The following is a 42,057-nucleotide window of genomic DNA, read 5'->3' on the forward strand; positions in this document are numbered from 1 at the left end:
GCGGCCGTTGCCTGGTCGAGCGTCGGCGTCTCCGTTGGAGCATACGAAGCCGCCGTCGCCTATGCCAAGGAGCGTGAGCAGTTCGGCAAGCCGATCGCTGAGCACCAGCTGATCCAGGATCTGCTCGCGAAGTGCCTCGGCAACATCACGGCGTCGATGGCCATGTGTGTGCGGTTGTCGCAGATGTCCGATGAGGGCACCCAGCGCGACGAGCATTCCGCTCTGGCTAAGGGCTTCTGCACGGCGAAGATGCGCGAGACCGTCGGTTGGGCCCGCGAGGCCATGGGCGGAAACGGCATCGTCCTCGACTACGAGGTCGCCCGGTTCTTCGCCGACGCCGAGGCGCTGTACTCGTACGAGGGCACACGTGAGATGAACTCCCTCATCGTGGGCCGCGCGATCACCGGCAAGGCGGCGTTCGTCTAGCCAAGCGGATGCCGTCGCCCGCTCAGCAGGCAATCGTGCGTTCATCAGGACGCTTTGTGAGATTCTGTCCTGAAAATCGTGCGATCTCCTGTCAAGCGGGCGGCCTTTTTTAGCTGCGTTGTCCTTCAAAGCGGCTCGGCACCCTCACACACGCAACTGGGAGGCTCGGGGGCCCGCCGAGGCCGTTCACGATGACGGTGACGGCTGGTCGCTTGCCTGCTCGGAGCGCCGTGATGATCTCCTCGGGCACCGCGATGCCCGTGTTGTTGCCCTTCATCGACATCGTCGTTGAAAGTTTCATGCACCGAGCATGTCACCGCTCGAGCGTGAGCGCATCCCGTCGAAATCGCAATTCCCTCTGCGTTCCTCGCAGTGGAGAACCAGCGAATGGCAGATCCTCCAGAGCGAGAGACGCCGCCGCGGCCACCGCAATACGGTTAGCGGATGCTGCGGCTTTGGGCGGCAGGCCGAGGGAATCAGCAAATTCGGCCCAGTGGCGCGCCGTGAGGTTTTTGGTCTTTCCGGCGACCGAGAGCGCGAGGGTGTCGTCGCCGTACAGCAGCGTGCACGGCACGTCATACACGGGCGCGACGACGAAGCCGCCGTGAGAATTGCCGAGAATCGAGAGGTTCTTCGCATGCAGGTCGCCGTTTCCGGTCAACCACGCAAACACAAACTGCAGATAGATGTTCCTCCTTGCCAGAACAGGCGCCTCGCAGTACTGCGCAAGCGCAGTGGCAACCTCCTCCGCCGTGACGAGGTATTTGGATGCCGGCGGAAGCCCCATGACCTGGGTGCCGTCTTCCAGCGGGAGCCGAAGCAGAGTGCCGCTCTGATCGACGGCTCGATCGAAACGTTCGACCAGAAGCCCGGCCCCGCCGTGTCGGTCGTGGATCACGGTGCTGGTCGCCACAGGAATTCTGAGCCTTTGCGCACTCGCGAGGTGAGCCGCCTCGTTGGCGACGAGGTGCGGATATTCTGCCGGGTCCAGTTTGAGCAGGTACCTCTTCCCCCGAAGAGCCAGAGGCGTTGTCAGCACGGATGCACTCGCCTTGTCCTGGACGCCTGGCACGCCGTGCAAGTCCACCGCGTCCGAGAGGTCAACGAAATCCAGCTCGTCCGGCAGTGAGGTGTCAGCCAACGCGTCCGGCTCAGTCGGTGTCTCGCCCGCTGGAACGATCTGAACATCACCGGGAACGTCAGCGCCGACGATAAGAAGCAATGTCAGTTCGTCGTTGACACTCGTCTTGGCGGCATTCTTCAGAACGGTGAGCCGATGGCCTTCGGGCAGCAGGCCAGAGAAGAACGGGGGCAGCGCACCGTTTTTTGTCTCAATTGTTCGCGCCGAGGGAGGGAGCGAGATTGCGATGGGGCGATGCTCCCCCTTCAGGTAGGAATCGGTGTAGGCGAACGCCACCCCGCCGTCGTCCGTGCGCGACAGGCGTGCAGCCAACGTTCCGTTCTTGTAGACGTCGGCATCGCGAATCTGTCTGAATTCCCGCGGCTGTCTGGTCATCGGGTAAGGGTCAATCGAAGCCCGAGGACGTCGGCTGTCTTAGCAACGGCTCGAAGCGATGGATTGCCGGCTCCTGTTTCGATGGCCCGAATGGTGCGCTCGGACGTTCCGGCCAGGTCGGACAACTCCTCTTGGGTCAGCCCCGCTTCCTTGCGGGCGTCCCGAATGCTGGCCGCGACAGCAGCGATGCTATCCATATTTCTCCTCAGCGGTAATATCCTGCCGATTGTGGCGCCGTGAACGCTCTGCCGCCTAACATAGCCCTCTTTCGGCAACATCTTGCCGATAGACCGGTTTTCGGACGCGCAGAATAGGGTCGCACCGGAAACCGGCAGCATATTGCCGATGGCTCACCGGACCGGCCCGACTCTCGCGCCCAGCCCGGTCGCTTACCACCGCCAGCGGACCACTGTAAAGGCGGGGCTCCTCGCTCGTGCTCCCGGGTACAGTTGCCGACCGGGCACACTTTCGCCTTCACGCACCACGGGAGGGAGCTCACAATGTCACGCATCCACCTGCGCCAGGGCCGCCACTTCGTGGTCACCTGGGGAATCTCTGACACCTTCGGCGGGATGACCGGCGCGTTCCTGCACCGCTCCCGGGCATTCGTACGGCTCGGCGGGGTTTCCGTCGACGTGCTGACGTTTGACGCCCGTCCCGACTACCCCGAGGTCGAGCGCCGACTGCGCTCCACCGGCAGGATGATCGACGGGATGCGGCTGCTCAACCTGTGGGACTGGCTGCGTGATCACCCGACGCCCGAAAAATTTGCGCGAGCGGAGGCATCCGTCTTCTCACAGATTGTCGGCTCGCTCGCCCCGCTCGACCCAAACGGGTCGTACCACGCCGGAATGCGCGACGGCGTTCGCATGAGCCTCACGCGGTACGCGGACGACGGCGTCACCGAACTGCAGGTCGACCACTATCGGGCGGACGGCACCCTCGCTGTGATCGACCGGCGTGACATTCGACAGCGCGGCACGATCGGCGGGCGCAGCATTGTGCTCTGCGATCGGACCGGCCAGCCGGTGAAGGCGTGGGACGGCGCCTGGGCGCTGTATCGCTGGTGGCTCGACCGGGTGCGCGACAAGAAACCGGCGACGATGATCGTTGACAGCAAGACCAGCGCGCGGTTCATGGTCGGCTATCGACGCAAGAAGGTGCTGATCCTGCACGTGGTTCACGCCTCGCACCTGCAGGGTTCGAACGGCACGACCGTGCGCGCCTCACGCGCCGCTGTCTTCGCCGAGCCCGAATCGTTCGACGCACTGGTGTTTCTCACCGAGCGCCAACGGTCGGAGGCACGGCGAATGCTCGGCGACCGCGCGAACACAGCGGTGATCCCCAACGGGCGAGCGGTCCCCCGGGCGTCGGCTCGGCCGCCCGCTCGCGACGTTCACGCCGGCATCATGCTGTCTGCGCTCGAGAAACGCAAACGGGTCGACCACTCCGTGCGCGCCATCGCTGCGGCGCGGACGGCCGGCTCCCCCGTCACCCTCGACATTTTCGGCGACGGCCCTGAGCGATCACGGGTCGCGGCTGCCATCACCAAAGCGGGCCACGGAGTCACGCTGCGCGGATACGATCCGGATGCCAGTTCTCACCTTGCCGAGAGCTCCTTCCTTCTCCTCAGCTCACGAAGCGAGGGTTTCCCGCTCGTGCTGGTCGAGGCGATGGCTGCAGGCTGCCTTCCCATCGCATACGACATCCCCTATGGGCCTGCCGACATCATCCGGGACGGGAAAAACGGCTTCCTCGTGCCGCCTGGCGACGTCAAAGCACTCGCAGCAGCGATCGAGCGCCTGGCAAACCTGCCGGCCGCTCGAGTCGATGCAATGCGGCGCAACGCCGTCCGCACCGCCGCGGCCTACTCCGACGAGGCGGTCACGAAGCGATGGGCTCTGGAACTCGATCGTGCCGCGAAGCGACGCGGCTTCCCGCCCGCCGCGCCAGTCGATGCGCTGGTGTTTCGACTGCGACGTGGAATAGCCAGGCGATGGCGAAACTGGCGGGGATCGAAATCGCCGCAACCAGCCACCACCGGCCGTCGCCGATAACAAACGCGACGCTGGCCAACACCGGCACGTGCACGAGATAGAGGCTAAACGAGACGCGGCCAAGCCAGAGCGGCAAGCGAGCTGACAGCATCCGTTTCGCTAATGGTGACCCGATCGCCACGACGATCAGTCCTGCCGCACCGGCTCCGGCGAGACCCCAGAGTGCGGCGCTGAGGTCGGATCCGGCCGGCGCGATCGGCCGAGCCAGCCAACTGGCGATGAGAAGACCAACGGATGCCACGGCAAGCGTTCCCCAGAGCAGCCCACTGCCGCGTCGGTTGCGTCGATCCGTCCAGGCACGGAGTTCGGGGAGGCTGACGGCGATCAGGGTGCCGAGGAAGAATGTCGGAAGGTACACGAGCGCGTCGACGTCGATCACGCGGCCGAGCACCATGAGTGCGATCGAGACCACGGCGGCGAGCGCCCGGCGACGGCGCACAGCGAGCCCGACGACGACGAACACCGGCAGGAGGACGGAGAAGATCACCTCCCAGCGCAGCGACCAGAGCACGTTCACGATCGTGTAGGTCTGCGGGAGGAGGGAGGACTCGTCGATCACCTGGCTGAGCGAGACGCTCGACGCGACGCGGTCGGCCAGCCAGCTGTCCGGTGTGATAGCGCCGGGTAGCCGAGGCACGAAAACGATGAGGGCGACCGCGAAGAGCACGGCGCCGACCACAGGCAGGTACAGGCGGATAAGTCGGCTGGGGTAATACCGAAGCCAGTCGAAGCTCGACGAGAGTGCCGGGATCGACACGACGAGGCCGCTGAGCACGAAGAAAACGAGAACGGCTTCGCTGCCGGCGGTGAGCGGGCGAAGCGGGGACTGGGTGATCCACTCCCACAGGCCGGCGGTCTCTTCGAGCCGCGGTCGTGCCATCAGTGTCAGGTGGTAGAGCAGTACCACCACCGCTGCGACGCCGCGCACACCGTCGAGGGCGTGCATGCGTTCGGTTTCCCCTGTTGCCTTCCCCATTTCCTCCACGCTATGCGGAGTTGGCTGGGAGTTCGCGGGGTTGCCAATCGGCTCGCTAGGTGCAGCGGCGGGTCAGTCCTGCTTCCTGCCAGGGCGGGTGGCATTTCGGCGCCGAACCAGCAGAAGCACGAGTCCGGCCAACACGAGTGCTGCCGCGATCCCGCCGATTACGAGAATGCCCGTGTTGTCGACGCCCGACTGCGAGAGGGTGCTGCGGGTCCGGCCCTGTTCGGTGGCAGCGGGGTCTGTAGATGGCGACCCGCCGGTCACTCCGGGTGCAGCGGTCGTTCCAGGCGTCGGCACAGGTGGCACCGCGGGCGTTGTCGGTTCGACGGGCGGGTCTGTTGGCACGGGTGGCGCGACCGCGAGGCTCGAGACGCGCACGTAGTCGAACGTGCTGGTGAATCCTGCGCCGGCCATCGAGACCAGCCCGATGCGCGGTGCGACGCCGAGCGGGGTTGTCCAGGTTCCGGACTCGTCCCAGGTTTCGCCGTCGAGGCTTGTGTATCCGGTGTACAGGTTCTCGGTGTCGCTGTGCTGGCGAACGATGCGCAGGTAGGTGTCCTCGCCGACCGGACCGCCGACGCCGTTGCCGTACGCCGGGTATCCGGCGGGCACCGGATCCTGTCGTTTCGCGAACTCGGTCTGGCGGGTCTCCCAGATCGAGGAGACGGCGTGCTTAATGAAGTTGCCGTCATCGGTGTACAGCACGATGCCGCCCTGCACGAAGTTCTGGCAGCAACCTTCTGCAGGAACCGAAACTGAGAGTCGCGTCTCCACGACGTAGTCGCCTTCCGGTGCCTGCTCGGTGAGGAGCCCGGCCGCGCCGGGGTCCGGACTGAGGTCAGCGCCCTGGGTGTCGAATCGGAACTGGCCGTCCTCAATCCCGTACGTCGACGCATCCGGTTCTCGGATCCACGTCCACTGCGGCGAGAGCGCATCCCCGTCGAACTCGTCTGAGAGCGCTGCGATCGGGTCGCCTGGCTGCGGCTGGGTCACGGGCGGGGATGCCGGGGCTGCCGTTTCCCCCGGCTGTGTCACCGGCGCTGGCTGAGGCGTATCCGATGGGCCTCGTCCACCGCGCACCGTTGGCCAACCGTCAACCCAGTCGATCCGATCCATCAGCACCGGCCGTTTCGTGTAGGTCTCCCCCTCGACCATATATGGGTCGTTCCGGTCGACGGCGTGGTAGACGATCCACTGTGTGCCGGCCAGGTCGGTCACCATCGAGTTGTGTCCGGTTCCGATCCAGCGGTTGCCGTTCTGGTGCAGCACGGGCGTTCCGCCGACCCGGCCGGCGAGAAGCGAGGTCCCTGTGCGATCGACGAACGGGCCAGTGGGACTGGTCGAACGACCGGCGAACACCCCGTATCCGGTGAGTGGCCCGGCGCAGCAGTTTGTTGCCGAGCCGAGGAGGTAGAAGTAGCCGTCGTGCTCGACGACGTTGGTTCCCTCGTAGCGGTTCGAGATCGACACCTCGATCTGGCTGGCCGGGTCGGTGCTGAGGCCGTCGGCGCTCAGCTCGCGCACCGAGAGTCCGCCGAAGTAGCTGCCGAAGTAGAGGTAGTTCTGGCCGTCGGCTGTGATCACCTCGGGGTCGAAGACCCAGCGGCGCGCGTTGGGATCGGTGCTCCCTGGCGGGGCCATCGGTTCAACGACGGGTGCGCCGGCGTCGGTCCATGGCCCGGCCGGAGTGTCGGCCGTTGCGACGCCGATGGCGGAACCGCCGCCTGGGGCGGTTGTCTCAGTTGCCGTGTAGTAGAGGTGGTATTGACCGTTCAGGTAGACGACGTCGGGGGCCCACATGTCACCGGCCCCGATCCACGCTGGCTTTTGCGGCAGCGCTTCGGCCACGAATGCCCAGGTGACCAGGTCGGTCGAGCGGTAGGTGGGGATGCTGTAAAAACGCAACGACCCGTCGGGGTTGGTTTCATCGGCGTCAAGCGCGTCCCGGGTGCAGAACAGGTACCAGGCCTCATCGGCGGGGTCAGCCGACCGAATGACGTCGGGGTCGGCGCATTGCTCGGCCGTGCGCCCGTCCGGCAGTGTGAGGGTGAGCGGATTGGTGTAGCTGCCCGTGGCAACCGCTGCGGCGAGCGCCGCTTCCGGACGCACGGTCGGGGCTGCGGCGCCGGCCGCGCTGGCCGGGATCAAGCCGAACATCAGTGCGGCAGCAGCGAATCCGGCGGCCAGGGGCAGTTTTCTCATTGTTCCTCCACGTTGAGGGGCGAGTCGGGCGGTATTACGGGAGTTTCACGACGGGTGTGCTGTCGTCCCAGCTGAGCGGTAGAACGTTCATGCCGCGATACGCGATCGCGGGGTCCCAGGAGTGAAAGACGATTCGGTCGGATCCGTCCGGCCCCGAAATGATGTCCTGGCCACCTGGGCCGATGTAGGCCTCGTCGGTCAGCGCGCTGGTCAGGAGCGGCCCGTCGGCCTTGGTGTACGGACCGGTGAGTGCTGGGGCAGTGGCGTAGCCGGTGGCGTAGGAATAACCGCCGTAGTCGTTCGCCGAGTAGAACAGGACGTAGCTGTCGTCGTGGGTGACAATCACGGGCGCTTCGATGAGCGAGCCCTCCCACTCTTCGGTTTGCGAGAGCAACCGCACGGGCTCCCCCGCGAGGGACACACCGTCCGGCCCGAGCGGCGACAACTGCAACCAGGTGTCGAGTGCGCAGCAGTTGCCGTCGTTTTTCCAGACGAGGTAGCGAGAACCGTCGGCGTCGGTGAAGCTCGCCGCATCGATGGCGCCGCCCTCGTCGAGTGGGCAGATCAGCGGCGTGTCACTTGTCGCCACGAACGGGCCAATGGGGGCGTCAGCCGTGGCAGCACCAATGCACTGTTTGCTCGACGCGGCGTCCTGGGCGGTGAAGTACAGGGCGAACCGGCCGTCGGCGAGTTCGGCGACGTCTGGCGCCCAGGTGCGACCCTCCTCCGCCCAGGCGGGGAGTTCGGGGAATGCGTCCTCGTCGGCAATTTCCCAGGTCTCGAGGTCGTCGGACGTTGCGAACTGCACGTTCGCGGTGAGGCTGTTTGTCGCGTATGCGTAGTAGGTGTCGCCGATCTTCAGCACGTCGGGGTCGGGGAAATGCTGGGCGATGACGAAGGCGGCGGGTGACGCCGCTTCCGAGGTTTCGCCGTCACTGGTGTCGCCGGTTGAGCATCCGCTGAGCACGAGCGTTCCAGTGAGAACCACGGCGACGGCAGCCAATAGGTGCCGACCGGCGTTGCCACGCGGCTCCGCGAAGCGAGTCGAGCTCGCGCCGCGGAGCCATTCGAGCGGCAATATCACCCCTTCACACCAGACGATGCGACACTTTCGACGATCTGCCGCTGCGCGATGGCGAACAGGATCAGTACTGGGACTGACGCAATCACGGCGCCGGCCATGACTATCGAGAAGTGGGTCGAGTATGCGCCCTGCAGTTGGGACAACCCGGGCTGCAGGGTGAGGTTCTCGGGGCTGAGCAGCACGTAGATCGGCCAGAGGAAGTCATTCCAGTTGGCCAGGAAGCTCAGCACGGCGAGAGTGGACAACGCCGGCTTCGACAGCGGAACGATGATCTGCAGGAAGATTCGCAGGTCACCTGCACCGTCGATGCGAGCCGCTTCCTCAATTTCCATGGGCAGTCCAACGAAGAACTGGCGCAGGAAGAAGACCCCGAAGGCACTCGCAGCACCGGGAATCGAGATGGCCCAGATGGTGTCGAGCCAGCCGAGGTTCTGCACGATGAGGTAGTTGGGGATGAGGAAGATGACCGGCGGCACAAGCAGCGTCGAGATGATGAGCCCGAAGACAAGTTTTTTGCCCCAGAACTCCAGGCGAGCCAGAGCGTATGCCGCCGAGGCAGCTGTCACCAGAATGATGATCGTCTGGAGCGTGGCCGCCAGGAAGCTGTTGAGCAACCATCGGAAAATCGGCTGTTGCCCGGACGACAGGGTGGCGTACGCCTCGGTCGAGAACGGATTCGGGAAGATGCCGTACGGGTTCGTGATGACGTCGCCATCCGTCTTGAACGAGGTGATGAACACCCAGACGAGAGGGAGGATGATGATGAGCGACACCACGACGAGCACGACGTAGAGCAGCACGCCGCTGACCGTGCGTGGGCGAAGGCGACGTTGTTTGGGGACGCGACCGGAGGCATCCATTCGCTTATTGTTACCACCGGCGGACGAATTGCCGTCCTGCGGGCGGGTGGGAGTCGAAGTAGTCATCGTGGCCCTTACTCCGCGCGCTCGCGCTGTAGACGGAAGTTGATCACACTGATGATCGCCAGGAACGCGAACAGGATGTAGCTCATCGCTGAGGCGGCACCCATGTTGCTTTGGCCGAGACCCTGGTCGGAGATGTACATGATCGCCGTTCGGGTTGCGTTGCCAGGCCCGCCCTTGGTGAGCAGGAAGGACTGGCCAAACATGTTCGCCGAGGCGAGGATCGTTGTCGTCGTGACGAACAGCATCACCGGTCGGAGCCCAGGCAGTGTCACGCTGAAGAACTTGCGGATCGCACCGGCACCGTCGAGCGATGCGGCCTCATAGAGATCCGCGCTGATGCCCTTCAGGCCGGCGAGGAGGATTACGGCGTTGAAGCCGAGCGTCCACCAAACGGTCACGCCGACGAGTGAGACCCAGGCCCACGGTACGTCGACGGTCCACGGGATGTCTGTCGGCAGACCGATCAGCCCGAGCAGGTTGTTGAGCATTCCGGACTGGGTGTCGAGGATGTACCGCCAGATCACGCCGATGACGGCGACGCCGAGCACGTATGGCGCGAAGAAGATAGCGCGGAATGCCGTGCCGCCCTTGATCTTGTTGTTCAGCAGGACGGCGAGCAGCAGCGGAATGACGAGCATCACCGGCACGCTCAGGAGGGTGAAGATGCCAGTGGCGCCCATGCTCTGCCAGAAGTCGCCGTAGGTGATCGAGCCCGGGGTGAAGAGGTCGATGTAGTTCTGCAGCCCGATGAAGGTCTGTTCGACCTTGAACGGGCTCCAGTCGGTGACGCTGATGATCAGGCCGAAGACGGCAGGCGTGATCACGAACACCGCGAAGAGGGCGAGGAATGGCGCGAGGAACAGGTAGGCCGTGCCAGTGCGGCGCGGCACCCCCGTCGCCCCGACGCGTGAACGTCGGGACGACGGCGGTACCGCTACCGCTGGCGCGGCCGGGTTAGGCCCGGCCGCGATGCTGGAATTAGTCACCGTACTTGGTCTTGTTCTGCTTGAGGACTTCGTCCGCTTTCTTGGCGGCGTCGTCCAGGGCCTGTTTCGGGTCCTTCTTGCCGGTGACCGCTTCGTTCAGCGCTGTCGTGATGAACGCGTTCGCGGCGGTGATTCCGGGAGCGCTCGTCTCGAAGTGCGCGTACTCGAGTTGTTCGAGGAACGGCTCGAGCCTGGGATACGTCTGAACAAGTGACGGGTCGTTGCGTATCTCGTTTGCGGCGGGGAGCTCACCGGTTTCGGCCCATCCGGCTGAGTTGGCGTTCATCCACTTGACGAAGGTTGCTGATGCCGCCGTCTTGTTCTCGTCCTGGCCCTTGTTGTTCAGGAACATCCAGTGTGTCGAGCTGGACCAGACGGCCTTCTCGGTGCCGATCTGAGGAACGGGTACTGCGGTCCAGTCGATGGAGCTGAAGCCCTCGTTGGTGGTCTGCCAGATTCCGTTCCAGTTGAAGGCTGTCTTTCCTGCGAGCAGTCCCTTGATGTTGCCATCCTGGGCGACGTTCGCCGGGCTGTAGCCGTTCTTGATCAGGTCGGTCATGTGCGTGAGCGCCTGGACGCCAGCATCCGAGTTGAACGTCGCCTTGGAAACGTCCTCGTTGTAGAGGTCGCCACCGAACTGCCAGAGTAGGGACTCGAACTCGAATGTTCCGGTGAAGACGTATCCGTCGACCCATTCACCCTGGATGCCCGCGGTCTTGAGCGCGTCGAGCGCCTTCATGTAGCTGTCCTTGTCCGTGGGAACGACTGCGGGGTCAAGACCGGCCGCCTTCAGGACGTCGTTGTTGATGTACAGGCCGAGTGGTGTGACGCTCCACGGAATTCCGTACTGGTTGTCGGCATAACTTCCTGCCTCCATGAGCCCTTCGGGGAAGTCATCGGCGCTGTAACCGAGGGCGTCGACGATGTCGTCCGCTTCAAGGAGCAGGCCCTGGGCCGCGTAGGTTGCAATGTCGTCGCCGTGTGCGACTGCGACGTCTGGGCCCTTGCCCGCCTTGACCGCGAGAGGAAGCTTCTTCGAGATGTCGCCCCACTCCTGGGGAACGTTCTTGACGACGATGTTGTCGTGTTCGCTGTTGAACTTCTCGATGAGCTTCGGGACCAGGACGGGAGCGGCGCCGCCGGTCCAACCGTTCCAGAAACTGATCTCGACCTTCGGACCGTCATAGTCCTCGCCGGTGACGGTCGCGCCTCCTCCGGTGCTACCGGACGACCCACAAGCTGTGAGGGCCAAACCGACGCCGAGCGCCAGTGTCGCCGCAAGAGTCTTGCGGGCGAATCCCTTCTTCATAACTACTCCTCTTTGAGTTTTTCGCCCAAGGGGCGGTGCGCAGGGTTACACCCGTCGGAAACGAAGGGTGTGTTGAGTGAATTTACAGCGCTGGAAGTGCGCAGTCAAGGACCCGAAATCCGGCCGGAGCGGTAATCTGGTTTCCGCCGATGTCTCAGACTCGCAATTTGCAGACGGACGCAACACGGGCGTGGCTCATTGCCGCACCGAATATCCAGGAGGAACCATGGCGGGAGTTCGCCTGCAGGATGTGGCTGAACACGCTGGCGTGTCGATGAAGACCGTCTCCAACGTGGTTCATTCCCACCCGAATGTTTCGGCAGCCATGAGGGAACGGGTGCAGCGCGCCATCGATGAGCTCGGCTATCGGCCGAACGCGATCGGACGCCGCCTCGCCACCGGCCGCACCGGCCTGATCGCTCTGGCCTTCGCCGACGTGCGCCTGCCCTACTTCTCCGAACTGGCCAACGTCATCTCGAAGGCCGCTGCCGCAACAGGACCCGGTTATCGGCTGCTGCTCGAAGAAACCGAAGGCACAATCGAGGGCGAACGCGCTGTGCTCTCGGCGAGCGAGGCCGGACTCGTCGACGGCATGCTGCTGCAGCCATCCCGGATGTCATCGCGCGAGATCGCCGAGCGCCACGGTGATCTGCCAATGGTTCTTCTCGGCGAAGGACCCGCTCCGCTTAGCGTGGATCGTGTGATGGTCGACAACGTCGCGGCGGCTACGGCCGCCACGGAACACCTAGCTGCACTCGGGCGCGAGCGCGTCGCTTTCGTTGGCCACGAACGGTCGGGAATGTCCTCGACGTCCCGCCAACGCATCATGGGTTACCAGGAGGGACTCGAGCGGCACGGGCTTCCGGTTGACCACGACCTTCTCATCTCGACGGGAGCCATCACGTCACAGGACGCGGCCATCGCCGTCGGGGCAGCACTCGACCGCGGCGTTCGATTCGACGGGCTGGTTTGCCGTGACGACCTGGCCGCGATCGGCGCACTCCGCGCGCTGCACGAACGCGACATCAGCATTCCGGACGACGTCGCCGTCATCGGCTGGGACAACATCGCGTTTGCCGCCACCACTTTTCCGAGCCTGTCGTCGGTCGCGCCTAACACGCAGGCCCTGGCGCGCGTGGCGCTCGACATGCTCGCCGAGCGCATCGCCGGTTTCGACGGCATTGGGCGGCACCGGGTGGTCGACTTCGATCTGGTCCTGCGAGAGAGCGCACCCGCACTGGCGTCGACGGACGCACCCGGCGGGGAGTTGGCTTCCGTGCACGCCGGGTCGGCACACGCGATATCCGCCTAGGTCCGTCCGTGGACCGAGGACGTTCCATGTCTCGCAGGTTTACAGCGCCGTAAATTGACGGCATGATGTGTGCATGAGCAGCAGTCACGCCCGCCTCGACGACGAGGTACTCCGAGCCAGCCGCCAAGACGGCACCTACCCTCGACCGCAGCTTCTGCGACCGAACTGGGCCGACCTCAGCGGAACCTGGTCGTTCGCGTTCGATGACGCAAACGAGGGCCTTGCCAAGCACTGGTTCGACGCGCCGGCGTTCGACCGGGAGATTGTGGTTCCCTTCCCATTCGAATCGGAAGCGTCCGGTATCCACGACCCGTCGTTCCACCCGGTCGTCTGGTACTCCCGCGAGCTCACCGCCGACGAGCTTGCGGCAACCGGATTCTCAGCTGGCGACCGACGCCTGCACCTGCACTTCGGTGCGGTCGACTACCGCGCCCAGGTCTGGCTCAACGGTGTGCACCTTGGAGCGCACGAGGGCGGACACACCCCGTTCTCCTTCGATGTGACCGACGCTCTCGATTCCTCGAGTGCCACCCAACTTCTCGTGGTGCGCGCTGAGGACGACCCGCTCGATGTTTCGCAACCGCGGGGCAAGCAGGACTGGCGCCTCGAGCCGCACTCCATCTGGTACCACCGCACGTCGGGAATCTGGCAGCCTGTGTGGTTGGAATCGACCGCCGACACCTTCGTGACCCTCCTTCACACCACCCCGAACGTCCCGGAAGGCACAGTCACGCTCCGGGTCGATCTCAACCGCCGACCGACCACCGACGTGCGCCTGAAGATGGCTGTCTCGTGTGAGGGCGACGAGTTGGCAACAGTGAGCGTCGCCGCGCGGGATATCGGCACCACCGTCGTCGTGCACCTGCCCCTGCAGTCCAACGGCCAGGCCTACGAGGAGTTGCTCTGGTCGCCTGAACACCCGCGGCTCCTCGACGTCAGCGTGACCGTGCTCGAAGATGCCGCATCGGCACAGGTTGCTGACGAGGTCTATTCCTATTTCGGGATGCGTTCCGCGACAGTTGCTGGCGGGCACTTCCTGCTGAACGATCGCCCCTATTACGTCCGCAGCGTGCTGAACCAGGGCTATTGGCCCGAGTCGCATCTCGCCGCGCCAAGCGCCGCAGCGTTGAAGCGCGAGGCAGAGCTCATCAAGGAGCTTGGCTTCAACGCCACCCGTGTGCACCAGAAGTTCGAGGACCCCCGCTTCCTGTTCTGGGCCGACGTCCTCGGTCTCCTCGTCTGGGCAGAGACCCCCGGCACCTTCGAGTTCAGTCCGCGCGCGATCACGCGCATGAGCGCCGAATGGACCGCCGTCATCGAACGTGACCTGTCGCATCCGTCCATCGTTACGTGGGTGCCCCTCAACGAGAGCTGGGGAGTGCAGCACATCGCGCACGACTCGCGCATGCGGGCGTACGCCCAGTCGCTCGTGTCGCTCACCCGTGCGCTCGACCCCTCACGCCCCGTGGTCTCGAACGACGGCTGGGAGCACGTCGACTCCGACATCCTGAGCATCCACGACTACGAGTGGTCAGGCGAGGTCCTCGGCGACCGATATCGCGACAAGGATGCCTGCGAGGCGCTGCTTGGAGGAATCGGCCCTGCGGGGCGACGGATGCTCCTGGCTGGCCAGGAGATCGGCGAACGACCCGTCATGGTGACCGAGTTCGGCGGCATTTCCTATGCATCGAAGCAGGTTCCAGACGACGCGTGGGGATACTCAACGGCTACGAGCTCGGACGACTTCGTCGACCGCCTCGACGCTGTGCTCGGTGCCCTCGCCGAGAGTTCGGCACTCGCCGGCTTCTGCTACACCCAACTGGTCGACACTCTGCAGGAGACAAACGGTCTGTTGGCGGACGACCGAACGCCCAAGGCCGACATGGCCACCTTGCGTCGGGTGATCACTCGATCCGGCCCGGCGGCGTAGTGGCCGGAGGCTCGCCGCCTCAAGCGGGGTGGGCCCGGAGTTGCAGGCGATAACCTGTAATCCATGACGACATCCCCGGTGCTGCCGCCCGTTGCGCTCTCGACCGAGCGTCTCTGGGTGGTAGGAATCGGCGCGCTCGCGATGTTCGTCGCATTCGCGGGTGACGGCATCCGTAATTTGATCACCATCTGGGGCTTCGCGGCGCTGGCGATTTTCGTTGCGCTGGCGTGCGTGGTGGGAATCATTCGGGTCAAGCCGGCGATCGACAGGTCACGGCTACCGAAGGCGTTGATCGGTTTTCTGGGCTTCGCGGTGCTCTCAACGGCGTGGTCTGCGTACACCGGGGCCTCGCTGTTCACGCTCCTTGGCACCACCCTGACGACAATCGTTGGGATTTATCTTGCGCTCGTGCTCACCTGGTCAGAGGTCGTGCGGGTTCTTGCCATCGCGCTCAAATGGGTGCTCGGTTTGTCGATCCTGTTCGAGCTCTGGGTCGCATTCATTGTCCGCTCCCCTGTGCTGCCGCTCTTTGTTGACTTCGGCGACGAGAAGCCGCCGCTGCTCGCGATGTGGTCGCGCAATCTACTTCTCGAGGGCGGGCGCATCCAGGGGATCTTGGGCAATTCGAACCTGCTGGCCGTCATCGCACTGTTCGGCATCGTCATCTTTGGCCTGCAGCTCACGGCCGGCAGTGTGCGCCGCAGCTGGGGAATTGCATGGCTCGCTCTCGCGGTTGTGATTTTTGGGCTGACGCGCTCGAGCACAATGATTATCGCCGCGGTGGCCGCAGCCATAGTGCTGGGGGCTGCGGTTCTCATTCGAAGAAGCACGACGGCGAGGGGCCGCACCGCCGTATATTTCGGGCTCGGAGCACTTGCTGGCGTCGGCGTCTTGTTTGTCACGGTCTTCAACAACATCTTCCTCGCGCTTTTCGGCAAGAGCCCCGACCTGACCGGCCGTCTCGGCATCTGGGAGGAGGTCATCACCCTCGCGCAGCAACGCCCCTGGTTTGGTTGGGGCTACTCAAGCCCGTGGATTCCGTGGGTCGAACCGTTCGATGACCTCATCGTCCGTCGTGGAGTGCTGCAGTTGCACGCTCACAATGCCTGGCTCGATGTCTGGTTCCAGCTCGGCGTGATCGGAGTGGTCCTGTTCGCTGCGGTCGTCGTGTCTATGTTGTGGCGCAGCTGGTTCGCCGCGGTCGACCGCCCTCGTTTCGACCTCCGTGACGACCGTCCGTACACAGTGCTGTCATTGTTGCCGATCCTCCTGGCGGTGGTGCTCGTCGTGCAGTCCGTCGCCGAGAGCCGCATCCTGATTGAATCGGGCTGGGTACTCGTTGTCGCCCTCGCGCTCAAGACGAAGCAGTACCCGGTGATGGATGCCGTGAAGCAGCCCACCCTCTCCCCCGAGCTCGCTGTCGAAACCGGCCGATGACCTCTCCGCGCCCGTTCCCGCATCACCCTGCCATCGCCACGCTGATTCGAGGGCTGGCCAGCGCTCACGCCGCAGCAGCCCTGAGCCTGACCATCTTCGGAGTGGCCTTTGCCACACCGTTGATTCGGTCGATGCTCGGCTGGAACGGGTTAGTCGGCGTCGTAGCAGCTCTGGTTCCGATCGCCATCCTGGTCGTGATCGCCAGGTGGGACACAATCGAGTGGCACGGGCTTTTGCCGGTCTCGATCTTCGCGTTCGTGGGGTGGTGCCTGCTTTCGACGTTCTGGACGGACCACCAGTGGGTCACCCTCGCCAGCTCGCTGTACCAGATCGCCTTTGCATTTCTGGGTCTGACGGTCGCGCTCACGAGGGACATGATCCAAATTGTGCGGTCCGTGGGTTCCGTGCTTCGTGCGCTCCTGACCGCGTCGATCGCGATCGAAGTACTCTCCGGGCTCGTCCTCGACATGCCTTTCGCGTTCATGGGCGTACAGGGAAACATCGCCATGGGCGGGCCGATTCAGGGCGTGTTCGGCACGCGCAACATGCTCGGATTCATGGCGCTGATTGCACTCGTGACGTTCGTGGTCGAGTGGCGAACGCGCGCGGTGACCAGGGGCACACTGATCTACTCCCTCGCGATCGCCGTCGCCTGCCTCGGCCTAAGCCAGTCCCCGGTCACAGCCCTCGTCGCTATGGCTCTCGGTCTGGCGGCCCTCGCCCTGTACGGACTCCGCCAGGCGCCGAAGGAAACCCGGCGCACCCTCCAGTGGGCGCTAGCCGGGTTGACCCTCATCGGGCTCTACATCACTTACCTGTCACGGTCGCGCGTGCTCGCCCTGCTAAACGCGGGAAGCGAATTTGAGTACCGTTACTTGCTCTGGTCCCAGGCTTGGAAGCTTGTCCCCGTTCATGACCTCGAGGGTTGGGGCTGGACAGGGTTCTGGCAGGACGTGGCGCCCTACAGCTACATCAATAATGCGCTTGTCCGCGAGCATGACACGAGCCTCAACGCTTTCCTCGACGTCTACCTTCAGGTCGGCCTTGTCGGCCTCTGTGCTTTTCTCGCTCTGATCGTTTTGGCATTTGTGCGCTCGTGGCTGCTGGCCTCAAACCGCCGAACTGTCACCTACACCTGGCCGGCACTGGTTATGGTCGCGCTGATCGCCACCAGCACCGCTGAAAGCTTCATCCTTGTCGAAGCTGGCTGGTTGCTCCTTGTTGTCTGTTCCGTGAAGGCGTCTCAGAACATGAGCTGGCGGTCCCGGTTGCGGAACAGTACGGTTTCCCCCGTACCGACCGAGTGACGCTTGCCTGCTCAGCACGGACTCTGCGGAGGCGGTCGTTCGAGTGAGCGAAACCACCGTTGGTAGACTTTCCAGCGTGAAGATCCGCGAGCTCGCCGTCCAGGGCGCATTTGAAGTAACCCCCCAGCAGTTCCCCGACGACAGGGGGGTCTTCATGGAGTGGTACCGATTCGACAAGCTTGAGGCCGTCGTCGGCCATCCGCTGAGGCTTGCGCAAGCGAATACATCCGTCTCGCGCAAAGGGAGCCTTCGGGGCATTCATTATGCCGACATTCCGCCGGGCCAGGCAAAGTATGTCACTGCCATGCGTGGAGCAGTTCTTGACTTCGTAGTCGACATCCGCGAAGGTTCAGCCACTTTCGGGCAATGGGACTCCGTGCTACTCGACGACGGTGATAGGCGGGCTGTCTATATCTCGGAGGGCCTCGGACATTGTTTTCTGGCGCTCACGGACGATGCGACAGTGTCCTACCTTGTTAGCGAAACGTTCAGTCCCGGCCGCGAACACGGGATCACTCCACTCGACCCAGATATCGATCTGCGCTTCCCGCTAGAAGCAGATGAGCTGCTGCTGTCCGAGAAAGACCGGGGCGCGCCAACCCTAGGCTCGTTGACAGGAAAGAACGTCCTCCCCCAATGGAGCGACTCGCTCAAACTCTCCGCAGTATTGCAAACAGGCACGAAAGGCATGAGGAATTAGTATGCGTGGAATCATTCTCGCCGGAGGATCGGGCACTCGCCTTTGGCCCATCACTAAGGGCATCTCGAAGCAACTGATGCCGATCTATGACAAGCCCATGATTTATTACCCCTTGTCCACCCTCATGATGGCGGGTATCACGGAGGTACTCATAATCACGACTCCGGAGTACAACGCGCAATTCAAGGCGCTCCTTGGCGATGGTTCCCAACTCGGCATGCGGCTCGAATACGCAGTCCAGCCCTCGCCCGACGGCCTCGCGCAGGCATTCATCATTGGGGAAGAATTCATCGGAGATGATTCTGTCGCCCTCGTTCTCGGGGATAACATATTCCACGGAGCCGGACTGGGAACTGCACTGAAGAAGAATTCATCCGTCAACGGGGCACTCATCTTTGCGTACCACGTGGCTGATCCCACAGCGTATGGAGTGGTCGAATTTGACGACTCGATGCGAGCGGTTTCCATCGAAGAAAAGCCGCTGCAGCCGCGCAGCAACTACGCCGTCCCAGGCCTTTATTTTTATGACAACAAGGTAGTCGAAATAGCAAAGTCTATTGAGCCGAGCGCCCGAGGGGAACTTGAGATTTCGTCGATCAACGAGGAGTATCTAAATCAAGGCACCCTCAAAGTTGAGATACTAGCTCGCGGCACCGCATGGCTGGATACCGGCACCTTCGAATCGATGATGCAGGCCAGCGACTATGTTCGTGTAATCGAAGAACGCCAAGGATTCAAAGTCGGTTGCATCGAAGAGATTGCTTGGCGCAATGGTCTTATTTCGTCCGCGGAGCTCGGCGAACTGGCAGAGCCGCTCGTGAAGAGTGGATACGGTCGCTACCTGCAGACCCTGCTGAAGTAAATAATGTACCGAGCACAACTTCGGTGCTCCCGCTACGCGAGACGTTGGACGTCCGCAACGTGGGCGCTACGCGGAAACGCCCGCGCCTTGGGTTGAAGTGCCCAGATCGCACCTGCTCCTCATGTGAGCGACGCCAAACTGTGCTCACTGTCAAGGGCTGCGCTACCCCAGCACCGGGACATGAAATTCAAAGACGGTCAGATGTTCGCCATTTCGAATCTTTGCATCGCAAGGGCGCCGCCGGTGAGGCAACGACAATGGTGATGATGACCCTCCGGATATCGCCAGAGAGCGCGCAGCCTCCGCGCGCAACCGCGGCGAGACGTCCACTCGGGTGCGCGCGTAGCGGCCCGCTGGAGACCGCTACGACCGGCTCTTTGACCTCCCGCGCCTTATGGTCAGACGATCTCTGATCCAATCAGGGGCTCACATGTTTCAGGGACCCGCAAGGCTTCCGGTCTCTCGTGACAGGGCATGGGGCCTGCGCCACCACCCGATCGCAAGTGAACTCGAATGCGGCTTGCGACTCTTCCAAGGCATGTCTCACTCCGCTTGTGGCTGAGAGCTAAGATCGCGTTCGAGCCCACAGTCGAGCCGGCTCTGAGCTGCGCGTTCCTGTGCGTGGGGGCTTACGGGTTCAGGCGGGATCCAGGGCCTGTACTCCTCTGTCAGATTCGTCACTTCGCCCAATGCGATCGTTCCTTCGTCTGAGAAACACCGCTACTGCCCAGCCAGCAACGCCCATGACCGCGAGCACGAACGCGGCCACCTCTATATGCCAACCGGGCGGTCGGAAAGTTATCGTCACAGTGTCCCCGACGCGACCTCCGGGGACGTCCACGCCGAGGAGGAATCCATCGACAGGGCTGCGAGTCAAGTCGGCATTCTCTGCGAAATAGCCAGGCCAGGCCAACCTGCTAAAAGCCACTGTGCCACCGTTCGAAGGGACTGCGACCACTCGCAAGTTGATCTCGGTGTCACTTATTCCAATCGTTTCGACTTCGGTACCTTCGCTCGTCCAAACGACTCCCCCCGCGGGAGGAATTGGTTCTATGCGCGTCCACTCAGCCGTCAGCCCCTCGTCCGAAACAACCCTCCATCCTGGCGGCGGCGATTCCCAAGCGGACGCGGGTACCGATGTTTTTAGGATTTGGAGACTGTTTATGGATAGTTGGTCGACGAGAAGGAGCCCCGTAGCCCGTCGCTCGAAGAGCGAGTCAAGCAATTCCGGGCAAGTCCCTCCTAGGTACTGCAAGCAGAGCGCGGAGTTGTAGGCTGCAAAACCGATCAACTGATAGCGGTTCTGTACTCTAGCTGGACTGAGATACCACGAGTTTGCCATGGACGTTTCTCGCCAAGCGGCTGGGTTACCTCCATACTGCGTTGGGTCGCCGACCACGAGCACATCGCCTGGGAGGTCTTGCAGGACGCTCTTCGCGATACTCGTATCCGCCGGCACATTGTTTTTGGAAAGCGGACTCGCTGGAGTGTCGTGGTGCTGAATCAAAGTCGTCATAAGTGCAATGGTTGCGACAACGCCGGCGACCCGGCCCCATTGCGTCCCGTCTTGACGCCACCTGTTGGTACGTAAAACGAACCAAACCAGAAATACTCCGACCGATGCGCAAGCAAAGGCTGCAAGGAGCGCAAGTAAATGGCTCGGTAGCTGCGCCCATGCCAAATACGCTCCAATCGCGATGATTGCCAGCGCGGCAATCAGCCTTTGTTTACTCATTCTCGGAGCCGGCCATCGACTGAGGAGAATCACGCTCAGCAAGATAGCTGCGAGCGCTACATAAGGCATGAAACGCACTGGATACCGGAGAGGTCCGATCACCGTGGGAAGCAGGACATAAGCTGTCGCGAGAACGAGCACGATCGCCACATCACGAATCAACGCTCTACCCGCGACCGCCCTTTTCCAATCGACAAAACACAAGACAGGAAGGAACCAGGCAATGTAGAGCATGGGGCTGGTAGCCGTTGGGCCCGTCCACCACCATGAAGCAACCTGTGGGAACGCGGTTGCGAGCGTTGAGCTGAGCAGCCCAGCGATATCCGTGGCCATCATTCCGTCGTTGCCAACTACGGACACGGCACGATTCGTCACCGAGCCCGTTAGCACGCCAGGTAGAAACACTGTCACCGCAACGAGAACGAGGGCTAGTCCGACGCCGACGACTTTCCACGCGGATGGCCAAGCGCGACGAAGGAGGGCATCAATCCCGACCGCAAGCAACACGAACCCGATCGCAAATGTGCCTTGAAGATAGCCCACGGTGACAATCAAGTAGCCGCTCAGGAAAGCCCACAAGGGCAGGTCCGCGCCAAGAACTAAACGTCTCAACATGAGCCAGAAGTACGGAATCAAAGCCCACACAATGAGGCCGGTAACCCAAGACGGGCTATCGAAGTAGACGGTGAAGCCGTTTAACGTCACGGCGACGCCACCAACGAAAGCAAGCTCGGGCCGGGCGCCATACGACCGCGCCAGCAGGAAGACCCCAACCGACGCCAACACAAGGAAACTTATCTTTATCGCTGTCATGGTGGCCACTGCGTTACCACCGAGATAGGTCATCACGCCCAGCAGCATCATCAGTGGGTTCCAGGTGCCCCATTGACCCTCAGCGAGGAAATTCCCGCTCGACCACACTGAGGGGTCTAGGACAGGAATCTTCCCGGAGGTCAGACTTTGTCCCAGATGGAACCAGACGCCGAAGGCCCCATTCTCGGTATCATCCTGAAAATAGAATCGACGGTTCCACATCAATGGGAGCAAGGCAAGTACGGCAGTCAATCCCGCAGTCGCCAACAACCATGAACCGGCGTGGAGCGCAGGGCGTGCGGTGTCGTCCCCTTGGGTACTCTGCCCAACCATCGTGTCGTCCCTTCGGAGCGGTCCCGTCTGTTTCAAAGCGGCCGAAACGGGCGGCGAAGCGGTGCGGAGCCCGCCCGTCACCCTAAGCGTCCGCCAGCGACTGCGGGAAATCACGACGCGGGTTGAACCCGACTGCTTGGGCGAGCTTGCCGAACATGGTCACTCTGTGCCGCCACGCCACTTTCCCTCGCTTCATCCCAATTACAACGCGCGCCGCGAAGATCAAGAATGAGAACACATTCTGGTGGTGGAGCCTGTACGAGCCTTCATTTCTGACGCCGTAGGCGAACTTCCAAGCATTTCGGTCGTCGATCATCCCAAAATTCACGCCCCTGTTATCGCCCATGTCATGAACGACGACGCTGCTCAATACCTGAACACCAGGGCAAATCGCAGTCAACCGCAGGGTGTACTCGTGATCATCAAACCAAATAAAGTACTCCGCATAGGGCAGGCCGTTCTTCTCAATCGCCCAGCGGGGTATAAGAACCGATACGAACGAGCAGCTCTTCACCATGACGCTGTTCTGCCCACGCGAGATTAGGCGTGCCCAGTCCCAAGTCGTTTCCGGGTTATTCATCTCGCAGATTGAGCCATCGACAAAGTTGACCAGGGAACATGCGAACGGAACGTCCGGACCAAGTTCGCCGACTGCTGCGTCATAACCCCGTTCGAGTTCACTCAACGAGTCAGCCGCTGGGTAGCAATCATCATCCATGATCCACACGAAGTCGTGCCCCAGGTCGTACGCTCGTCTCATCCCTGTAGAGAATCCGCCCGCGCCCCCGGTGTTAGAACCGAGCGTCACTATCTCGAGCCGATCGGACGATGGCAAGCCTTGTAGGTACTGACCAGTTCCATCTGTTGAGGCATTGTCAACGATGATCAGTGCATCTACCGGGCGCGCCTGCGCTTCTATAGATTCGATGACCGTCTTGAGCTTCTCGAGCCGGTTGAATGTGACAATTACGGCGGCTATTGTTGCCATTTGGTGTAAAGCTCCTTGGTCCATTCATGGGCGGGGCGAAGGCTAGCGAACTCATTGGCGAGTTGCCTCTCCTGTTGCCAGTTCTTTTCGCGCAGCGGCTCGGATTCGACCAAGGCGCGGACGATTCGCTCGGATTCGTCGATGAATCGCTGCGGCGAGCGGGGAACCAGAAGGTCAGGTGCGACCAAAGTTGACTGGGAACCTACATCGGCAGACAACACGGGCACTCCGGCTTCGATAGCCTCAATGGTTGTCAGAGTGACGCCCTCGTTCTGAGAACTCACCACCAAAAGATCACTTTTCGCGAGTGTTTCGGCCACTGGGATCTTCTCAGTTGCGAATTCAACTACGTCATTCAACTTGAACTTCGTTACTTGGTGCCTGACAAAATCTTCCAATTCCCCGCTTCCGTGCAGAATGAATTTCACGGGCAGTCCGCTGTCGACCAGCCGCCTGGCTAAGCGAACGAACAGGTAGGGCCGTTTCTGATGTGCCAAACGTCCGACAAACGCCACGGTGAATAAAGCTCGGTCGCGCCGTGATTTGACGGCAGATGCCTGCGGGGTTTCGAGAGTGGTTAGGCCGAATAGTGGAGCGAGCGCTACCTTCTCCGGAGCCACGCCCTGAACTCCGATCAGCCACTCTTTGAGCTGCGGAGAGATCACGTGATGAATGTCGATGTAATCGTCGTAGCGCGCGCCGTGATACGGATAGCCACCGCCGTTGTACTCGAGGATGTGGAGAGTCTCAACGATCGGGACCTGCGGGAGATGCGCTCGTAGCCAAGGTAGGCGGTCGTACAACCACATGCTGTGGTGGACAAACACCCCAGACAAGTCATAGTTGGCAAGTATTGCCTCGAGCAACGGCTCCGAATGCTCTGGCTGACCAACCGGGTGAGTCAACGTGATGACGATGGCACCGTCGAGTTCCGCCTTGGTAATCCACGAATGGGATGAAGGTACGTCCGTAATCACGATTGGGACGAATCCCTCGCTGCGCGCGAGACGAATAGTTTCCACGGCCCAGCGCTCCGCCCCTCCCAAGTCGAGCCAATGCAAACCGAACAAGATCGCTTTCGGTCCCTCGATGAGGGACGGTTCGGCAGGAATCGCGGCCACTCGCTCGCGCGGTATTCGACGCGTGTTGAGCTCGGCCTCACGACGGTGGAGTAACCTCTGCCTCACAAAGTCATATTGCGCAGGGAAACGTCGTTCAGCTTCAGCCCGCAGTCGCCAGTACGGACTCAAACGCGACAGCGTCGCATGAGCGGTTACAGTTTCAGGATCGCGGTCGACAATGATATGCCGCTCCCCTGTCTCGACGTCAGGAACCCACTTGCCTTGGACGGGTGAATAGTGCTGATGAACGTTGCCTCTTGCTAGGCTTCTAAAGGCGAAAGAGCCCACAAATTGAGCGTTGGTTCCATGTTCCCCACGACGCGTAGAGAAATCCGTGTAGTGGGTGTGATCGCCTGCATTAGCGATATATATGAAAGCCGTCAGCTCGGCTCCTGGGTTGTCCAGTGCGTGAAACACGATGGCGCTCGAGACCAAGCGGTCCTGCCGGGCGCTCAGAGCCTCGCGAACATGCCGCCTGCGATCGATGTCCATCACTTGGAATAGCTCAGAGACGTTCGCGCCGCTCTCTTGCATGAAACATGAACCTTTCGATGGGAGTTCCCGGTGCCACGCCCAGCGAGCAGGCACCCGCCAACCGATCCAGTATAGGCGACCGACCTTGAGGCTCTCGCTGGAGCCTGACGGGGAACGCCGACACGCCTATATCCGGGTCATCGGCGCGTCGTTCACGGCCCGCTCGGGCACGTGAGCCAGCGACATACGCCGCATGGCCCGCCGACTCGGTTCTTCCAGATAGCGCCAAAGTACATATCCGCAAGCCACGACAACTACCGGAATGAGAAGGAAGCCCAGCTTGGACCCGATCGTTCCGGGAGCGAGCAACCCGACTTTCTGTTGTAGCCACCAAAAAATCTCTATTAGGGGCATGTGGACGAGATACACGCTGTACGAAATCATGCCGCCAAGAACCATGACTCGATTCGCTAGCAGCCGCGATAGGCCCCCTTGGCTTAGTGCGAGGCCACCGATCAACACCAACAGCACCGGTATCAGCAAGGCTCCAGCTTGAGGGCGACCGATTAGCTCGATCGCAACAGCCAGTGCAAAAAATATAACGACCGCCGCCCAGGTGACGCCTTGGGCAAGCTTCTCTGTCCTCTTAGAGTCGCTGACTTTGGCCAACGCGTAATAGAGGACTGCGCCAGCCATAAATTCGCCAAGAATCCGCACAACCCACATAAACGGTGCGTATAGCCCCAGCGTGGCCGAGAAGAGAACCACAGGAAGGAGAGCTCCGAAGGCCAAACCCATCAGCGCCCGCCGCGAAAGAGCATGACCCATGCGATATATGAGCAGAGCGATAACGGGAAAAAGAAGGTACGCGAACGCTTCGGCCGAGACTGACCAGGCCGCTCCATTCCACGTAAGGCGTTCAAAATCCGGCTCCGTCCATTGCACGATCAGGAGAGCTTGGCGAAAGAAACTGAGAACGCTGTATTCCCGAGGTGCTACCGGGTCAGGTGAGGCAGTTGCTACGAAAATGCCATGCCAAATGGCTGTGAAAAGCAGCATTGCCATATATGCAGGCCATATTCGCGCGAGGCGCGCCCACCAGAAGACGGCAACCGATCTGCGCGTGAACGTCACGCCCATACGGTCTCCGTAGTTCATCGCAAGAATGTAGCCGCTTAGCATGAAGAACAAATCCACACCAAGCTCTCCATGCGACACGACCGGGCCTATGACCGCGTACAACCCAGGCGCTTCGGAAGCGATATTCCCCCGGATGTGGAACAACACCACCCATAGTGCTGCGACTATCCGGATCCCAGTCAACGATCGCACATGGCGTACCGCACCGGGGGCTATTTGGGCATCAGCCATTTGTTTCTTCCTCAACTGCCGCTTGGTTGGATCCTGCCGCGCGCGGCGCGCTACCGGGCTGGGGAGCGGCAGCTGTGGCGCGGCTTCGGAGCCGGTGTTCCAGTACGAGGCGCTCGAGACCGCCCGACCCGGCCGGGTCCGACAGAGCGTTTCGCCGATGCCGTCGTTGCACCTTGGCGGCTAGCCACAGCACGGTCCACGTAAGAACAAGAACCACGAGCAACACAGCGGCGATTATCTGGACCTTCCCGCCCGGATTTACGAACGCAACGGTCACTCTCTGGCCCTCGCTAGAAGCAGGCACGTCGACCGACATGAGAAACCCGTCCATTGGCTCAGAAGAAACGGTTCCACCGCTGACCTCGTACCCCGGCCACGAGATACGACTGAGGGCAAGAGAACCTCCGCCCGCTGGTACAGAATCGGCGACGAAGGTGACGGAATCCTCAGAGGAGACAACGTTGGACACCGACATGCCTTCGGACGTCCAGACCACCCCACCCGCGCCCGCAATCTGTGTTTTTCTGCTAATCAAACGGGTCTGATCAGAATCCTCCACGATTTCCCAGCCGGCAGGTACAGTCTCCCATTCATTGGCTGTAAACACTCGCTTGACCAGTTGAATACTGCTGACGCCCAAATTGTCAACGAGGAGGTTGCCGGTATCCGGCTGGATCTCAAACAATTTTCTATACAGGTCTGCGCACGTTGACCCTTGATAGACCATGCACAAAGAGTCCTGGTACCCAGGGTAGAAGACGGATGTGTATGCGTTTTGGACGCGAGCATCCGATACGTACCAAAGATTACCGATCGAAGTCTCTCCCCAATCATCCGGGTGAACTATCCCGTCCACAATTCCCCCTACCACGAGCACATCCCCAGCCGCGCCGGCCAGAGGGGACCGCAGATCGCTAACCGAATGGGGCACTTTGTAGTCGGTCAGGGGGCCATTGGGGTGCACGACATGCTGGGGCACGACGACAAGGCAAGCTCCGGCCAGCATCAACACCGGCACGGCGGTCGCGGATAGCCCAGTGAGCCGACCTGAACGGAGATGACCGGACGGAGACCCGGTCGCCTGACTTGTGGGCGCTGATGTCAAGCGGTAAATCAGCGCGAACACAAGCAGAGCGACGCCGGTGAACAGGAGGATCGCGGGCCCATACTTTGGGGACTGGACGAACGTCAGCCAGGCGCTAGAAACGGTGAAGGCCACCGCTGCCACGAACCGTCGGCGAGGGACCGGGCGCAGGAATGCGCGAGACAGTCCCACGGCGAGAATCACCAAGAGGGGAAGCGCAAAGTACGGCATCATCCTGATCGGTATCCGCAGAGGGCCAAAGTCGCTGGGAAGCAACACTCCCACCAGTGCAACCGTTAGGACTACGATGACGCTGACACGCGCTCGAAGCAAGGGCGCGAGTTTCGACCACTCAATGAAGAAGAACAGCGGGAAGAACCAGGCCGTGTAAAGCAACGGAGCATCAGGAAAGTTGACACCCCATAGCCCGACCTGAGGCACTCCAACTGCGGTACTTGACGCGAAAATACCGGACAAATCCGCCGTCAACAATCCTGTGTTCACCACGCTCTGCACGCGACCCGAGACTCCCGCAGTCAAGAGCGCAGGTAGGTGCACGATCACCGCAAAGAGACCGGCCCCTATCGAGACCACGAACCCGCGTACCATCGTTGGACCGTGCCGGAGCAAAATCGCCTCAACCAAAGTCGCGGCGAGGGCGACCGCCAGGAAGAGCGTCGCATGAAAATATCCGATGCCTATCAGCAGCATGCAAACGAATATTGAGAGAACTAGTCCTTTCCCCCTGAATATTGCTCGTCGCGCAAGTCCCCACGCGAACCCGAAAAAGCTCCACGCAAGCAATCCGTTGACCCATGACGGAGCATCCAAATAATATGTAACGCCTACGAAAGGGAGGGCGGCCGCGACTGCTGCGGCGAATGGTCGGGTCGCAGCAAAGGTTCGGGACAGGACGTACATGCCAAGCCCGCCCAAAACTAAGCAGACCACTTTTACGCCAGTGCTGAACCACATGGCGTTCGGCACTAGGTGTGACGCGAGGCCGATGAGCCACAGCGGCGGACTGTAAAGACCCCACGCCCCTTCAGCGAGGTAATTCCCGGACTGCCAAACTAGAGGGTTGATGGGCGACCAGTTCCCCTCCAAGATACGGGTCCCGATTTCGTACCACTGCCCATACGCGCCTATCTGCGTGTCGTCGACGAAGAAGTAGGAGCGGTTGACTAGCAGGGTCCCTGCCGCGCCTGCCAGAATCGCCAAAACGACGAGCAGGGGCCAAAGGAAACGGGAGCGCATAGGTCACCATTATCCCTCATCACTGAAGGGACGACCTCACCGCACCCGCTCGCTCGCTCCCGTCGCTCTCTAGTAGGGCCGCCCATTCGCGATGTCTGCCAACCCCTGCGGACCCGCGGTGAGGATGCTTGGCGCCGAACCGCCGTTCAACGATAGAAGTTGTTCCCAGCTAGTGACCGCTCGCTTCGTTCCACCGATTACGTGGTAAACGGTCGCACTCTCCGCCGCTTTCACGAAGACCGAGGACAGAGGGCCACTATCCGCGAGAGTCAGCTGGGCGCAGGTGAGGTCGGCAACCATCGTCGATCTCAATCCAGTGACGCCCGGTGCGCTGAGGGGATACAGGCGACCGCCTGCAGCGAAATAGGCGGTCCCTCCGCAGATGAGTTGCCTACTCAGACTTTCGCCGGCCTGAACATATCCACTCATGGAAGCAGCGTCCGTTTGTGACCAATTCTCTATGCCGAGTTCGGCCGTGGTCACGAAGGATCCCACCGGGACCCTCTTGTCGAACCCATCGATGAGGAAGACTGTGGGATTGTCGGCCGTACGCACCAGACTCGCAGGAGACAGAATCGAAGGCCCGCTTGGCATTGAAGCAACATTCGCAGCGGAAATGGCGATCACCTGCGGGGTTGCGCCGCCATTGATAGCGATCGCCGCAGTCCACGATTCGATTTTCGAAGCCTTGCCACCTCGAAGAACGTACACGTTCGGGGATCCTGCTGGCTGGATGAAAACTGCCGGGCCGTCTGCTCTCGCGCCTTGTGGCACCCGTGAACAGAAGTCGGAGCTGACATCGGCGACCGGTATTCCGGCGGTCGCGGCTGACGGCGCGGCCCGCAGCGTGCCTTGCGACATCATGAATACTGCATTGTCACATCTCACCGCGAGCGAAAGGTCTTGCGTTCCGCGCTGGTATCCCGCAAATATTGCGTCTGGTACCACCGCATAGCGGGACTTACCTATCTCAGCTGGGATGGCAAATGAGGGAACCGGGATCAAGCGATCTAGTCCGTCGACGATGAACACTCGTGCGTCGCCGGCCGATTTCACAAGGGATAACGGCTCGAGCAACGTCTTTCCAAGCGCTAGCTTGCTAGCAGCCGACGCGGAAATGCTGGTCAAGTACGGCACCGCGCCACCATTGAGAGTCAACACCGCATCCCAACTATGAATGGGATGCCTGACATTACCTGAGAGCCAGTAGACCGTGGGCGAACCGGCAACCAGGAAGTACGCTGACACGTCAGCTCCTGTCCCAATGCGACCGAGCTGCTCAGATGTGAGGTCGATAGCTGCCCCACAGGACGAGCCGTACGCTACCAAGAGCTCGCACGACGAAAAGCGATGCTTTTGGCCGTTTTCGACACCATACACGTCGCCGTTCAAGGGGTTACGAATAGTTGTACTCGCCGGCTTCGATGCGGTCGCGTATCCGTTGAGGTATGCGCTACTCACGACACGATAAGGCCCGAGAGCCGAGAGAGTGTTGAAGACCTCCATTGAGGGCACTCGATACTTTGTCGTCCCCGACACGAGGTAGAGGTCTGGATTGGAATCTGTCCGGAGGAAGTAGCCGCCATTTTGGGCACTTCCGAACCAGTCGGTGAACATTCTCCAAAAATTACGATTGCCGTACGCTGAGCAACCGTCGCCGGTGCCGTAGAGGTTGTTTAGGGCCGCGTCGTTCGGCCGGTAGGGCGTGTAGTTGTAGAGACCCGCCGTCGCTTGGTTCTCGATATATAGAGGTGCGCTGCCGCAGGCAGCGGTGGGATGCCACTGGACGTTGTTGACTCGCCCTGCTCGGTGATTGAAGTACGTCGGATAGTACTGGTACCTCTTGAACTGTAAAGCAGCGTTATACACCTGGTTGAAGTAGCCGTAGTACCGTGCATCACATTGCGCCGTGTCCGGACAAGCGAAACCCGTGGCAGAGCGGTAGCTTCCGGCGCCAGGGCTGGTCGCACTCACTAGGCTTTGCTCTTTTTCGAGAAGCACAATAAGCACCTGCGGGTTGATCCCGCACGCGATTGACACCCAATAGATGATCGCTGCCGCCGACAAGTTGTTCTGACCACTAAGCGGGCTGCACCCGGCAGCTTGAGAAGGCTGGGAGGTCGTAGCTTGGCTGTAGTCCTTGAGACAGGTGTACCCAGCCTTGCAGTTCGGCACCTTGCTGTTCAAGAACGTCTGAATTTGCCCGACGGACATTGTCCCCGAATCATAAAACGTCGCGTCGCTTATGATGTTGCCGGGATTGAAATCGCTTGCCACGGCGGCGGACGCCGGCTCTGGAGGCTGGAATGCCGTAATCAGTCCGCAGGCGACAACGAGAACCATGATGAGTTTGGACCACGCATTAGGGTGCGAACCCCTGCTGCGAGTCTGAGCTGCGGTACCTACCATTGTTGCGTCCTCGATGTTTAGCACGGTCGGAGATCGACTCAAAGTCAGCCTATCTGCGGACGGCCGCGGGGCCCTCGACCCTGATCCTATTTGATTGTGGGGCGCAACTCCGGCACGGTATACAGACTCCCCCCAAGCACCACAGGGTAATGTTGCGCAGGTACTTGCCCTGCCACGAGAAAGCTTGACTGCAATGATGACCGTTTCCGCGCCCTCCGACCGGGAACTCCCGCACCCGCCTGCTGGCATGCAGGGCGAAGCTGGTCCGCTACTGCGTCTCTTTCGTAATCAGAAGATTGCGTTTCTGTTCGTCGGCGCGACGAACACCGTCATCGGTTTCGCCTTCTTCGTAGGGTTTGAGTTCACCATAGGACGGCTCTGGGGCTATCTCGCTACGCTCGCTTTCGCGCATGTCTTCAGCGTCCTGTGCGCATTCTTCCTTTATCGACGTTTCGTTTTCCGCGTGCGCGGGCACGTCTGGCGAGACTTGGCGCGCTTTGAAGTGGTCTACCTGATTTCGCTCGCGATTAACTTCGCCCTCCTTCCGTTGCTCGTCGAGGTCGGGAAGATCCCACCAATTCCCTCCCAAGCGCTCATCGTCTTTGTAACGACGATGGTGAGCTTTTTCGGACATCGATCGTTCTCATTTCGTCGTTCAGCTGCGAAATCCACCGAATCCACAACCGATAGTGAGGCCACCGGGGTTCAAATGCATCAAAAACACTCAAACTTGCCAGAGCGAAGTCGTCCACTAGTGTCAGTCGTCGTTCCGGCATATAACAACGCCGAGTATCTAGAAGAAACGATCGAGTCGGTTCTCGCCCAGACGTACGAAAATCTCGAGATAGTCATTGCTGATCACTCCTCGACAGACCGAACTCTAGAGATCATGAACCGCTACGCCGGTCTCAGCAACGTCAAGCTGTTGTCGACCGAGGCTGGAGGCGGAGCGCTACGCAACTGGAACCGCGTCAGCCAAGCAGCCACAGGTGAGTACATCAAGCTGGTTTGTGGGGACGATCTTCTGTACCCGTGGATAATCGAGGAACAAGTATCTCAGTTCCTCGCGAACCCGAGCGTGGTCCTCGTTGCCTCATCGCGTGACATCGTCGACGCACACAATAAGCCGTTGGTTCGCAATCGCGGCATCGCGGGCATGACCGGCCTCCACCGTGGAGCCGCAGCAGCTCGAAAGACGGTTCGCGAGGGCACTAACATCTTCGGCGAGCCGGGTTGCGTCCTTATGCGCCGCGCATCGCTCGAAGCAGTTGGCTGGTGGGACTCACGGTTCCCCTATTTGATCGACGAGGCGACCTACATTCGGGTTCTGCTCACCGGTGATTTTGTGGGCATCAAGCGTTCGTCGGCAGGTTTCAGAGTGTCGGACAGCCAGTGGAGCGTCAGACTCGCAAAGCAGCAAGTAGAACAGGCAACGGGATTCCACCGTTGGCTTGCCACTTCACGACCTGACGTCGTTTCGAGCCTGGACCTGCGAGTGGGCAATGCGCGAGCCCGCCTTACTTCGGCGCAGCGACGCTTAGCATACGTCTACCTATCGCGGCGGATGTCACGAACGAACGACAGGATTGCCGTGATGCGGCCCGAGCGAAGCTCGGCTTCGAAACAGAAAGATGGTTCCAGGTCGTGACATCGACGAACGCCCGCGGATACGACCACAGCATCTCTGTGGTGGTGCCCGTATACCAAGGCGAGAAGACACTTCCCTCGCTCATGCGCGAGATAGCTCCGTTTCATGTCCCGTCGATCACGCCAGGGGGCAGCAGTTATGCCGTCACAGAGGTGCTTCTCGTGTTCGATCACGGGCCTGACCGCTCGGCGGACGTGATTCGTGAACTCGAAGCGGAGTACCCATTCGTGAGGGGAGTATGGCTTAGCCGCAACTTCGGGCAGCATGCGGCAACGCTGGCCGGAATGGCCTCGTCGGGAGGCGACTGGATTGTCACCCTCGACGAGGACGGCCAGCATGACCCATCTGATATCGGCGGGCTGCTCGACACTGCGATGGACCAAAGTGCTTCGGTGGTATATGCCCGGCCGACTAATGAGGCACCTCATGGGACTCTCCGAAATGCCTCGTCAAAGGGTGCGAAATGGCTTCTGGCAAAAGTTTTCGGAGGAGAGAACGCCTCCGAGTATCAGAGCTTTCGCCTCGTTCTTGGCTCCATCGGACGTAGTGTCGCGGCATATTCTGGTTCGGGGGTATATCTCGACGTAGCCATGGGATGGGTTGCCAATAGGACCGCTACATCGCCAGTGCTGCTCCGCCAGGAGGGGGATCGCCGCTCGGGTTACTCGACCCGCCGGCTGTTGTCTCATTTTGTTCGCATGGTGCTCTCGACTGGAACGCGCGGCCTGAGAGTCGTGAGCGCTCTAGGTGTCATCTTCGCGGTGCTTGGCGTTTTGATGACCGTTTTCATTTTCGTTCAACGCATCATCGGTGGAGTTTCAGCAGAAGGTTGGGCGTCAACGATTGTCGTTATTCTGCTGAGTTCGGGCGCAACGCTATTCTCCCTTGGAGTGATCGCTGAGTACATCGGAGTCAACGTCAACATGGCGATGGGCAAGCCCCCATATGTTGTCGTCACGGATCCGGCCAACGGGCCACTTGGACGAAAGCCGACTCAAAACTCGTGACTCTTCGCGTCTGGACAATCGGCGCTCGCGGATTGCTCGGAGCTGCGTGTGTTCGCTCAGTCCTCCGTCGGGCGCCATACTGGGTAGCGCATGAAAGCCGCCCGCTCCCCTGGTCTGATGCGAGCCGTTTTGCCGATGCCGTCGATGAGGCGGGACGCGAATTCATTGACGCGTTGAATGAGGGCGACGAATGGGCGGTTTTGTGGGCCGGTGGAGCTGCGGTAACCTCGACCCCCCAAGCACTACTCGACCATGAGATCGATCAACTGACTATCGCTTTAGATGCCATCGGCCGCGCTGCCCGAATCAGAAATGTGGAAAGCCAAGGGACGTTCTTTTACGCGTCCTCCGCGGGCGGCGTCTACGGGGGCTCAGTTGACCCGCCATTTGACGAGCGCACGCTCCCGGCGCCCATTTCCCCATATGGCCAATTCAAAGTGGTTGCGGAGAAAACGGTTCGACAGTTCTCCGATCGCTACGAGGTGTCTAGTGCAATCGGTCGGATATCGAACCTGTATGGGCCGGGGCAGCGCATGGACAAAATGCAAGGAATTATTTCGCATCTTGCCCTGGCACAGTACTCCCCTAGGCCAGCCTCGATCTTCGTCCCGCTTGAAACTGTGCGCGACTATTTCTATGTCGACGATTGCGCCGATCTGGTGTGCCGCTTTGTAGGGCGCGTGCGCGATGAGACGCGAACGGCGGGCACGGTCAGCGTCACGAAGAATTTGGTCTCCGGCCAGGGCGTGACCATAGGAGAACTTCTTGGTCTTATGCGCGATGTGTCAAAGGGGCACCCCCATGTGATGCTCGGCTCCTCATCGACAGCCGCTCTGCAAGCCGTCGATCTCCGCATCCAGTCCAATGTCTGGCCTGAATTGGACCGCGTGGAGAAGACTCCGCTTGCCGCCGGTATCTTCGCAACCATGCAGAATATCCTTAGCAGCATTCAGCGCGGCCAATGACTGTGCGGCGTGCCCGGCTCGCCCATGTGGCAGTCCCTCTCTGCGAAATTTGACATCTCGCGAGCGTCACCTCACCCCATCCGATTGAGAGAAGCCTTTTGAAAACCGTCGCCGTTGTGGTCGCGTACAACCGCCGAGAACTTCTGCTTGAGGTTCTCAAGGCCTTACGTGCCCAAACGCTTGCCCCTGATGCCGTGGTCATTATCGACAACGGATCGACAGACGGGTCGGCCGCCGCAGCCATGGCGGCTTTCCCCGACGTCGACCTACTGACGCTCGCGCGGAATACCGGCGGAGCTGGCGGCTTCGCAATTGGCGGTGCCAGAGCACTCATTCGCCACGATGCGGACCTCGTCTGGTTCATGGACGACGATACTGTTCCGACCCCCGGAGCTCTAGCGGCCCTTGTGTCCGCATACCGGCGGCACCCGGCAGAGCCGTCGGTGCTAGCGTCGAAGGTCGTTTGGTCAGACGGCACTGATCATCCGATGAATACGCCCCGCCGGAAACCAAACGTCTCGCGTTCCGAAGCTGCGCAGGCGGCATTGGTCAACGCAATGCCAGTTCGATCGGCTTCCTTTGTGTCTTGCTTAGTTAAAGGATCGGCGATTCGGACACTCGGACTGCCGGTGGCGGAATACTTTATCTGGAACGACGACTTCGAGTTTACGGCGCGCCTTCTAAAGGATGGGCTCGGCCTGTATGTGCCGGAAAGCGTGGTCGTGCACAAGACCGCGAAGTTGACCTCGGCCCGCTCGGACCCGGGATCCCGGTTCTACTACGAAGTAAGAAACAAATTGTGGCTGTTCCGATGGTCGTCCGCACTAAGAAAGAATGAAACGGCGACATATGCTTCGCTCGCCATACTGCGGTGGATGTTTTTGCTCCTGCGCTCGGACGATCGCAAAACCCTGCTCTCCGCCCTGCGGAGAGGCTGGTTGGACGGAATGCGCACCCGCCCCAGGAAGAACGCCGATGTGCTGGCGAACTTTGGCGAGGCTACTATTCACCTCGCCCTCGTCGAAGACGCCGTCCTACCGGATCGCTAATCATGGCTGACCTGCCACCGTTTTCTCTCCTGATCCCCGTGTACTATGGCGACAGTCCCGAGTTCTTGCGACACGCGATGTACAGCACGGTGCAGCACCAGACCGTCCGCCCGAGCGAGGTGATCCTGGTACAGGATGGTCCGGTCCGCGAGGCGATGGCCAAGACTATTCAAGCGCTGATAGACGAGTGCCCGGTGCCGATGCTTCATGTGGACCTTCCCGTGAATAGCGGCTTATCCACGGCGCTCGATCGTGGGCTGGAGATGTGCAGATTCGACATCGTGGCGCGCATGGACGCTGACGACCTGTCCGCGCCCAACCGGTTCGAGAAACAGCTCGCTCGCATAGCGGATGGATACGAACTCGTCGGCAGTGGTATGTACGAATTCGAAGCGGACGACGACGGTCAAATCCGCGATGGCATCCAGCGGATCCCACCCGGGACGCCCGACGAGATAGCGACCTATGCACGTTTCCACGACCCTTTCAACCACCCCACCGTGGTTTACAGTCGCAAAGCCGTCGCCCGGGCGGGGGGCTATCAGCAACTCGGTCTAATGGAAGATTATTGGCTCTTCGCCCGGATGATCGCCTCGGGTGCACGAGTTTGTAACATTCGCGAGCCACTTGTCAGGTACCGGATTAGTTCAGGCGCGTATACGCGACGAGGCGGGCTTCGGTTGCTGAGGAGTGAAGTCCAACTCCAGACCGCCTTCCTGAGGGTGGGCTTCACCACGCCTCCGCAGTTCGTGAGGAATATTTTGGTGCGAGGGCTGTACCGGCTCACCCCAGAGTTGATTCGTCGAGTCTCGTATCGCAGGCTCATACTGGCGAGACGCGGAGATCCGACGCAGAAAATACGATTCGGCGACGAGGCCTCCGGCGACCCCTCACTGAGCCCTAATGAAACACCGAAGAACTAACCAATGTGAACGGTCAGCTATACTGAACCCTTTGCAACCTGGCTTTAAGGAACATTTTCTGTGAACGTAGATCTGCTGGTTGTCGGCTCTGGATTCTTTGGTCTGACCATCGCGGAGCGTGTCGCGAAGGAACTCGGGCGAAAGGTCGTCGTAATAGACCGTCGGTCGCACATCGGTGGTAATGCCTACAGCGAGGCGGAACCCGAAACTGGCATCGAGATCCATAAGTACGGTGCCCACCTTTTTCACACCTCAAATGAGGTGGTCTGGGACTACGTTCGGCGATTTACGAGTTTCACGAGCTACGAACACCGCGTCTTCAGCAATTACCGTGGAGAAGTTTTTCCGCTGCCGATTAACCTAGGCACAATCAACCAGTTCTTCCGCTCCGCATTGTCACCTGATGAAGCGCGGACTCAAATAAGTGAACAGGCGTCGGAGTTCTCGACGTCATCCGCTGCCAATCTTGAAGAAAAAGCCATTTCGCTTATTGGGCGTCCGCTTTACGAGGCATTCATCCGCGACTACACCGCGAAGCAATGGCAAACCCCGCCTGACCAACTGCCAGCCGAGGTCATAAGTCGACTACCAGTCAGATACAACTACGACAATCGGTACTTCAACGACACATATGAGGGTCTACCCACCGACGGCTACACAGCTTGGCTTGAGCGAATGGCAGACCATCCGAATATCGAGATCAGGCTGGACACGGACTTTTTTGATTCCACCCAGCCGTTCAACAAGAATGAGACCGTTGGGAATGTGCCGGTCGTTTACACAGGCGCAATCGATCGCTACTTCGACTATTCACAAGGTGAGCTCGCATGGCGAACGCTCGATTTCGAACAGGAAATCCTGCCAGTTGGGGATTTCCAAGGCACTTCCGTAATGAATTACGCAGATGAGTCAGTACCTTTCACCCGAATCCATGAGTTCCGCCACTTCCACCCAGAACGAAATTATCCGACGGACAAAACCGTTATCATGCGGGAGTTCTCGCGCTTCGCATCGCAGAACGACGAACCCTACTACCCGGTGAACACTGCCTCTGACAGGCAACGCCTCATAGAATACCGCGCTCTGCAGGACGACGAGAAGGACGTCTTCTTCGGTGGCCGACTAGGTACCTACAAATATCTAGACATGCACATGGCGATTGGATCCGCGCTGAGCATGTTCCAGAATAAACTTGAACCGTTCTTCGCTGTATAACAGGCCGCCACGGCCCGAGCATTCAGCCCTACGTATCTCATGTGGCCTCATGGCCGTTCCCCCGTACCGCTGCATCGCGGAACCTGTCACGACTTCAAAGGAATAGAGTTTGACTGAATCAGTCTCCGGTCCGGACCGCGATTTCGTTAGGCCTGGGCAGGGGCTCGGCTTGATGGATGTCCTTCGTCGGCGATATCTCCTGAGCCTGCTCATCCGCAAAGAGGTACAGATCAGGTATCGAGGGTCCATTCTCGGATGGCTCTGGTCTTATGTGAAGCCGGCAGCCCAGTTCCTTGTCTTCTTCCTTGCCCTTGGGGTCTTCTTACAACTGAACGGGTCGATCGAGAACTATCCGATCTACCTGTTCTCCGGCCTGATCGTGATCAACCTATTCAACGAGGCGTTCGGCAATTCCACCCGTTCGCTGGTCGACAACGGCGCCTTGATCAAGAAAATCTATCTCCCGAGAGAGCTATTTCCGGTCTCGTCAACCATCGTCGCGTTGGTCAATTTCCTGCCACAACTGGTGATTCTTATAGTCGTCTGTTTGGTTATCGGCTGGGACCCGACTATTCCGCAGTTGGGCGGGACCCTTCTGGGAATCGCCATCATAACCACATTGGCCATTGGGCTTGGAATGCTATTCGGTGCCGCGAACGTTTCGTTCCGTGACTCCCAGAATTTCGTCGATCTCATAATCATGGTCGCCACGTGGGCGTCGCCCGTTCTCTACCAGTGGACTCAGGTCGCCAAGATCGTGCCGGACTGGGTCTTCTTCATATACCAAGTCAATCCACTCACGGCGGCGGTGAACCTACTTCACGCAGGCTTCTGGTACCCAACTACAGAGGGCAGAGGGCTTCTAGCGCCAAACTTGTGGCTCTTCGGACTCCTCGGTCTCGCGATTTCGCTCGCCGTGCTCACAATTGGCCAACTCGTATTTCGACGCCTGGAGGGTCGCTTTGCCCAAGACCTCTAACATCGGCGATGATTCTCGGCCGAGAATCATCGTAGAAAAAGTCCGCAAGACGTTCTTGCTTCGGCACACCCACTCGCTCAAAGAATCCGTCATAGCGGCAGTACGAAAAAAATCACTAACATCCTCGTTCAACGCCTTGAGTGACGTAAGTTTTGAGATCCGTCCGGGCGAATCGGTGGCTTTGTTGGGGTTCAACGGGTCGGGCAAATCGACTCTCCTCAAACTGATTTCCGGAGTCCTGCAGCCGGATAGTGGCGACGTTTTCACGCGCGGCAGGATCGCAGGCCTCATTGAAGTCGGAGCAGGCTTTCATCCGGATTTGTCCGGGCGCGAGAATATTTACCTGAACGCGGCCATCTTAGGGATGAACCGGGAAGAGATCGACGCTCGGTTCGACGCAATCGTTGCCTTCTCCGAGATCGAGCAGTTTATTGATACCGAGGTGAAGCACTACTCGTCCGGTATGTTCTTGAGACTTGCCTTCTCGGTGGCTATTCACACAGAAGTAGATATCCTGCTCGTTGACGAGATACTTTCGGTCGGCGACGAGCCTTTCCAGCAGAAGTGTTTGAAGCGTATCCGTGAATTGCATTCCGAGGGCAAAACCCTTGTCGTCGTGAGTCACGACTTGGATATGGTGTCCGACCTCTGCGAACGGGGCATCCTTATCAAGGAGGGCCGCGTCGCCTTCGACGGGGAGTCAGCTCTCGCCGTTGCCCAAATGCGAAGCTAGCTTCGCATGGATCGACCGGGAACAAGCGTGACGCTGCCCCGGCGCAGAGTAAAGGATGGAAAATGCGCTACCTCATCACAGGGGCTTCTGGGATGCTCGGGTCTGACCTTCGAGTCGCACTGAGAGGCCGTTCTGTCACTGCTCTAAGGCATGCTGACCTCGATGTCACTGATCTCGACGCAGTTCGCGCGGCAGTCGCGGGACACGACGTCGTCATCAACGCCGCCGCTTATACAAAAGTCGACGACGCGGAATCGAACGAAAGCGAAGCATTCGCGGTCAACGCCACCGGAGCGAAAAACCTCGCCATAGCTGCCAGCGAGGCAGAGGCAAAGCTGGCCCAGGTGTCCACCGACTATGTCTTCCGAGGCGACGCTAGCGCGCCATACGCAGAGGGCGCTCCACGCGAACCGCTGTCGGCATATGGACGCACCAAGGCTGCAGGCGAAAAGGCGGCCGTCGCCGAGCACCCCCACGGCACCTACATCGTGCGGACGGCTTGGCTCTACGGCGAACATGGGAGCAACTTTGCCGCCACAATGCTGCGATTGGCTGACAGCCATCCGACGGTCAGCGTGGTGACGGATCAAAAGGGCCAGCCGACGTGGACTAATGATTTGGCCGAACAAATCGTTGCCCTTGTCGATTCGGATGCGCCAGCTGGCATTTACCACGGCACCAACGCTGGGGAAGCATCGTGGTTCGACTTCACCAAAGCTATTTTCGAGGAGATTGGTCTGGACCCGCAGCGAGTTCAACCGACGAACTCAGCCGCGTTCGTGCGTCCGGCGCCGCGCCCTTCCTACTCTGTGCTCGCCCACGATGCCTGGGGGAACGCTGGCCTGTCGCCGATGCGGCACTGGCGCGAGGCGCTAAAGGACGCGGTCGCAACTGGTGCTATCGCGCGTCCAGGGACGACTGACTTGTAGAAAGGCCTATCATGGCGACAACTCTTCGGGTGATCGTTGACCAGATGGTGACCCCACTCCCCAATGGAATCTCTCGTTACGCGGAAGAGATGACACGGGCGCTTATCCAAACAGCTCCGAATGGATGCGCAGTTGAAGGGGTCGTTTCTGCGCTTCCTCCGGAGAAAGTTGCCGCAGTAGAAGCGTCACTCCCCGGACTTGAGCGGTTGCACCGAACGACTCTAGCTCGGCGCGAACTCGCCGCGGCTTGGCAACTCGGGATCGTTCCTTCGTTTGGATCCGGGATGATTCACTCACCAAGCCTGTTAGCACCGTTGCACCGCCACGAAAGGGAATTCGACGCTACTCAGATCGTGGTGACGATTCACGACACATTGGTATGGACGCACCCGAAATCGTTTACACCGACAAATGTCGCGTGGCACAAGGCCATGCTGAAGCGGGCCAGGAAGCATGCGGATGCCATCGTGGTGCCGACTCACGCCGTCGCCGAGCAATTGACTGAAATAGCCGATTTTGGCGACCGCGTTCGTGTCATTCCCGGGGCTGTCGCTTCCGGACTAGCAGTGCCGATCGACGCTGATTGGCGCGCCAACAGATTGAACCTTCCGAGCGAGTACATTCTTACCGTCGGATCTCTCGATCCGCGACGTGGCATCACTTCCCTCATCCATGGGCTCGGCGGAGTCGGAGCCCCCGATCTCCCAGTCCTTGTTCTGGGGCCCGACACATGGGGAGAACTGTCGCTCGCCGTTGTCGCCGATGAGGCAGGGCTGGCAGAGGACCACGTTCGTGCGCTCGGTTATTTGTCGGATGAAGACCTCGCTGTGGTTCTCGATCGCGCTTCTGTGTTCGTCTACCCGAGCTTGCAAGAAGGGTTCGGCTTGCCCCTGATCGAGGCGTTCTCATTTGGAACGCCAGTCGTGCATTCCGACGACCCCGCACTCATGGAGGTTGCAGGCGGTGCGGGGATCGCAGTCGAGCGAGGTAAGAAAGGGTACGGCGAGAGACTAGCCGATGCCGTGTCATCCGTCCTTTCCGACTCAGAACGCGCCGGGCGTATGAGTATCGTGGGTCAAGACCGAGCCCGCGCCTTCAGCTGGCGCGACTCCGCCGAACGTGTTTGGGCGCTGCATGCGGACCTCTAGCCTTCGGTTACACAAGCGCTGACCGGCGCTCACCCGACAGGAGCGCGTCTTTAGCCGGAGGTTTCGAGCTCATCTACTCCAGAAACTGATCGGAATCGCCGAGCCCAATGCGGTAGCTCCACCAGCATGTCAAACACCGCCGTGAGGATTCCCGAGGCGGTCGGCCGGGTGATGCGGAGGGACAAATCGTTCGCCGCGCTGCTCAAGCGCTGGTGTGACGAACCGTGCCGCGATCTCTCACCGACACCCTCGTCCTTTATATGGCCGAGAAGCTATATAGAGTTGGTCGAGCAATCCCTCTGGTCGGGCGAGAAACTCATTCCTGGAAGTAGCAATCGATTCCGCGCGTGGTGCTCGAAGGTCACGAACGGCTGCTCCTTGCGCATCCAAGGGGAAGTCGACGCGGCATGCCACACGTCGGCAAACCATACGCCGACAACGGTTAAGCTGGAATCATGCCTCAGCCCGTACGCAAAGTCGTTATTCCCGCCGCAGGTTTTGGTACCCGGTTCCTCCCGGCGACGAAGGCACTTCCAAAAGAGATGCTTCCCGTCGTCGACAAGCCGGCCATCCAGTACGTCGTCGAAGAGGCCGTGAGCGCCGGACTCAACGACGTCGTGATGATCATCGGGCGAAACAAGAACGCCCTGGAAAACCACTTTGACCGGGTGACCGAGCTTGAACTTGCCCTGGAAGAGAAAGGGGATAAGAAGCGGCTTCACCGGGTGGTTGAGTCGAGCGAACTTGCTGACATCCACTTCCTGCGCCAGGGCGACCCCAAGGGACTCGGCCACGCTGTGCTTCGCGCGCGCCGCCACGTGGGCAACGAACCGTTCGCCG

General features: G+C 60.6%; 33 protein-coding genes and 1 pseudogene (1 of these 34 cut by a window edge). 19 read left to right on the forward strand and 15 right to left on the reverse strand.

Translation table 11 applies throughout. The features are described 5' to 3' along the window. A protein-coding gene (locus tag D9V28_RS14365) for an acyl-CoA dehydrogenase family protein (protein WP_121659775.1) crosses the window boundary here: on the forward strand, positions 1–426 show its final stretch. 753 nt of this gene lie to the left of the window's left edge; 426 of the gene's 1,179 nt are visible here — the last part of the coding sequence; the start codon falls outside the window, past its left edge; the stop codon is at positions 424–426. A gap of 109 nt (positions 427–535) precedes the next feature. Here the strand turns inward: D9V28_RS14365 and D9V28_RS14370 are convergent, their stop codons facing one another. Genes D9V28_RS14370 through D9V28_RS14380 form a run of 3 tightly spaced genes read right to left on the reverse strand, consistent with a single transcriptional unit; the run spans position 536 to position 2,139 of the window. Beyond that, positions 536–727, reverse strand: a complete 192-nt coding sequence (locus D9V28_RS14370) for a hypothetical protein (RefSeq protein ID WP_121659776.1) — start codon at positions 725–727, stop codon at positions 536–538. A gap of 12 nt (positions 728–739) precedes the next feature. After that, positions 740–1,942, reverse strand: coding sequence for a type II toxin-antitoxin system HipA family toxin (locus tag D9V28_RS14375; RefSeq protein WP_121659777.1), 1,203 nt, complete (start codon positions 1,940–1,942; stop codon positions 740–742). After that, a complete protein-coding gene (locus tag D9V28_RS14380; RefSeq protein WP_121659778.1) occupies positions 1,939–2,139 on the reverse strand; it encodes a helix-turn-helix transcriptional regulator in 201 nt (66 codons plus the stop codon). The genes D9V28_RS14375 and D9V28_RS14380 overlap by 4 nt, the downstream gene beginning before the upstream one ends. Positions 2,140–3,078: 939 nt before the next feature. Between D9V28_RS14380 and D9V28_RS16480 the strand changes: the two are divergent. After that, positions 3,079–3,777: pseudogene (locus tag D9V28_RS16480) on the forward strand (glycosyltransferase); the annotation flags it as partial. Between the two features lie 49 nt (positions 3,778–3,826). Here the strand turns inward: D9V28_RS16480 and D9V28_RS16375 are convergent. From D9V28_RS16375 to D9V28_RS14415, 6 genes are all read right to left on the reverse strand, one after another. Continuing rightward, positions 3,827–4,975, reverse strand: a complete 1,149-nt coding sequence (locus D9V28_RS16375; RefSeq protein WP_121659780.1) for an acyltransferase family protein — start codon at positions 4,973–4,975, stop codon at positions 3,827–3,829. Between the two features lie 72 nt (positions 4,976–5,047). After that, positions 5,048–7,183 (reverse strand): glycoside hydrolase family 43 protein, encoded by a 2,136-nt coding sequence (locus tag D9V28_RS14395; RefSeq protein WP_121659781.1) that lies wholly within the window; start codon positions 7,181–7,183, stop codon positions 5,048–5,050. Between the two features lie 34 nt (positions 7,184–7,217). Then, on the reverse strand, positions 7,218–8,261 hold the full coding sequence (locus tag D9V28_RS14400) for a glycoside hydrolase family 43 protein (RefSeq protein WP_229728072.1): 1,044 nt from the start codon (positions 8,259–8,261) through the stop codon (positions 7,218–7,220). Between the two features lie 2 nt (positions 8,262–8,263). After that, on the reverse strand, positions 8,264–9,193 hold the full coding sequence (locus D9V28_RS14405; protein ID WP_229728070.1) for a carbohydrate ABC transporter permease: 930 nt from the start codon (positions 9,191–9,193) through the stop codon (positions 8,264–8,266). An 8-nt stretch (positions 9,194–9,201) separates the two neighbouring features. Further along, entirely contained in the window at positions 9,202–10,179 is a 978-nt protein-coding gene (locus D9V28_RS14410; RefSeq protein ID WP_229728068.1) for a carbohydrate ABC transporter permease, read from the reverse strand. Further along, positions 10,172–11,488, reverse strand: a complete 1,317-nt coding sequence (locus D9V28_RS14415; protein ID WP_121659783.1) for an ABC transporter substrate-binding protein — start codon at positions 11,486–11,488, stop codon at positions 10,172–10,174. Before D9V28_RS14415 ends, D9V28_RS14410 begins: the two co-directional genes overlap by 8 nt. Positions 11,489–11,714: 226 nt before the next feature. On the opposite strand from D9V28_RS14415, the gene D9V28_RS14420 reads away from it, so the two are divergent. The 6 genes from D9V28_RS14420 to rfbA all read left to right on the forward strand — a co-directional run bounded on the left by D9V28_RS14420 (position 11,715) and on the right by rfbA (position 19,036). After that, positions 11,715–12,800: a LacI family DNA-binding transcriptional regulator gene (locus tag D9V28_RS14420; RefSeq protein ID WP_121659784.1), complete on the forward strand. Its 1,086-nt coding sequence runs from the start codon at positions 11,715–11,717 to the stop codon at positions 12,798–12,800. Positions 12,801–12,873: 73 nt separating this feature from the next. After that, positions 12,874–14,730, forward strand: coding sequence for a glycoside hydrolase family 2 protein (locus D9V28_RS14425; protein WP_121659785.1), 1,857 nt, complete (start codon positions 12,874–12,876; stop codon positions 14,728–14,730). A gap of 63 nt (positions 14,731–14,793) precedes the next feature. After that, on the forward strand, positions 14,794–16,167 hold the full coding sequence (locus D9V28_RS14430; RefSeq protein WP_121659786.1) for an O-antigen ligase family protein: 1,374 nt from the start codon (positions 14,794–14,796) through the stop codon (positions 16,165–16,167). Beyond that, entirely contained in the window at positions 16,164–17,474 is a 1,311-nt protein-coding gene (locus tag D9V28_RS14435; protein ID WP_229728067.1) for an O-antigen ligase family protein, read from the forward strand. The genes D9V28_RS14430 and D9V28_RS14435 overlap by 4 nt, the downstream gene beginning before the upstream one ends. 76 nt (positions 17,475–17,550) lie before the next feature. After that, complete coding sequence (locus tag D9V28_RS14440; RefSeq protein ID WP_121659787.1) at positions 17,551–18,174, forward strand: dTDP-4-dehydrorhamnose 3,5-epimerase family protein; 624 nt, start codon at positions 17,551–17,553, stop codon at positions 18,172–18,174. 1 nt (position 18,175) lies between these two features. Beyond that, the gene (gene rfbA / locus D9V28_RS14445; RefSeq protein WP_121659788.1) at positions 18,176–19,036 is read left to right on the forward strand and encodes a glucose-1-phosphate thymidylyltransferase RfbA; all 861 of its coding nucleotides are present in this window, start codon (positions 18,176–18,178) and stop codon (positions 19,034–19,036) included. Positions 19,037–19,673: 637 nt separating this feature from the next. Here the strand turns inward: rfbA and D9V28_RS14450 are convergent. From D9V28_RS14450 to D9V28_RS14475, 6 genes are all read right to left on the reverse strand, one after another. Further along, entirely contained in the window at positions 19,674–21,836 is a 2,163-nt protein-coding gene (locus D9V28_RS14450; protein ID WP_183086504.1) for a hypothetical protein, read from the reverse strand. A gap of 163 nt (positions 21,837–21,999) precedes the next feature. Beyond that, positions 22,000–22,905, reverse strand: a complete 906-nt coding sequence (locus tag D9V28_RS14455) for a glycosyltransferase family 2 protein (RefSeq protein WP_121659790.1) — start codon at positions 22,903–22,905, stop codon at positions 22,000–22,002. Then, entirely contained in the window at positions 22,893–24,560 is a 1,668-nt protein-coding gene (locus tag D9V28_RS14460) for a glycosyltransferase (protein WP_121659791.1), read from the reverse strand. The genes D9V28_RS14455 and D9V28_RS14460 overlap by 13 nt, the downstream gene beginning before the upstream one ends. Before the next feature lie 126 nt (positions 24,561–24,686). Continuing rightward, complete coding sequence (locus tag D9V28_RS14465) at positions 24,687–25,871, reverse strand: acyltransferase family protein (protein WP_121659792.1); 1,185 nt, start codon at positions 25,869–25,871, stop codon at positions 24,687–24,689. Next, positions 25,864–28,212, reverse strand: coding sequence for a cyclin family protein (locus D9V28_RS14470; protein ID WP_121659793.1), 2,349 nt, complete (start codon positions 28,210–28,212; stop codon positions 25,864–25,866). The genes D9V28_RS14465 and D9V28_RS14470 overlap by 8 nt, the downstream gene beginning before the upstream one ends. Positions 28,213–28,281: 69 nt before the next feature. Then, positions 28,282–30,555 (reverse strand): hypothetical protein, encoded by a 2,274-nt coding sequence (locus D9V28_RS14475; protein ID WP_188422842.1) that lies wholly within the window; start codon positions 30,553–30,555, stop codon positions 28,282–28,284. A 259-nt stretch (positions 30,556–30,814) separates the two neighbouring features. On the opposite strand from D9V28_RS14475, the gene D9V28_RS16380 reads away from it, so the two are divergent. From D9V28_RS16380 to D9V28_RS14535, 11 genes are all read left to right on the forward strand, one after another. Continuing rightward, positions 30,815–32,269, forward strand: a complete 1,455-nt coding sequence (locus D9V28_RS16380) for a glycosyltransferase (protein WP_229728061.1) — start codon at positions 30,815–30,817, stop codon at positions 32,267–32,269. Beyond that, positions 32,266–33,276 (forward strand): glycosyltransferase, encoded by a 1,011-nt coding sequence (locus D9V28_RS14490; RefSeq protein WP_220700492.1) that lies wholly within the window; start codon positions 32,266–32,268, stop codon positions 33,274–33,276. Before D9V28_RS16380 ends, D9V28_RS14490 begins: the two co-directional genes overlap by 4 nt. After that, positions 33,273–34,241 carry an NAD-dependent epimerase/dehydratase family protein gene (locus tag D9V28_RS14495; RefSeq protein ID WP_121659795.1) on the forward strand — a complete coding sequence of 323 codons (969 nt, stop codon included), beginning with the start codon at positions 33,273–33,275 and terminating at the stop codon, positions 34,239–34,241. Before D9V28_RS14490 ends, D9V28_RS14495 begins: the two co-directional genes overlap by 4 nt. A gap of 116 nt (positions 34,242–34,357) precedes the next feature. Beyond that, a complete protein-coding gene (locus tag D9V28_RS14500) occupies positions 34,358–35,290 on the forward strand; it encodes a glycosyltransferase (protein WP_244934443.1) in 933 nt (310 codons plus the stop codon). A gap of 2 nt (positions 35,291–35,292) precedes the next feature. After that, positions 35,293–36,213, forward strand: coding sequence for a glycosyltransferase (locus D9V28_RS14505; RefSeq protein WP_121659797.1), 921 nt, complete (start codon positions 35,293–35,295; stop codon positions 36,211–36,213). A gap of 60 nt (positions 36,214–36,273) precedes the next feature. Continuing rightward, positions 36,274–37,428, forward strand: a complete 1,155-nt coding sequence (glf, locus tag D9V28_RS14510; RefSeq protein ID WP_121659798.1) for a UDP-galactopyranose mutase — start codon at positions 36,274–36,276, stop codon at positions 37,426–37,428. 172 nt (positions 37,429–37,600) lie between these two features. After that, on the forward strand, positions 37,601–38,407 hold the full coding sequence (locus tag D9V28_RS14515) for an ABC transporter permease (protein ID WP_121660113.1): 807 nt from the start codon (positions 37,601–37,603) through the stop codon (positions 38,405–38,407). Beyond that, positions 38,391–39,140 carry an ABC transporter ATP-binding protein gene (locus D9V28_RS14520; RefSeq protein WP_121659799.1) on the forward strand — a complete coding sequence of 250 codons (750 nt, stop codon included), beginning with the start codon at positions 38,391–38,393 and terminating at the stop codon, positions 39,138–39,140. Before D9V28_RS14515 ends, D9V28_RS14520 begins: the two co-directional genes overlap by 17 nt. Positions 39,141–39,202: 62 nt before the next feature. Beyond that, a complete protein-coding gene (gene rfbD, locus D9V28_RS14525) occupies positions 39,203–40,069 on the forward strand; it encodes a dTDP-4-dehydrorhamnose reductase (RefSeq protein ID WP_121659800.1) in 867 nt (288 codons plus the stop codon). Positions 40,070–40,113: 44 nt separating this feature from the next. Further along, positions 40,114–41,217 carry a glycosyltransferase family 4 protein gene (locus D9V28_RS14530; protein WP_268234438.1) on the forward strand — a complete coding sequence of 368 codons (1,104 nt, stop codon included), beginning with the start codon at positions 40,114–40,116 and terminating at the stop codon, positions 41,215–41,217. 455 nt (positions 41,218–41,672) lie between these two features. Next, positions 41,673–42,057, forward strand: a 385-nt coding sequence (locus D9V28_RS14535) for a sugar phosphate nucleotidyltransferase (protein ID WP_183086547.1), incomplete at its 3' end; no start/stop codon positions are given.

Origin of the sequence: Mycetocola zhadangensis (assembly GCF_003668565.1) — a bacterium.
GTDB lineage: Bacteria > Actinomycetota > Actinomycetes > Actinomycetales > Microbacteriaceae > Mycetocola_A > Mycetocola_A zhadangensis.

What these genes read in the sequence shown, in the direction of transcription:
- rfbA (WP_121659788.1), top strand. Translation starts at nt 18,176, where the DNA reads ATGCGTGGAATCATTCTCGCCGGAGGATCGGGCACTCGCCTTTGGCCC.
- rfbD (WP_121659800.1), top strand. Translation starts at nt 39,203, where the DNA reads ATGCGCTACCTCATCACAGGGGCTTCTGGGATGCTCGGGTCTGACCTT.
- D9V28_RS14405 (WP_229728070.1), bottom strand. Translation starts at nt 9,193, where the DNA reads ATGACTACTTCGACTCCCACCCGCCCGCAGGACGGCAATTCGTCCGCC.
- D9V28_RS14460 (WP_121659791.1), bottom strand. Translation starts at nt 24,560, where the DNA reads ATGCAAGAGAGCGGCGCGAACGTCTCTGAGCTATTCCAAGTGATGGAC.
- D9V28_RS14515 (WP_121660113.1), top strand. Translation starts at nt 37,601, where the DNA reads ATGGATGTCCTTCGTCGGCGATATCTCCTGAGCCTGCTCATCCGCAAA.
- D9V28_RS14370 (WP_121659776.1), bottom strand. Translation starts at nt 727, where the DNA reads ATGAAACTTTCAACGACGATGTCGATGAAGGGCAACAACACGGGCATC.
- D9V28_RS14420 (WP_121659784.1), top strand. Translation starts at nt 11,715, where the DNA reads ATGGCGGGAGTTCGCCTGCAGGATGTGGCTGAACACGCTGGCGTGTCG.
- D9V28_RS14435 (WP_229728067.1), top strand. Translation starts at nt 16,164, where the DNA reads ATGACCTCTCCGCGCCCGTTCCCGCATCACCCTGCCATCGCCACGCTG.
- D9V28_RS14465 (WP_121659792.1), bottom strand. Translation starts at nt 25,871, where the DNA reads ATGGCTGATGCCCAAATAGCCCCCGGTGCGGTACGCCATGTGCGATCG.
- D9V28_RS14415 (WP_121659783.1), bottom strand. Translation starts at nt 11,488, where the DNA reads ATGAAGAAGGGATTCGCCCGCAAGACTCTTGCGGCGACACTGGCGCTC.
- D9V28_RS14475 (WP_188422842.1), bottom strand. Translation starts at nt 30,555, where the DNA reads ATGGTTCTCGTTGTCGCCTGCGGACTGATTACGGCATTCCAGCCTCCA.
- D9V28_RS14380 (WP_121659778.1), bottom strand. Translation starts at nt 2,139, where the DNA reads ATGGATAGCATCGCTGCTGTCGCGGCCAGCATTCGGGACGCCCGCAAG.
- D9V28_RS14375 (WP_121659777.1), bottom strand. Translation starts at nt 1,942, where the DNA reads ATGACCAGACAGCCGCGGGAATTCAGACAGATTCGCGATGCCGACGTC.
- D9V28_RS16375 (WP_121659780.1), bottom strand. Translation starts at nt 4,975, where the DNA reads ATGGGGAAGGCAACAGGGGAAACCGAACGCATGCACGCCCTCGACGGT.
- D9V28_RS14455 (WP_121659790.1), bottom strand. Translation starts at nt 22,905, where the DNA reads ATGGCAACAATAGCCGCCGTAATTGTCACATTCAACCGGCTCGAGAAG.
- D9V28_RS14430 (WP_121659786.1), top strand. Translation starts at nt 14,794, where the DNA reads ATGACGACATCCCCGGTGCTGCCGCCCGTTGCGCTCTCGACCGAGCGT.
- D9V28_RS14395 (WP_121659781.1), bottom strand. Translation starts at nt 7,183, where the DNA reads ATGAGAAAACTGCCCCTGGCCGCCGGATTCGCTGCTGCCGCACTGATG.
- D9V28_RS14530 (WP_268234438.1), top strand. Translation starts at nt 40,114, where the DNA reads ATGGTGACCCCACTCCCCAATGGAATCTCTCGTTACGCGGAAGAGATG.
- D9V28_RS14470 (WP_121659793.1), bottom strand. Translation starts at nt 28,212, where the DNA reads ATGCGCTCCCGTTTCCTTTGGCCCCTGCTCGTCGTTTTGGCGATTCTG.
- D9V28_RS16380 (WP_229728061.1), top strand. Translation starts at nt 30,815, where the DNA reads ATGATGACCGTTTCCGCGCCCTCCGACCGGGAACTCCCGCACCCGCCT.
- D9V28_RS14505 (WP_121659797.1), top strand. Translation starts at nt 35,293, where the DNA reads ATGGCTGACCTGCCACCGTTTTCTCTCCTGATCCCCGTGTACTATGGC.
- D9V28_RS14425 (WP_121659785.1), top strand. Translation starts at nt 12,874, where the DNA reads ATGAGCAGCAGTCACGCCCGCCTCGACGACGAGGTACTCCGAGCCAGC.